41 protein-coding genes and 1 pseudogene (1 of these 42 running past the window's edge) are annotated in these 57,671 nt (G+C 74.1%); 13 read left to right on the top strand and 29 right to left on the bottom strand.

Annotation, left to right across the window (positions count from 1 at the left end):
- On the top strand, positions 1-586 hold the 3' end of the coding sequence (locus ACFVWU_RS07440; RefSeq protein ID WP_387616791.1) for a D-alanyl-D-alanine carboxypeptidase family protein. The gene continues 605 nt to the left of window position 1, outside the view; only the last 586 of its 1,191 coding nucleotides appear in the window; the start codon falls outside the window, past its left edge; its stop codon occupies positions 584-586.
- Positions 587-627: 41 nt separating this feature from the next.
- Here ACFVWU_RS07440 and ACFVWU_RS07435 read toward each other — a convergent pair whose 3' ends face one another.
- Positions 628-1,551 carry a YihY/virulence factor BrkB family protein gene (locus tag ACFVWU_RS07435; protein ID WP_387616789.1) on the bottom strand — a complete coding sequence of 308 codons (924 nt, stop codon included), beginning with the start codon at positions 1,549-1,551 and terminating at the stop codon, positions 628-630.
- A 100-nt stretch (positions 1,552-1,651) separates the two neighbouring features.
- Positions 1,652-2,650, bottom strand: coding sequence for a glycosyltransferase family 2 protein (locus ACFVWU_RS07430; protein ID WP_387616787.1), 999 nt, complete (start codon positions 2,648-2,650; stop codon positions 1,652-1,654).
- A 135-nt stretch (positions 2,651-2,785) separates the two neighbouring features.
- Here ACFVWU_RS07430 and ACFVWU_RS07425 point away from each other — a divergent pair, with 135 nt between their 5' ends.
- The gene (locus ACFVWU_RS07425; RefSeq protein WP_387616785.1) at positions 2,786-6,358 is read left to right on the top strand and encodes a CDP-glycerol glycerophosphotransferase family protein; all 3,573 of its coding nucleotides are present in this window, start codon (positions 2,786-2,788) and stop codon (positions 6,356-6,358) included.
- Between the two features lie 280 nt (positions 6,359-6,638).
- Complete coding sequence (locus ACFVWU_RS07420; protein ID WP_387616782.1) at positions 6,639-9,149, top strand: CDP-glycerol glycerophosphotransferase family protein; 2,511 nt, start codon at positions 6,639-6,641, stop codon at positions 9,147-9,149.
- A 27-nt stretch (positions 9,150-9,176) separates the two neighbouring features.
- Here the strand turns inward: ACFVWU_RS07420 and ACFVWU_RS07415 are convergent, their stop codons facing one another.
- The 6 genes from ACFVWU_RS07415 to ACFVWU_RS07390 all read right to left on the bottom strand — a co-directional run bounded on the left by ACFVWU_RS07415 (position 9,177) and on the right by ACFVWU_RS07390 (position 14,876).
- On the bottom strand, positions 9,177-9,665 hold the full coding sequence (locus tag ACFVWU_RS07415) for a 2'-5' RNA ligase family protein (protein ID WP_387616780.1): 489 nt from the start codon (positions 9,663-9,665) through the stop codon (positions 9,177-9,179).
- Between the two features lie 185 nt (positions 9,666-9,850).
- Positions 9,851-10,891: a tryptophan--tRNA ligase gene (trpS, locus tag ACFVWU_RS07410; RefSeq protein ID WP_387616778.1), complete on the bottom strand. Its 1,041-nt coding sequence runs from the start codon at positions 10,889-10,891 to the stop codon at positions 9,851-9,853.
- A gap of 30 nt (positions 10,892-10,921) precedes the next feature.
- Positions 10,922-12,247: a hemolysin family protein gene (locus ACFVWU_RS07405; protein ID WP_387616776.1), complete on the bottom strand. Its 1,326-nt coding sequence runs from the start codon at positions 12,245-12,247 to the stop codon at positions 10,922-10,924.
- Positions 12,248-12,359: 112 nt separating this feature from the next.
- The gene (locus tag ACFVWU_RS07400) at positions 12,360-13,352 is read right to left on the bottom strand and encodes a malate dehydrogenase (RefSeq protein WP_387616774.1); all 993 of its coding nucleotides are present in this window, start codon (positions 13,350-13,352) and stop codon (positions 12,360-12,362) included.
- 224 nt (positions 13,353-13,576) lie between these two features.
- Positions 13,577-14,002 (bottom strand): DUF3017 domain-containing protein, encoded by a 426-nt coding sequence (locus tag ACFVWU_RS07395; protein ID WP_387616772.1) that lies wholly within the window; start codon positions 14,000-14,002, stop codon positions 13,577-13,579.
- A 19-nt stretch (positions 14,003-14,021) separates the two neighbouring features.
- The gene (locus ACFVWU_RS07390) at positions 14,022-14,876 is read right to left on the bottom strand and encodes a bifunctional methylenetetrahydrofolate dehydrogenase/methenyltetrahydrofolate cyclohydrolase (protein WP_387616770.1); all 855 of its coding nucleotides are present in this window, start codon (positions 14,874-14,876) and stop codon (positions 14,022-14,024) included.
- 479 nt (positions 14,877-15,355) lie between these two features.
- On the opposite strand from ACFVWU_RS07390, the gene ACFVWU_RS07385 reads away from it, so the two are divergent.
- Positions 15,356-15,973: a hypothetical protein gene (locus ACFVWU_RS07385; protein WP_387616768.1), complete on the top strand. Its 618-nt coding sequence runs from the start codon at positions 15,356-15,358 to the stop codon at positions 15,971-15,973.
- A 94-nt stretch (positions 15,974-16,067) separates the two neighbouring features.
- Here the strand turns inward: ACFVWU_RS07385 and purH are convergent, their stop codons facing one another.
- Together purH and purN are read right to left on the bottom strand one after the other, a co-directional pair.
- On the bottom strand, positions 16,068-17,645 hold the full coding sequence (purH, locus tag ACFVWU_RS07380; protein WP_387616766.1) for a bifunctional phosphoribosylaminoimidazolecarboxamide formyltransferase/IMP cyclohydrolase: 1,578 nt from the start codon (positions 17,643-17,645) through the stop codon (positions 16,068-16,070).
- The gene (gene purN, locus ACFVWU_RS07375; protein WP_387616757.1) at positions 17,642-18,301 is read right to left on the bottom strand and encodes a phosphoribosylglycinamide formyltransferase; all 660 of its coding nucleotides are present in this window, start codon (positions 18,299-18,301) and stop codon (positions 17,642-17,644) included. Before purN ends, purH begins: the two co-directional genes overlap by 4 nt.
- Positions 18,302-18,682: 381 nt before the next feature.
- On the opposite strand from purN, the gene ACFVWU_RS07370 reads away from it, so the two are divergent.
- Entirely contained in the window at positions 18,683-19,318 is a 636-nt protein-coding gene (locus tag ACFVWU_RS07370) for a hypothetical protein (protein ID WP_387616755.1), read from the top strand.
- Positions 19,319-19,327: 9 nt separating this feature from the next.
- Here ACFVWU_RS07370 and ACFVWU_RS07365 read toward each other — a convergent pair whose 3' ends face one another.
- Entirely contained in the window at positions 19,328-20,719 is a 1,392-nt protein-coding gene (locus tag ACFVWU_RS07365; RefSeq protein ID WP_387616753.1) for a DUF6350 family protein, read from the bottom strand.
- A gap of 132 nt (positions 20,720-20,851) precedes the next feature.
- On the opposite strand from ACFVWU_RS07365, the gene ACFVWU_RS07360 reads away from it, so the two are divergent.
- The gene (locus tag ACFVWU_RS07360; protein ID WP_387616751.1) at positions 20,852-22,924 is read left to right on the top strand and encodes a sigma factor-like helix-turn-helix DNA-binding protein; all 2,073 of its coding nucleotides are present in this window, start codon (positions 20,852-20,854) and stop codon (positions 22,922-22,924) included.
- Between the two features lie 66 nt (positions 22,925-22,990).
- Here the strand turns inward: ACFVWU_RS07360 and sucD are convergent, their stop codons facing one another.
- The 5 genes from sucD to ACFVWU_RS07335 all read right to left on the bottom strand — a co-directional run bounded on the left by sucD (position 22,991) and on the right by ACFVWU_RS07335 (position 30,007).
- The gene (sucD, locus tag ACFVWU_RS07355) at positions 22,991-23,875 is read right to left on the bottom strand and encodes a succinate--CoA ligase subunit alpha (protein WP_387616749.1); all 885 of its coding nucleotides are present in this window, start codon (positions 23,873-23,875) and stop codon (positions 22,991-22,993) included.
- Positions 23,876-23,893: 18 nt separating this feature from the next.
- Positions 23,894-25,066: an ADP-forming succinate--CoA ligase subunit beta gene (sucC, locus tag ACFVWU_RS07350; RefSeq protein WP_387616747.1), complete on the bottom strand. Its 1,173-nt coding sequence runs from the start codon at positions 25,064-25,066 to the stop codon at positions 23,894-23,896.
- Between the two features lie 291 nt (positions 25,067-25,357).
- The gene (locus ACFVWU_RS07345) at positions 25,358-26,536 is read right to left on the bottom strand and encodes a VWA domain-containing protein (RefSeq protein ID WP_387616745.1); all 1,179 of its coding nucleotides are present in this window, start codon (positions 26,534-26,536) and stop codon (positions 25,358-25,360) included.
- A 34-nt stretch (positions 26,537-26,570) separates the two neighbouring features.
- Positions 26,571-28,928 carry a DUF5682 family protein gene (locus ACFVWU_RS07340; protein WP_387616743.1) on the bottom strand — a complete coding sequence of 786 codons (2,358 nt, stop codon included), beginning with the start codon at positions 28,926-28,928 and terminating at the stop codon, positions 26,571-26,573.
- Positions 28,925-30,007 (bottom strand): AAA family ATPase, encoded by a 1,083-nt coding sequence (locus ACFVWU_RS07335; protein WP_387616741.1) that lies wholly within the window; start codon positions 30,005-30,007, stop codon positions 28,925-28,927. The genes ACFVWU_RS07340 and ACFVWU_RS07335 overlap by 4 nt, the downstream gene beginning before the upstream one ends.
- Before the next feature lie 178 nt (positions 30,008-30,185).
- On the opposite strand from ACFVWU_RS07335, the gene ACFVWU_RS07330 reads away from it, so the two are divergent.
- A complete protein-coding gene (locus tag ACFVWU_RS07330) occupies positions 30,186-31,484 on the top strand; it encodes an SWIM zinc finger family protein (RefSeq protein WP_387616739.1) in 1,299 nt (432 codons plus the stop codon).
- A 265-nt stretch (positions 31,485-31,749) separates the two neighbouring features.
- Positions 31,750-33,366 carry a DUF5691 domain-containing protein gene (locus ACFVWU_RS07325; RefSeq protein WP_387616737.1) on the top strand — a complete coding sequence of 539 codons (1,617 nt, stop codon included), beginning with the start codon at positions 31,750-31,752 and terminating at the stop codon, positions 33,364-33,366.
- A gap of 79 nt (positions 33,367-33,445) precedes the next feature.
- Here the strand turns inward: ACFVWU_RS07325 and ACFVWU_RS07320 are convergent, their stop codons facing one another.
- A complete protein-coding gene (locus tag ACFVWU_RS07320) occupies positions 33,446-33,853 on the bottom strand; it encodes a cobalamin B12-binding domain-containing protein (RefSeq protein WP_355669695.1) in 408 nt (135 codons plus the stop codon).
- A gap of 337 nt (positions 33,854-34,190) precedes the next feature.
- Between ACFVWU_RS07320 and ACFVWU_RS07315 the strand changes: the two genes are divergently transcribed.
- Positions 34,191-34,979, top strand: coding sequence for a M23 family metallopeptidase (locus ACFVWU_RS07315; protein WP_387616735.1), 789 nt, complete (start codon positions 34,191-34,193; stop codon positions 34,977-34,979).
- A gap of 24 nt (positions 34,980-35,003) precedes the next feature.
- On the opposite strand, the gene pcrA is transcribed toward ACFVWU_RS07315, so the two are convergent.
- From pcrA to ACFVWU_RS07300, 3 genes are all read right to left on the bottom strand, one after another.
- Positions 35,004-37,625 carry a DNA helicase PcrA gene (gene pcrA / locus ACFVWU_RS07310; protein ID WP_387616733.1) on the bottom strand — a complete coding sequence of 874 codons (2,622 nt, stop codon included), beginning with the start codon at positions 37,623-37,625 and terminating at the stop codon, positions 35,004-35,006.
- A gap of 101 nt (positions 37,626-37,726) precedes the next feature.
- Positions 37,727-38,404, bottom strand: a complete 678-nt coding sequence (locus ACFVWU_RS07305; RefSeq protein ID WP_270146514.1) for a response regulator transcription factor — start codon at positions 38,402-38,404, stop codon at positions 37,727-37,729.
- Complete coding sequence (locus ACFVWU_RS07300) at positions 38,397-39,752, bottom strand: PspC domain-containing protein (RefSeq protein WP_387616893.1); 1,356 nt, start codon at positions 39,750-39,752, stop codon at positions 38,397-38,399. Before ACFVWU_RS07300 ends, ACFVWU_RS07305 begins: the two co-directional genes overlap by 8 nt.
- Before the next feature lie 263 nt (positions 39,753-40,015).
- Between ACFVWU_RS07300 and ACFVWU_RS07295 the strand changes: the two genes are divergently transcribed.
- Together ACFVWU_RS07295 and ACFVWU_RS07290 are read left to right on the top strand one after the other, a co-directional pair.
- Positions 40,016-41,479: a PspC domain-containing protein gene (locus ACFVWU_RS07295; RefSeq protein WP_387616730.1), complete on the top strand. Its 1,464-nt coding sequence runs from the start codon at positions 40,016-40,018 to the stop codon at positions 41,477-41,479.
- Complete coding sequence (locus ACFVWU_RS07290; RefSeq protein ID WP_387616728.1) at positions 41,476-41,685, top strand: hypothetical protein; 210 nt, start codon at positions 41,476-41,478, stop codon at positions 41,683-41,685. The genes ACFVWU_RS07295 and ACFVWU_RS07290 overlap by 4 nt, the downstream gene beginning before the upstream one ends.
- Before the next feature lie 49 nt (positions 41,686-41,734).
- Here the strand turns inward: ACFVWU_RS07290 and ACFVWU_RS07285 are convergent, their stop codons facing one another.
- From ACFVWU_RS07285 to ACFVWU_RS07250, 8 genes and pseudogenes are all read right to left on the bottom strand, one after another.
- Positions 41,735-42,019 (bottom strand): ubiquinol-cytochrome c reductase iron-sulfur subunit, encoded by a 285-nt coding sequence (locus tag ACFVWU_RS07285; RefSeq protein WP_387616891.1) that lies wholly within the window; start codon positions 42,017-42,019, stop codon positions 41,735-41,737.
- A gap of 237 nt (positions 42,020-42,256) precedes the next feature.
- Positions 42,257-42,784, bottom strand: a pseudogene (locus ACFVWU_RS07280) (DoxX family membrane protein); the annotation flags it as partial.
- Between the two features lie 199 nt (positions 42,785-42,983).
- Complete coding sequence (gene guaA, locus ACFVWU_RS07275) at positions 42,984-44,579, bottom strand: glutamine-hydrolyzing GMP synthase (protein WP_387616726.1); 1,596 nt, start codon at positions 44,577-44,579, stop codon at positions 42,984-42,986.
- A gap of 1,001 nt (positions 44,580-45,580) precedes the next feature.
- A complete protein-coding gene (locus tag ACFVWU_RS07270; protein WP_387616724.1) occupies positions 45,581-47,413 on the bottom strand; it encodes a hypothetical protein in 1,833 nt (610 codons plus the stop codon).
- A 140-nt stretch (positions 47,414-47,553) separates the two neighbouring features.
- On the bottom strand, positions 47,554-49,359 hold the full coding sequence (locus ACFVWU_RS07265) for a GMC oxidoreductase (RefSeq protein ID WP_387616722.1): 1,806 nt from the start codon (positions 49,357-49,359) through the stop codon (positions 47,554-47,556).
- Positions 49,360-49,495: 136 nt separating this feature from the next.
- Positions 49,496-51,139 carry a succinic semialdehyde dehydrogenase gene (locus ACFVWU_RS07260; protein WP_387616720.1) on the bottom strand — a complete coding sequence of 548 codons (1,644 nt, stop codon included), beginning with the start codon at positions 51,137-51,139 and terminating at the stop codon, positions 49,496-49,498.
- 103 nt (positions 51,140-51,242) lie between these two features.
- A complete protein-coding gene (locus ACFVWU_RS07255) occupies positions 51,243-53,015 on the bottom strand; it encodes a protein kinase (protein ID WP_387616718.1) in 1,773 nt (590 codons plus the stop codon).
- Positions 53,016-53,179: 164 nt separating this feature from the next.
- Positions 53,180-54,295 carry a protein kinase gene (locus ACFVWU_RS07250; protein WP_387616716.1) on the bottom strand — a complete coding sequence of 372 codons (1,116 nt, stop codon included), beginning with the start codon at positions 54,293-54,295 and terminating at the stop codon, positions 53,180-53,182.
- 57 nt (positions 54,296-54,352) lie between these two features.
- Between ACFVWU_RS07250 and ACFVWU_RS07245 the strand changes: the two genes are divergently transcribed.
- Positions 54,353-54,724, top strand: coding sequence for a hypothetical protein (locus tag ACFVWU_RS07245; RefSeq protein WP_387616714.1), 372 nt, complete (start codon positions 54,353-54,355; stop codon positions 54,722-54,724).
- Here ACFVWU_RS07245 and ACFVWU_RS07240 read toward each other — a convergent pair.
- Positions 54,699-56,648, bottom strand: a complete 1,950-nt coding sequence (locus tag ACFVWU_RS07240) for a serine/threonine-protein kinase (protein ID WP_387616712.1) — start codon at positions 56,646-56,648, stop codon at positions 54,699-54,701. The two genes, ACFVWU_RS07245 and ACFVWU_RS07240, sit on opposite strands and share 26 nt — an antisense overlap.
- A 253-nt stretch (positions 56,649-56,901) precedes the next feature.
- Here ACFVWU_RS07240 and ACFVWU_RS07235 point away from each other — a divergent pair, with 253 nt between their 5' ends.
- Entirely contained in the window at positions 56,902-57,468 is a 567-nt protein-coding gene (locus ACFVWU_RS07235; RefSeq protein WP_387616710.1) for a hypothetical protein, read from the top strand.
- The last annotated feature ends 203 nt before the right edge of the window (positions 57,469-57,671 follow it).

The raw sequence follows: 57,671 nt of genomic DNA, 5'->3' as shown, positions 1-57,671 counted from the left end.
CTCGGCCTACGACCTGACGCTGTTCGCCCGGGCCGGGCTGCGCAACCCCGACTTCCGGATGTACTGCGCGACCCGGTCCGCGATGTTCCCGGGCGCGGTGGACCGCAACACCGGCCAGCGCGGCAGCTTCGGGATCGCCAACACCGACCGGCTGCTCGGCAAGTACCCCGGCCTGATCGGCGTGAAGAACGGCACCACCACCAACGCCGGCTCGACCTTCGTGGGCGCCGCCGAGCGGAACGGCCGCACGCTGCTGGTGACGGTGATGCACCCCGCGTCGTACCAGAAGGTCTACGACGAGACGGCCGAACTGCTGGACTGGGGCTTCGCGGCGGCCGGCAAGGTCCAGCCGGTGGGCCGGCTGGCGGACGAGCTGTCGGCCGGCGCCGCCGAGCCGACCGGCCAGGCGGGCGGGGCCTCCGCACTGTCCGAGCCGCCGCCGCAGTCGCCGCCCGCCCCGGCGGCATCGGCCGCGTCGGATGACGGGAACGACTGGATCAGCGTCGGCGGCTGGCTCGCGGTCGTCGCGGTCGGTGGCGTGGTGGGCGGGTGGGCCCTGGTGGTTCTGCGGCGCCGGACGGCCTAGGGCCCCCGGACGGCTGAGGAACGCCCCGCCCCGGCCCGGCCTCACGTGGGAGGTCGGGCCGCTTCCATCTCGTCGGCCGCCGCCAGCAGCGCCCGGCCGTGCGCCCTGGTCCGCTCCCGGACGGCCTCCGGGTCGGCCGTCGCCGTCCAGGCGACGCAGTACATCAGCAGCCGGCAGACGAAGTTGATCCACAGCAGCAGCGCCACCGGCGTGGCGAAGGCCCCGTACAGGCTCCGCCCGGCGACCGAGCCGATGTAGGAGGCGAGCAGCAGCTTCAGCAGCTCGAAGCCGACCGAGCCGATCAGCGCGCCGATCAGCAGGTCCCGGCGGCGCTGGCCGGTGATCCCGGGGAAGGGCGCCAGCAGGTAGGCGAAGAGCAGGGTGTCGCACGCTATGGCGATCAGCACGCCGACCCAGGTGAGCAGGTAGCCGCTGCCGAGGCCGATGTCCTCGGCGATCCGCCCGGCGAGCGTCGTCCCGGCGGCGGAGGCGGCCAGCGAGAACAGCGACACCAGGCCGAGGCCGGCCAGCACCGCGATGTCCCAGGCCTTGCGCAGCACCAGGTTGCCGTTCTCCTCGGGCAGCTGCCAGAGGTCCCGGATCGAGGTGCGCATGGTGTTCACCCAGCCGAGGCCGGAGACCAGCAGCAGTGCCCCGCCGACCAGCCCGACGGTGCCCGCGTTGGCCACCAGGGACGGCAGGTTGAGCGCGTCCGAGAGGCCCGGCAGCTGGTCGGAGACGCGCTTCTGCAGGTCGGCCACCTGGCTGCCGTTGAGCGTCGCGACGGCGATCGCCAGGCCCACCGTGAGCAGCGGGAAGAGCGCGAGGAAGCCGAAGAAGGTGACGGCCCCGGCCAGCCGGTTGCCGCGGGCCGCGGTGAAGTACTCGTACACCCGGTACGGGCGGCTGCGCAGCACCCGGGCCACCAGAGGGCCCAGGACCGGAAGGCGGGTCAGGAAGTCCACCCGACCGGTTATACCGGCCCGTCCCCCGAATGGCCGTCAGGCGCCGCCCCAGGGCGCGTCCGCGGACGCGCGCCCGCGGGGCGGCGCCGGGACACCCGACTCAGCGCTTGACGAGTCGGCGGGCCCGGGCGAGGGCGCGTACGGCCTGGTAGGCGCCGTAGCGGCCGTGGCTGAGCAGTTCGGTGCGCACGCCCTCCACGCCGGCCGGCGGGCGGTAGCCGTCCGGGCGCAGCCGGGCGCAGTGCGCGGCGGCGCGGCGGAAGTACTCGCGGCGGTCGCCGGAGGGGACCCGGCCGGGCTTGGCGACCACGGTGTTGAGGTGGTGCAGCATCTTCCCGTAGACGACCGGGCGCCAGCGGTCCAGGTCGGGGCGGCGGTCGAGGAAGGCGAAGACCAGGTCGTACTGGGCGAACACGTCGAAGTGCTTGCGGCTGGCGGTGGCCAGGATGTTGCCGCCCTCCTGGCGCTGGCGGTAGTGCACGCCGACCTGGTCGAGCAGGGTGATGCTGGCGGCGGCGAGCAGCGCCGGGTACGTCCAGGGGGTGTCCTCGTAGTAGCCGGCCGGGAAGACCAGCTGCTGCTCGGTGATGAAGCCGCGGCGGTAGGCCTTGTTCCAGACGACCTGGAGCAGGTCGAGCAGGTCGGGGCGGGCGGCGAGGTCGAAGACGTCCGGGGAGGCGGCGCCGAAGACGTGGCCGGAGGCGGCCCGGGTGATGCGGCCGTCGGCGTAGGTGCGGGCGTAGTCGTAGACCAGGACGTCCGGGTCCCCGGTGGCGGCGAGGCGGTCGTCGACGGCCTTCAGCAGGCCGGGGGTGAGGGTGTCGTCACTGTCCAGGAAGACCACGTAGTCGCCGGTGGCGACCTCCAGGCCGGCGTTGCGGGCCCGGCCGAGGCCGACGTTCTCCGGCAGGTGCAGCACCCGCACGCGGGGGTCGGCGGCGGCCGCCTCGTCCAGCATGGCGCCGCAGCCGTCCGGGGAGCGGTCGTCCACCGCGATCAGCTCGAAGTCGGGACCGCCCTGGCCGAGGACCGAGTCGAGGCACTCGGCGAGGTAGTCCTGGACCTGGTACACGGGGACGATCACGCTGAAGCGGGGCACGGGGCCCAGCGTAGTGGCCCGGGGAGCCTCCGGAGCCCGGAGGTACTATCGGGGCGCACGTACGCACCGATTCAAAGTGCGGTCAGGCCCCCACCGGGCTGCCACGCTCCTAACCGAGAAAGGCCTGCGTAGCCGATGGCTCCCCGCCTCTCCATCGTCGTTCCGATCTACAACGTCGAGCGCTATCTCGTCGAATGCCTCGACTCGATCGCCGCCCAGACCTTCACGGACTTCGAGTGCGTCATGGTCGACGACGGTTCGAAGGACGACAGCGCGGCCCTCGCCGAGGCGTACGCGGCCAAGGACTCCCGGTTCCGGCTGGTCCGGCAGGTGAACAAGGGCCTCGGCGCGGCCCGCAACACCGGCATCCGGCACATCGACCCGGACGCCGAGTTCCTGTGCTTCGTGGACAGCGACGACTCGATGCCGCCCAGCGCGTACGAGCTGATGATCAACACGCTGGACGAGACCGGCTCGGACTTCTGCACCGGCAACGTGCTGCGCTTCCGCGCGGTGGGCTACTACCAGTCCGGCGGCCACGTGAAGCCGTTCAAGACGACCAAGCTCAAGACCCACATCACCGAGATCCCGGCGCTGGTCACCGACCGCACCGCGTGGAACAAGGTGTACCGCCGCTCGTTCTTCGACGCGGCCGGGCTGCTCTACCCCGAGGGCATCCTGTACGAGGACGCGCCGGTCAGCGTGCCGCACCACTACCTGGCCAAGAGCGTGGACGTGCTCTCCGAGCCGATCTACCACTGGCGCGAGCGCGAGGTCGGCGAGATGTCGATCACACAGATGCGCACCAACCCCAAGGGCCTGGTCGACCGGGTCACCTCGGTCGAGCTGGTCCGCGGCTGGCTGAAGAAGCAGACCGAGCCGCGCTTCGCCGAGTACCTGCGCTCCTACGACGAGAACACCCTCGTCGAGGAGATCCCGATGTTCTTCTGGTCCGTCGTGGACGGCGACAAGGAGTACCGGGACGCCTACGTCCAGAACGTCAGCCGGCTGCTCCGGGCGATCGGCCCCGAGCAGGTCCGCAAGCTGCGCGCGCCGCTGCGACTGAAGTACCACCTGACCCTGCAGGGCCGGGTGGACGAGCTGGTCGAGCAGATCAAGTACGAGGGCGAGAGCGGCGGCGGCGTGCAGGCCCGCGGTCTGCTGCGGCCGTACGCGGACTACCCGTTCCTGCGCGGCGGGCGCAAGAGCGTGCCGGCCGGCGTGCTCAAGCTGGACAACTCGCTGGTCATGCGCAGCCGGCTGTACGAGAGCGCCTGGGTGGGCGGGAAGCTGCAGCTGACCGGGCACGCGTACCCGGAGCAGCTGGGCGCGGCGGCCAAGCACGACATGGTCCGCACCCTGGTGCTGCGCGAGGCCAAGGGCCGCCGGGTCGTCGCGGTGCCGATGAAGACCCAGTACAGCCCCGAGGCCACCGCGAGCTGCAACCACGACCTGTACAGCTGCGACTGGTCCGGCTTCACCGTCGCGCTGGACCCGAAGAAGCTCAAGCACCGCGGCCAGTGGAAGGACGGCCACTGGCGCGTCCTGGTGGCCGGCGCGGGCAAGGGCGGGGTCTACAAGGGCCGGGTCTCGGCCGGCTGGAGCGACACCGCGGAGTACCTCCCGGCGCACTGGGTCGAGCCGGACGTGCGGATCGTGCCGTGGGTCCGCGACAACTTCGTCTACCTGCACGTGGAGACCGTCAAGGCCCGGGTGACCGGCCTGGCCGCGCACGGCGGCCGGCTGGAGGTCTCCGGCGCCGCCCGCTCCGGGGTGAGCTTCGCCGGGGCCCGGCTGCAGCTCACCCACATCGAGTCGGACCGCGAGCTGTCCTTCCCGCTGGAGCTGGGCGCGCCGGTCGGCGCGCTGCAGCCCTTCACGGCCTCCTTCCCGGTGGCCGAGCTGACCGCCGTCCGCGAGGCCTGGGCCGAGCTGGACCCGGTGGCCGAGGAGCGCGGCCGCGACCGCTGGGACAGCGCGCTGCTGCTGGCCGACGGCAGCACCGTCCGGCTGGCCTGGGACGACCGCAACGCGCCCGAGCAGCTGCACCTGGCGCTGGACCCGCAGTCCTCGGGCGAGCCGCGCCGGGCCCTCTACTCCAAGCCCTCCCCGGGCGGCCACCTGCAGTTCTGCGACCAGCTGCTGCAGCCGCTGGTGGACGAGGTGTCCTCGCGCGGCGCCGACGGCTTCCTGCTCAGCGGCTCCTTCCCGCTGCCCGGCGCCCACCGCTGGGAGCTGGTGGTCCGACACAACTGGCGCGAGGAGGAGCACGTCTACCCGGTGGAGATCTCGGACGGCCGGTTCCGCACCGCGATGCCCGCCGTGCCGACCGCCTCCTTCGCCGGGCAGGTGCCGCTCGCCGCCGGCACCTGGAACGTCTTCTTCCGCCCGGTCGGCGTACCGGCGACCGCGCTGCCGAACTCCCCGGCGCTGATCACTCCGGAGTGCTTCGGCTCGCTGCCGCTGGAGGTGGAGTCCCGCGGCAAGCGGATCGTGCTGGAGCGCCGCTACCACGACGGCCTGTCGCTGGAGTCGCACTCGGTGCTGCTGCCGGAGGAGCGGGCCGGCTACCGCCAGCGCCTGCTGCGCACCGACCACTACCCGACCGCCCGGCGCCTGCCGGTGCGCGACACGGTGCTGTACAACGCCGGGCACGGCAGCGTGTACGCGGACTCGCCGAAGGCGATCCACGAGGAGCTGGTCCGCCGCGGGCTGCCGCTGGAGCACCTGTGGGGCAGCGACGACAGGCAGGCCGACCTGCCGCAGTCGGCGACCCCGATCCGGCTCTGGAGCCCGGAGTGGTTCGAGGCGCTGGCGACCGCCAAGTACATCGTCACCAGCACCCACCTGCCCGACTTCTTCGTCCGCCGCCCCGGCCAGGTGGTCGTGCAGACCTGGCAGGGCACCCCGCTGAAGCAGATCGGCTTCGACTTCGAGAAGGTCTGGTTCACCGACTCCAACTACCTCAAGAGCCTGGCCCGCGAGGTCCCGAACTGGAACCTGCTGGTGGCCGGGAACAGCTGGTCGGCCCCGCTGCTCAAGCGCGCGTTCGATTTCAAGGGCGAGATCCTGGAAAGCGGCTCGCCCCGGAACGACCTGCTGTTCGCGGCCGACCGGGAAAAGACGGCCGAACAGGTTCGCGAACGACTCGGCCTGCCCGAGGGCAAGAAGGTCGTGCTGTACGCGCCGACCTGGCGCGAGGACCGGCGCCGGCCCAACGGGGGCTACCAGATCGACCTGCGGATCGACCTGGCGGCGGCCAAGGCCGCGCTCGGCGACGACCAGGTGCTGCTGGTGCGCCGGCACAGCGTGATGTGCGGCCAGATCCCGGGCGCCGGCAACGGCTACATCTGGGACGTGGGCAGCTACCCCGACATGGCGGAGCTGCTGCTGATCGCGGACGTGCTGGTCACCGACTACTCGGCGAGCGTGTTCGACTTCGCCACCACCGGCAAGCCGATGCTCTTCTTCACCCACGACCTGGAGCACTACCGGGACAACCTGCGCGGCTTCAGCCTGGACTTCGAGGCCGAGGCGCCCGGTCCGCTGCTGGCCACCTCCGAGGAGCTGGTCGCCGCGCTCGGCCGGGTGGACGAGGTCGCGGCCGAGCACTCCGACAAGGCGGCCGCGTTCCGTGAGGCGTACTGCGACCTGGACGACGGCAAGGCCGCCGCCCGGGTGGTCGACGCGATGCTCCGCACGGAGTAACGGTCCCACGCCCCTGCCGAGGCGCCCGACGCGATCCGCGGCGGGCGCCTCGCTTTTTCCTGGGAATCACCTGGGGGAATTCCCCCTATTCACCCGCGGCATGGTCGAACTCATGTTTCACTAACGAATTCCTGAGGAATTTTCGACGAACAACACGATAGACCTCGGGTGACATTCCGGCACGGATGTCGATTCGGCCCCGGACCTCTCGTTATCGGTTCGGCGTTCGTCCCGGTCCACCGCCACGACCGGAATCCCGTCCCCGGAAGGGCCTCCCGTCATGCCCGTGCTCACCCGGCTCGTCCTGCCGCACGCCGCCCGCGGGGTGCCCGCCGACCGGCCCGCCGTCGACGAGGACGCGACCTTCGGCCTGCTACGCACCCGCTGGCGCGGCCGCGGCCTGGAGCTCACCGGCTTCGCCCGCCCGTCGGACCTGGACACCGGCCGCCCCGGCTCGGCCTGGACCTGGCTGACCCTGCGCCACCAGGACGGGGCCCGGCCGCCCGTCCACCTGCGCTCCCGACCCCGGAGGATGCCCGAGGTCACCGACGACAGCGCCCAGCCCGAGTACAACCACGACTGGTCCGGCTTCACCGCCCTCATCGAGCCGGGCCGACTACGCCCCGACGGCCACTGGCTGCTCGGCGACTGGCGGATCGAGGCCACCCTCTTCACCCGCCCCCGCCCCACCCGGCTGCGGCGCCAGTACGGCACCCTCGGCCCCCACTGGTGCGGCTCCGGCGAATACCCGCCGGCCCGCTGGGTGGACCACGACGTCCGCCTCCAGCCCTTCTTCGAGGACGACCGGCTGCACCTGCGGCTGGAGCGCCCGGGCGTCCGGATCAACCGCGCCACCCCCACCGCCGACGGCGTCGAACTGGGCGGCGCCGCCGACCGCTGCCCCGCCGGCACCGTACTGCGGCTGCGCCACCGGCAGAGCGACGCGGTGCTCGAACAGCCGCTCGCCCGCACCGGCAACACCTTCACCGTCGGCCTTCCGTACCGCCCGTTCACCGCCGACGGGCGCGGCCGCGGCCGGCTGGAGCACTGGGACGCCGAACTGCTGCGCCCCGACGGCAGTACCGAGCAGCTCTGCCCGGACGAGCGCGGCGGCCCGGTGGCCGGCCAGTACCCGCTGCCGGACGCCCCGGACCGGGTGCTCTACCTCAAGCACCTCGCCGACGGCCGGCTCCAGGTCTGTGTCCAGCCGGCGGCCGGCCTGGTCGACCGGATCACCGTCCACTTCGGCGGCTTCGAGCTGACCGGCCACTGCCCGGCCCCGGCCGCCGACCGGCTGGAGCTGGTGCTGCGGCACACCGGCACCGCGGGCGAGGTCCGCACCGCGGTGGAACCCGAGCCGGGCGGCCGCTTCCGGGTGCGGGTGCCCGCCACCCGCACCAGCGCGGACGGCGCCGTGCTGCCGCTGCGCAAGGGCGTCTGGGAGGCCGCGCTGGAGCCGGCCGACCGCTCCGGCCCGGCCCGCCCGCTGCTCGCCGCCCCCGGCGCGCTGCCCACACTGCCCGCCACCGCCGCGGTCGGCGGCAAGCAGGTGCTGCTGCAGCGCCGCTGGCACGACACCCTGCTGGTGGACTCCACCCCGGTGCTCGACGCCACCGAGCGCAGCGCCTGGACGCAGGCCCGGCTGCGCACCGAGCACTACCCCGCCGCCCGCCGCGAGCCGCTGCGCGAGGCGGTGCTGTACGACGTGTTCGGCGGCCGCGGCTACGCCGACTCCCCGCGCGCGGTGCACGCCGAACTCGCCCGCCGTGGCGCGCCGTTGGAGCACCTGTGGGTGGTCGACGACGGCCAGGCCGAGCTGCCGCCCGGGGTCCGCCCGGTGCGCGTCTGGAGCCCGGAGTGGTACCGCGCGCTGGCCACCTGCCGGTACCTGGTCGGCAACACCCACTTCCCGGACTTCCTGGAGCGCCGCGAGGGCCAGGTCGTGGTGCAGACCTGGCACGGCTCGCTGCTGAAGCGGATCGCCCACGACGTCGACAACCCCTGGCTGGCCGACCACGGCTACCTGGAGGCACTCGACCGGGAGACCCCCCAGTGGAGCCTGCTGCTCTCCCCCAGCCCGTTCGCCACCCCGATCCTGCGGCGCGCCTTCCGCTACGACGGCGAGCTGCTGGAGTCCGGCTACCCGCGCGGCGACGTACTGGCCCGGGCCGACCCGCACACCGCCGCGGCCGTGCGCCGCCGGCTCGGCGTGCCGGAGGGCAAGCGGATCGTGCTGTACGCGCCGACCTGGCGCGAGGACCAGCGGCGCGGCGACGGCGAGGGCTTCCGCCTCGACCTGCGACTGGAGCTCGACCGCGCCCGCCGGATGCTCGGCGAGGACCACGTACTGCTGGTCCGCCCGCACTCGCACGTGCGCGACCCGCTGCCGGGCGCCGGCGACGGCTTCCTGTACGACTGCGGGGACTACCCCGACCCGCAGGACCTGCTGCTGGTCGCGGACGTCCTGGTGACCGACTACTCGTCGATCATGTTCGACTTCGCGATCACCGGCCGCCCGATGTACTTCTTCGCCTACGACCTGGAGCACTACCGCGACACCCTGCGCGGCTTCTACTTCGACTTCGAACCGAACGCCCCCGGCCCGCTGGTGCCGACCTCGGTCGAACTGCTCGGCGCGCTGCGCGAACTCGCCGACAGCGGCGCCGACCTGCCGCCCGGGTACGCCGGGCGCTACCGGCGCTTCCGGGCCGAGCACTGCGCGCTGGACGACGGCGGCGCGGCCCGCCGGGTGGTCGACCGGATGCTCGAACTCGGCCGTAGCGCGCGGTAGTTGCCGCAGAAGTCCGGTCCGGCCGGTTCAGGAGAAGGAGTAGCTCCGCCAGGGCCGCCAGACCTCGTCCGCGTCGAAGCGGGAGAGCGAGAAGCCCGGGACCGTGAAGGAGGCCCGGAAGCCGCGCGCCTGCTCGTACGCCTGGTCCAGCACGTCGTCCGGCAGTCCGTGCGCGACCGTCACGTGCGGGTGGTACGGGAAGGCCAGCTCGCGGGCCAGCGGGCCGGAGCGGACGTCCGCCTCCAGGAGCCGGCACTCCTGCGCGCCCTCCTCGACCCGGACGAAGACCACCGGGGAGACCGGGCGGAAGGTGCCGCCGCCGCGCAGCAGCATCCGGAACGGCCGGTGCGCGGCCGCCACCGCGGCGAGGTGCTCCTCGATCTTCGGCAGCGCCCCGGCCGGCACCTCGGTCGGCGGCAGCAGGGTGACGTGCGTCGGTATCGAGCGGGCCTGCGGGTCGCCGTGCCCGGCCCGGGCGTCCTGGATCCGCGTCCCGTACGGGTCCGGGACGCTCACGGACACGCCGATGGTGACGACCTCCCCGCCCTGGGCCGAAGAGCGCGCCGGTGCCGAAAGCGAGGAGCGACCAGCGACCGACGAAGGAGGGAGCGCAGGAGCGACGAACGTCGGCGCCGGGTCCGAGCGCTCGGAAGCGAAGGGCGAATCACTGTCGCCACCACCGGGCAGACGGGTGAGGGGAGTCACCGCTTGGCGGCCGGGAGGAAGCCGATCCGGTCGTACACCGTCGCCAGCGTCTCGGAGGCCACCGCGCGGGCCTTCTCGGCGCCGATCGCCAGCACCCGGTCCAGCTCGGCCGGGTCGTCCAGGAAGGTCCTGGTGCGCTCCTGGAAGGGGGTCACCCACTCGGTGAACAGCTCGGCCAGCTCGGTCTTCAGGGCGCCGTACATCTTGCCCTCGAAGTGCGCGACCAGCTGCTCGACCGACTGGCCGCTGAGCGCGGAGTGGATCCGCAGCAGGTTGGAGACTCCCGGCTTGCCCTCCTCGTCGTAGGAGACCACGGTGCCGGTGTCGGTCACGGCGCTCTTGAACTTCTTGGCGCTGGCCTTGGCGTCGTCCAGCAGGCTGACCAGGCCCTTGGGCGAGGAGGCCGACTTGCTCATCTTGACGGCCGGGTCCTGCAGGTCCTGGATCTTCGCCGTCTCCTTGAGGATGTACGGCTTCGGGATCGTGAAGGTCGCGGAGTAGCGCGAGTTGAAGCGCTCCGCGATGTCGCGGGTGATCTCCACGTGCTGGCGCTGGTCCTCGCCGACCGGGACGGCGTCCGCCTGGTAGAGCAGGATGTCCGCGATCTGCAGGATCGGGTAGGTGAACAGGCCGACAGTGGTGCTCTCGGCGCCGTACCGGGAGGACTTGTCCTTGAACTGGGTCATCCGGGAGGCCTCGCCGAAGCCGGTGAGGCAGTTCATCACCCAGGCGAGCTGCGCGTGCTCGGGCACGTGCGACTGGACGAACAGGGTGCAGTGCTCCGGGTCCAGGCCGGCGCCGAGCAGCTGGGCGGCGGAGATCCGGGTGTTCTGGCGCAGGGTCACCGGGTCCTGCGGGACGGTGATCGCGTGCAGGTCGACGACCATGTAGAAGGCGTCGTTGTCCTTCTGCAGGTCGACCCACTGGCGCACCGCGCCCAGGTAGTTGCCGAGGTGGAACGAGCCGGAGGTGGGCTGGATGCCGGAGAGCACCCGGGGACGGTCCTTGACCGGACCAGTGACCGCTGCGTTGACCATGCGGGCCATTGTTCCAGTTCCACCGGTCGCTCAGGAAACCTCCGCCCCCGGCGGTTCGACCGGTGTGACGGCACTCACCCTCACCCGGGCGATCCGCCGGCCCTCCACCTTGGCCACCGTCAGCAGCACCGCTCCCCCGCCGTCGAGCGGGACGTGGGCCTGGTCGCCCTCCCTGGGCAGCCGGCCGAGCGAGGCGACCAGGCAGCCGGCCACCGTCTCGTACGGGCCCTCGGGCAGGGTGACGCCGGTCTCCTCCGCGAAGTCGCCGAGGTTGAGCAGGCCGTCCAGCTCCATGCCGCCGCCGGCCAGCCGGCGGGTCGTGGCGGTCTCCGGCCGGTCGTACTCGTCCCGGATCTCGCCGATCACCTCCTCGACCAGGTCCTCCAGGGTGACGATCCCGGCGGTGCCGCCGTACTCGTCCACCACGATGGCCAGGTGGTGGCCTTCCCGGCGCATCTCGCCCATCGCCTCCAGCACCCGCTTGGTGCCGGGCAGCAGCTTGACCGGGCGGGCCAGGTCGCGGACCTTGACGGCCTGCTCGCCGCGGGCGCCGTACAGGTCGCGGACGTGGACGAAGCCGACCACGGCGTCGGCGCTGCCCTCGACCACCGGGTAGCGCGAGTGCGGCGAGGTCTCGGCCTGGTGCCGTACGGCGGTCAGCGGGCGCTCGGCGTCCAGGAAGGTCACCTCGGTGCGCGGGACCATCACCTCACGCAGCTGGCGCTCCCCGGCGGCGAACACGTCTGCGATCAACGCCCGTTCGTCGCTGCCCAGTTCGGTGTTGGCGGCGACCAGGCCGCGCAGCTCCTCGGAGCTCATCGAGCCGCGCCCGGCCGTCGGGTCGCCGCCGAGCAGCCGGACCATCAGGTTGGTGGAGTGGCCGAGCAGCCAGATCACCGGGCGCAGCGCCACCGACATCACGTCCACCACGGGGGCGGCGACCACCGCGATGGACTCGGCGCGCTGCAGGCCGATCCGCTTGGGGGTGAGCTCCCCGAGCACCAGCGACACGTAGCTGATCACCAGGGTGAGGCCGACCAGGGCGACCGCGTCGGACATCCCCTCGGACAGGCCCGCCCGGACGAACAGCGGGGCGACCTTGCCGGCCAGGGTGTCCGCGCCGAAGGCGGCGGACAGGAAGCCCATGCAGGTCACGCCGACCTGGACGGCGGCCAGGAAGCGGTTGGGGTCGGCGGCCAGGTGCGCGGCCCGGGCCGAGCGCCGGGTGCCGTGCGCCGCCAGCGTCCGGATCTGGCCCTCGCGCAGTGAGATCAGCGAGATCTCGGCGACGTTGAACAGCCCGCCCAGCAGGATGAAGACGAGGACGAGCGCGGCGTCCCCGAAGGTTTCGTTCACAGCGGGCCAGTGTAGGTGGCCGGTGCGTACCTGGGACCGGACACGGCGGCGGCCCGCCGCCTCCCGAAATCGGAAGGGGGCGGGCCGCCGGAACAGGCCGTACGGGCGGGGCTCAGATGAGGCCCAGCTCCTGGACCGCGTCGCGCTCCTCGACCAGCTCGTTGACCGAGGCGTCGATGCGGGCGCGGGAGAAGTCGGAGATCTCCAGGCCCTGGACGATCTCGAACTTGCCGTCCTTGGTGGTGACCGGGAAGGACGAGATCAGACCGGCCGGGACGCCGTAGGAGCCGTCGGAGACGACACCCATGGAGGTCCAGTCGCCCTCGGCGGTGCCGTTGACCCAGGTGTACACGTGGTCGATGGCGGCGTTGGCGGCCGAGGCGGCCGAGGAGGCGCCACGGGCGTCGATGATGGCGGCGCCGCGCTTGGCGACGGTCGGGATGAAGTCGTTCTCCAGCCAGGCCTGGTCGCTGCCGATGGCCTCGAAGGCCGGCTTGCCGGCGACCTCGGCCTGGAAGATGTCCGGGTACTGGGTCGCGGAGTGGTTGCCCCAGATGGTGACGCGCTTGATGTCGGAGACCAGGGCGCCGGTCTTGGCGGACAGCTGGCCGACCGCGCGGTTGTGGTCCAGGCGGGTCATCGCGGTGAACCGCTCGGCCGGGACGTCCGGGGCGTTGCGCTGGGCGATCAGGGCGTTGGTGTTGGCCGGGTTGCCGACGACCAGGACCTTGATGTCGTCCGCGGCGTGGTCGTTGATGGCCTTGCCCTGCGGGCCGAAGATGCCGCCGTTGGCCTGCAGCAGGTCGCCGCGCTCCATGCCGGCGGTACGCGGACGGGCGCCGACCAGCAGCGCGACGTTGGCGCCGTCGAAGGCCTCGGCCGGCTTGTCGGTGATGGTGATGTCGCGCAGCAGCGGGAAGGCGCAGTCGACGAGCTCCATGGCGGTGCCCTCGGCGGCCTTGAGGCCCTGCGGGATCTCCAGGAGGCGCAGGTTCACCGGCACGTCGGCGCCGAGCAGGTGGCCCGAGGCGATGCGGAAGAGCAGCGCGTAGCCGATCTGGCCGGCCGCTCCGGTGATGGTGACGTTGACGGGGGTGCGGGTCATTTCTACCTTCTCCAGCAAATCGCCAGGTGCCCCAGGCACACCGGCGCACTGGAGCCGAGGATGGTCTCTCGACATCGAGAGACCGGCGTCAGGTTATCGCAAAGGGAAGCGTACGCCGCGTGTGCGGGCATGGCTGTTGCGTCACAACGGGCACCGCTGTTCCGGCACGGACGCGCCGCGGCCCCGCCCGGGAGTTCCGGACGGGGCCACGGTGCGCGGGCGGCTCAGTGCTTGGGTCGACCGATCAGCTGGCCGATGTTGTCGAGCAGCGGGAACTCCAGCCACGGGTTCGGCTGCGCCACCAGGGTCAGCAGCACGATCGAGGCGCCCAGGAAGGTCAGCACGATCACGTCGGTGAAGCGGCTGCGCACCGCCAGCATCCCGACCTCGGGCAGCACCAGCCGCAGCACCGCGCCGAGCAGCACCCCGGCGCCGAGGATGAGCAGCCCGTACTTGAAGCCGTCCTTGAAGTCGGCGAACCAGGTGACCGCGAGGCCGGCGCCGACCACCGACAGGACCAGCGTTATCGGCCACTGCCGCACCGGCAGGGCGTGGTCGCGCCCGAGGGCCGGGGCCGCGCCCTCGGGCGGCATGGTGCCGGTGGTCTTGACCGGCCTGCGCCGGGACCGCGCCGCTCGCGGTTCAGTCATGCTCGCCGTCCCTCGGGGGTCAGACGCCGACGCGGCGCTCGGCCGCCTCGACGATGTTGTTGAGCAGCATCGCGCGGGTCATCGGGCCCACGCCGCCGGGGTTCGGGGAGATCCAACCGGCCACCTCGGCCACGCCCGGGTGCACGTCGCCGACGATCTTGCCCTCGCTGCGGCTGACGCCCACGTCCAGCACCGCCGCGCCCGGCTTGACGTCCTCCGGCTTGACCAGGTGCGGCACGCCCGCGGCGGCCACGATGATGTCGGCCTTGCGCAGGTGCGCGCCGAGGTCGCGGGTGCCGGTGTGGCACAGGGTCACGGTGGCGTTCTCGCTGCGGCGGGTCAGCAGCAGGCCGATCGAGCGGCCGACGGTGATGCCGCGGCCGACCACGACCACCTCGGCGCCGTTGATCTCGACGTCGTGGCGGCGCAGCAGCTCGACGATGCCCAGCGGGGTGCACGGCAGCGGGCCGTCGATGCCCAGGGCGAGGCGGCCCAGCGAGGTCGGGTGCAGGCCGTCGGCGTCCTTGTCCGGGTCCATCAGCTCGAGGACCGGGTTCTGGTCCAGGCCCTTGGGCAGCGGCAGCTGGACGATGTAGCCGGTGCAGGCCGGGTCGGCGTTGAGCTCGCGGACGACGTTCTCGACGTCCTCCTGGGTGGCGGTGGCGGGCAGCTCGCGCTGGATCGAGGCGATGCCGACCTCGGCGCAGTCCTTGTGCTTCCCGTTGACGTACCAGCGGCTGCCCGGGTCGTCGCCGACCAGGACGGTGCCGAGGCCGGGCGTGACGCCCTTCGCCTTGAGGGCCGCCACGCGGGCGGCGAGTTCGGACTTGATCGCGGACGCGGTGGCCTTGCCATCGAGAATCTGGGCAGTCATGACCCCATTCTCCCGGATCGCGACCGGCCGCCGTACCCGGGCCGCTCCCGCGACCGGACGGGCACGGAAGGTCCGCCCCGTATTGCGGTTGCGCCACAGTCTTGGCCCGGCACCCGGAACCGGCTGGACACGGTACTGCCGTCCGGATGACGATATGCGGGCATCCCCTGCCGCGGCGCGGCCCGGTGACGGGTCGACGGATCCCGTGGCGGGGGCGTACCCGGGGGAAAGAGCCAGTGATCCGACCACAGCAGACCGAGCGGCCCGACCGCCGCGGCACCGTCCTCACCGCGCCGCGCCCGTCCAGGCCCGTGCTCGCCCGTTCCTCGTCACGCTGCTGAGCCGGCCGTGCCCGTCACCGCCGCCGGGCTGTCACTGCGCGCCGATACCGTCCCGTTCCGTCGTCGACCCGACTCGCCGACCGCAACCGGGTCCTCCGCCGTCCCGTCCCCGCGTCCCGTAACTGCCCGGAGGCATCCATGAGTTACCCGCCCGACCCGAACAACCCGTACGGCCAGCCGCCGGCCGCGCCGGGCTACGGCTACCCGCAGCAGGCCCCGCCGGCCGCGCCGGGCTACGGCTACCCGCAGCAGGCCCCGATGGCCGCGCCGGGCTACGGCTTCGCGCCGGCCGTGCCGCAGTCCATGCCGGGCCTGGTGACGACCGCCCGGGTGCTGCTGTTCATCGTCGGCGGCGTGCAGACGATTCTCGCGATCGTCTACGTGATCATCGGGGCGGCCGCCAAGGACGCCACCAACACCCTCAAGCACACGACCAGCGACAACCCGTTCACCGCGATGGGCGACGCCGCCGCCGGCGTCCTGATCGTGATCGCGGTCGTGTTCGGGCTGTTCGCCGCGCTCTCCATCACGCTCGGCGCCAAGTTCGGCAAGGGCGGCAACTCCGTCCGGGTCACCACCATCGTGTACGGCTGCTTCGGCGGCCTGATCGGCCTGCTGATCCTGCTGGGCGCCATCAGCGCCGGCACCGCGGTGGGGCTGGTGATGGCCTTCCTGTGGCTGGCGATCAGCATCATCTGGATCACCGCCATGTGCGTCCGCGACGGCGTCAGCTGGTTCAACCGGCCGCGGTACTGACCGAACGGCACGGAACACGGCGAAGCGGCCCGGCTCCTCCTCGGAGGAAGCCGGGCCGCTTCGTGCTACCGCTCTCGTCCTACCGGCCGACGGCTCAGTGGAAGAAGTGGCGCGCGCCGGTGAAGTACATCGTCACGCCCGCCTTCTCGGCCGCCTCGATGACCTGCTCGTCGCGGATCGAACCGCCCGGCTGGACGATCGCCTTGACGCCGGCGGCGATCAGGATCTCCGGGCCGTCCGGGAACGGGAAGAAGGCGTCCGAGGCCGCGTACGAGCCCTTGGCCCGCTCACCGGCCCGCTCGACCGCGAGCTTGCAGGAGTCGACCCGGTTGACCTGGCCCATGCCGACGCCGACCGAGGCGCCGTCCTTGGCCAGCAGGATCGCGTTGGACTTGACGGCCCGGCAGGCGCGCCAGGCGAAGGCCAGCTCGGCCAGCTCGGCCGCGGAGAGCGCCTCGCCGGTGGCCAGCGTCCAGTTCGCCGGGTCGTCGCCCTCGGCCTGGACCCGGTCGGCGTCCTGGAGCAGCACGCCGCCGGAGATCGGGCGGACCTCCTGGCGGTTGGCCGGCGCCTCGGGGGCGAGCAGCACCCGCAGGTTCTTCTTGCGGGCCAGCACCTCGACGGCGCCGTCCTCGTAGCCGGGGGCCACGACGACCTCGGTGAAGATCGGGGCGATCTGCTCGGCCAGCTCGACGGTGACCGGGCGGTTGACCGCGATCACGCCGCCGTACGCGGAGACCGGGTCGCACTCGTGCGCCTTGCGGTGCGCCTCGACGACGTCGGCGCCGGTCGCGATGCCGCACGGGTTGGCGTGCTTGATGATCGCGACGGCCGGCTCGGCGTGGTCGTACGCGGCGCGGCGGGCGGCGTCGGTGTCGACGTAGTTGTTGTACGACATCTCCTTGCCGTGCAGCTGCTGCGCGCCGGCCAGGCCGCCGGTGCCGTCGCTGTACAGCGCGGCGCCCTGGTGCGGGTTCTCGCCGTAGCGCAGCACGTTCTGCCGCTCCCAGGTGCCGCCCAGGAACTCCGGGAATCGCTCGTCGCTCGGGGCGTAACCGGCCTCGAACCAGGAGGCGACGGCCACGTCGTAGGCGGCGGTGTGGGCGAACGCGGCACCGGCCAGGCGCTTGCGGGTGGCCAGGTCGAAGCCGCCCTCCCGGACGGCCGTCAGCACGTCGCCGTAGCGGGCCGGGTCGACCACGACGGCCACCGAGGGGTGGTTCTTGGCGGCGGCGCGCACCATGCTCGGGCCGCCGATGTCGATCTGCTCCACGCATTCGTCGGGGGTGGCGCCGGAGGCGACGGTGGCCTTGAACGGGTAGAGGTTCACCACGACCAGGTCGAAGGGCTCGACGCCGAGTTCGGCCAGCTGCGCGCGGTGCGACTCCAGGCGCAGGTCGGCGAGCACGCCGGCGTGCACACGGGGGTGCAGCGTCTTCACACGCCCGTCCAGGCACTCCGGGAAGCCGGTCAGCTCGGAGACCTCGGTCACCGGGACACCGGCGGCGGCGATCCGGCCGGCGGTGGAGCCGGTGGAGACGATGGCGACCCCGGCGGCGTGCAGGCCCTGGGCCAGCTCCTCCAGACCGGTCTTGTCGTACACGCTGATCAGCGCGCGACGGATCGGACGGATGTTCTCCGAAACGGGGGGCGTGGTGGCGCTGGCACTCATGCCGGGATCCATACCTTTCGGTCCTCGATGCGGTGACCTTCGCGGGCCAGCCGGCCCACGACGTCGACGAGCAGCTTGCGCTCGACAGTCTTGATGCGCTCGTGCAGCGCGTCGCCGCCATCGGCGTGGTCGGCGTCGACGACCTCGACGACGCCCTGCGCGATGATCGGCCCGGTGTCCACCCCGGCGTCGACCAGGTGGACGGTGCAGCCGGTGACCTTCACCCCGTACGCGAGCGCGTCGGTGACGCCGTGGGCGCCGGGGAAGGAGGGCAGCAGTGCGGGGTGGGTGTTGACGATCCGCCCGCCGAAGGCCGCGATGAACTCGGGGCCGAGGATCTTCATGAAGCCGGCCGTGACCACCAGGTCCGGCTGGTGGGCGGCGACGGAGGCGGTCAGCGCGCGGTCCCAGTCGGCGCGGTCCGGGAAGTCCTTCACCCGGTGGACGAAGGCCGGCAGTCCCGCCTTCTCGGCGCGCTCCAGTCCGGCGATCCCGTCCCGGTCCGCGCCCACCGCGATGATCTCGGCGCCGTAGGCCGGGTCGGCGACGGCGTCGATCAGCGCCTGCAGATTGGTACCGGAGCCGGAGACCAGCACCACCAGGCGGGCCGGTCCGGGCGTACGGGGCGGGAAGAGCTGGGCGGGGGCGGCGGCCACTGCGCGATTCTCCGTAGGTCGGGCGCCGTCCGCTGGTACGTCCACCGGCGGTGGGGCCACTACGAACGGCAGGTCGAGCGAAGGGGAACACCAGGAGAACCCGCCGCGACGCGGGCCCCGGGAACCAATGTGAGCTGCTGACCGTCACCACGATAACGGCTGGTCGGACGGCCTCCGTACCCTCCCCGCGGCGCTACGCGCGTAGTTGAGACAGGGATCTCCTCGGGCCCCGCGCACCGGAGTTGCGCACCCCGCCCCCGGCCGGGGGCCCGGGCCCCCGGCCGGGCCCTCGAACGGTTGCGGGATCATGGGGGACGCGGGAGACCGCTCCGACGCGCGACCCTCCGCACGGCCCCCGACCGAGAAGGAATGGCTGAACCGATGAGCAGCGGCGACGACAACGGCGAGCACAACCCCTTCGCGCCGCCGCCGGCGGACGCCCCCGACCAGCCGTGGCAGCCGCGCGGCCCCTGGTCCGCTCAGGGCCCGGAGGGCAACGGCGGCCAGGGCGGCGGCGACCGCCCGCAGCTCCCGCCGCCGTGGGGCCAGGGCCTCGGCGACGGCCGCCCCGGCCAGCGCCCGCCCGTCCCGCAGCCGCCCCGGCTCGACCCCGCCAACCCGGCCCACCGCCGGGCCCGCAACGCCGCGCTGGCCGGGCCGTTCGCGCTGGTCTGCCTGTTCGCGGAGTTCCACTGGCTCGCACTGCTGGTCGGGCTGCTCGGGATCTACTGGGGCGTCAGCGCGCTGCGGGCCAAGCAGCCGGCGACCGGTGCCGGTGGCGCCCCGGTCGGGGCCGTTCCCGGCGTCCCGGCACCGAACCCGCTCACCCCGGCCGCGCTCGCCGGGATCCTGACCGGCGCGATGACCGTCGCGATGGTCGGCCTGATGGTCGGGCTCGGGGTCTACTACCAGGACTACGCGACCTGCGTCCGGGACTCGCTGACCAACGTCGGCGCCGACAACTGCGACCGGTACGCCCCGCAGTGGTACGTGGACTTCACCGGGAACGCGGAGTAGCCACCGGGTTCAGTCGGCGGGGCCCCGGCCGGACAGCCGCAGCACGAGGACGTACGTGCGGGCGCGCAGCCGCAGCGCGCTCCGGTGCGTGTGCACCGCGAGCCCGGCGTACGCGCCCGGGGCGGCCGCCGGGGCCCGGCCGGCCGAGGAGGACCGGTCAACCGACGGGCTGAGCGCGCGGTGCCGGACCACCAGGGCGCCCGGGACGGCGACCAGCGCCAGCCAGCCCGCCGCCGCCAGGCCCGTCCACCACGGCCGCGGCCCCAACCAGGCCATCCGCTCCCCCGCCAGCGCCCCGCCCGACAGCCAGCCCAGCGCCGCCGCCCCGGCACCGAGCAGCAGCGCGGCCGCCAGCGCCGCCGTCACCGTCGCGGCCGCCGGCCAGGGGTGGCCGTCCTCGCGCGGGCCCGGCCGGCCGGCCGCCGCACGGCCCAGCAGGACCGCCGGCACCAGCCCCGCCAACAGCGGCAGCGCCAACGCCGCCAGCCGCCAGCCGCCCGGGCCCTCCTGGGGCAGCAGGGCGAACAGCGGGAACTCCGGCACCGGGCCGAGCTCCGTACCGCCCGGCGACACCAGCGTCCCGGTCCCGACCTCGAAGCCCGGGCCCAGGGCGTACGCCGCACCCCACAGCACCGCGTTCGGCAGCAGCACCACCGCGACCAGCAGCAGCCCGAGCAGGGCGGCGGGCCCGCCCCTGAGCAGACCCGCCCCGCGGCCGCCGCCGGTCACCGCGTCCAGCAGCGCGGCCACCGCCACCAGCACCCCGCCGGCCGCGACCAGCCCCGCCCCGGCCGCGCCGGCCGCCCGCCGCACCGCGGCCGCGCCGCCGGTCGGTCGACAGCCCCGGGGCAACCGGTCGAGCAGCGGGTGCGCCGCGGTGGGCGGGGACTGCGCCGAGCGGACGCCCGCGACGGTCGCCAGCCCGGCGAGCAGGCCGACCACCAGGAGGTCCGGCAGCACCCGGCTGCGGAACAGCCCGGCGCCCGCGCAGTGCAGCGCCACCGCGACCGCCACCGCGCAGTAGCCCGTCCAGAGCGCGAACGGGCCGCCCCACCGCGAGCGCAGCCCGCGCCGGGCCGCCACCCCGGCCCCCGCCCGGTACAGCCGCACCACCGCCAGGGCGCCGAGCAGCAGCGGGGTGACGGTCAGTGGGGCGCCCCCGTCCCCACGCAGCACCGGTGCGCCGTGCCCCAGCAGCCAGAGTGCACCCGCCAACCGGGTGGCGCGCGCCGCGCCCGAATCGGCGTACGGTGTCGCGACCCAGAGGCCGAGCACCGGTACCGTGACCACCGCCAGGCCGACCAACGCGGTCCGCACCCCCGCCAACAGGTCGGCCAGCACGGGGCGTCCGCCCAATTCGCCAGGCGATTCCAGGATCGGACGCCCCATCAGCTGTGTCATGGGCCTCATGCTGCCAAGGCGACTCGCCATGCTCCGTGAAGCGGCAAACCGCCGCCGTGTCCCAGATTATTGGCTTATGCGCCTTTTCAGACCCTGCCCCCAAGCCGTCGGCGCCCCGGCCCGGAGCGTCTGATGACCACGCCACCCACCCACGCCACCGACCCGCCGCGGAAGCTGACACCCGGTGAGTCCCAGGTCCTCGCCCACCTCGCCGCCGGGCACGACCTCCAGCACACCGCCGCCGCCCTCGGGGTCACCCCCACCGCCGCGCGCGACCTGCTCCACCGCGCCCTGCGGAAGCTCGGCTGCCTCACCGAAGCCGCCGCCATCGCCCTCATCAGAACCGCACCCCCCGTCCGCGCGGGCCGGCGCCCCCCGGTCCCGCACACCAGCACGCGAGCGGCCCCCACGGCCTCGGGAGAACACGGCGGCATGACGGCCACCCCGGCCGCGACCCGGAGCCCGGCCTCCGGCGAACCCGACCGGCGCGACCAGCAGCACCGCTCCCCCGTCGTCGGCACCGAGCACGGCCAGGAGGACCGCGGGGCTCCCCGCGCGGCGACCCCGGCCGCGCCGACGGAGCCCGGCGACCAGCCCGGATCCGGCGCGGCCGGGGCGACGGCGGCCTCCCTCGCCGAGGCGGCCGGGCCGGCCACGAAGGGGCAGCGGCAGGGCCCCCGTCGCAACGACACCCGGGCGCCCGCGACGGGCGAGGCGACGCAGCACCGGGCGCCCGCGGCCGGGGATGCGACCAGCCCCGGCGCGGCGCGCGTACCGGCGACTCCCGACCCGGCGGCGACCGGGGAGCAGGGAGCGGCCGCACGGCGCCGACTGCCGACCGCACCGACCGAGCCCGGCACCTCGGCCCGCGGCCAAGCCATGACCGATGCTCCGACCCCGCGGCAGCACCCGTCGACGGCACCCGCCGAACAACCCCCCGCGCCACGACACGACCGGCCGACCGCGCCTCTCCGGCAACGCGACACCGGGCCCCCGCGGCAGCACCCACCCACCGCGCCCGCCGATGCCCGGAAGCGCGGCGGCGCGGCCACCGGCCGGAGCGCGAGCGCCGAGCGGCAGTCCGTCCCGCGGCAGGAGGCCCCCTCGCCCGCCGACCGCAGGGAGCGCATCGACATGGCCCTCATCGAAGCCGGGAGCCGGCGGGACCTCTCGGACGAACCCGTGGCGGGCTTCGACGATCTCTACGAGGAGGCGCACACCCGGCTGGTGCAGCAGGTGTTCCTGCTGACCGCGGCCCGGCACCGGGCGGTGCACTGTGTGCGGCAGGCGTTCGGGGAGGCGCGGCGGGGGTGGGCCGAGGTGGTCGGGTCGGGGGATCCGGAGGCTTGGGTGCGGGTGCGGGCGTGCGAGTTGGCGTTGTCGCCGTGGCACTGGGGCGAGCTGCGGCGGGCGCACGCGTGGACGCTGCCGCATCGGCGGACCAGGGTGCGGCCGGCGGACGAGGCGCAGGCGGTGCTGCCGGACCAGGACCGGCTGACCGATCGGGACAGGGCGCTGCTGAAGGCCCTGCGGCAGTTGTCGCGGCAGCAGCGGCGGGCGCTGGTGCTGCACGACGGGCTGGGGCTGCCTGCGGCGGCGATCGCGGTGGAGGTGGAGTCGACCCGGACGGCGGCCGAGGGTCGGGTGTGGGCGGCGCGAGCGGCGCTGGCGCAGTGGGTGCCCGAGCTGGTGGGGCCGGATCCGGCGGCGCCGGGGTTCGCGGACGGGCTGAGCGGGCTGCTGCACCGGGCGGCGGTGCGGGGGTGCCCGGAGCCGCACCGCTCGCCGGTGCCGCTGCTGCGGGCCCGGCACCGGGTGTGGACGGCGAGCCGGACGGGCGCGGCGGCGCTGCTGACCCTGGCGGTGGGCGGGGCGACGCTGGCGACCCTCGCGGGGCTGCGCCCGGCGGCGCTGTTCGAGTCGTATGACCCGCCGGCCCCCACGCTGTGCGTGCCGGCCCCGGACGCGAAGGTGGCGCCGCCGGGTGTGCCGCTGCTGCCGGGCGGGGCGCCGAACGGCATCGCCAGTCTGTGGTGCAGCCCGGCACCGGGCCTGGCGGCGGCGGTGGTGGATCCGCAGCCTCGGGCGGTGGCGGGCTGGGAGCTGCCGGCCTCGGCGGAGGTCCAGGCGCCGCCCCCGCGGCAGGGTCCGGCGGTGTGCCCGCTGTGGTCCCCGCTGCCCTGCACGACGGGCCCGAAGCGCTGAGGCACCGAAACGGCGAGCGCCCCCGCCCGGGAAGGGCGGGGGCGCTCACCGCGCAAGGGACCGACGTCAGCCGGCGATGATCTCGCGGGCCAGGCGGGCGGTCTCGGACGGCGTCTTGCCGACCTTGACACCGGCGGCCTCGAGGGCCTCCTTCTTCGCCTGGGCGGTGCCCGAGGAGCCCGAGACGATGGCGCCGGCGTGGCCCATGGTCTTGCCCTCGGGGGCGGTGAAGCCCGCGACGTAGCCGACGACCGGCTTGGTGACGTGCTCGGCGATGTAGGCCGCGGCACGCTCCTCGGCGTCGCCACCGATCTCACCGATCATGACGATGATCTCGGTCTCCGGGTCCTCCTGGAACGCCTTGAGGGCGTCGATGTGGGTGGTGCCGATGACCGGGTCACCGCCGATGCCCACGGCCGAGGAGAAGCCGATGTCGCGCAGCTCGTACATGAGCTGGTAGGTCAGGGTGCCCGACTTCGAGACCAGGCCGATCTTGCCGGAGCTGGTGATGTCGGCCGGGATGATGCCGGCGTTCGACTGTCCGGGGCTGATCAGGCCGGGGCAGTTCGGGCCGATGATCCGGGTCTTGTTGCCCTTCGAACCGGCGTACGCCCAGAAGGCGGCGGTGTCGTGCACCGGGACGCCCTCGGTGATGACGACGGCCAGGGGGATCTCGGCGTCGATGGCCTCGACGACGGCGGCCTTGGTGAAGGCCGGCGGCACGAAGAGGACGGAGACGTCGGCGCCGGTCTTCTCCATCGCCTCGGCGACGGAGCCGAAGACCGGGATCTCGGTGCCGTCGACGTCGACCGTGGTGCCGGCCTTGCGCGGGTTGACACCGCCGACGATCTGGGTGCCGGAGGCGAGCATGCGGCGGGTGTGCTTCATGCCCTCGGCGCCGGTCATGCCCTGGACGATGACCTTGCTGTCCTTGGTAAGGAAGATAGCCATGGTGTTAAGTCCCCTTCCTTACTTGTTGGCCAGCTCGGCGGCGCGGTCAGCGGCGCCGTCCATGGTGTCCACGCGCTGGACCAGCGGGTGGTTGGCGTCGTCGAGGATCTTGCGACCCAGCTCCGCGTTGTTGCCGTCCAGGCGGACGACCAGCGGCTTGGTGACGTTCTCGCCCTTGCTCGCGAGGAGCTCCAGGGCCTGCACGATGCCGTTGGCGACCGCGTCGCACGCGGTGATGCCACCGAAGACGTTGACGAAGACCGACTTGACGTCGGGGTCGCCCAGGATGATCTCCAGGCCGTTCGCCATGACCTCGGCGGACGCGCCGCCACCGATGTCGAGGAAGTTGGCGGGCTTGACGCCGCCGTGCTTCTCACCGGCGTAGGCGACCACGTCGAGGGTGCTCATGACGAGGCCCGCGCCGTTGCCGATGATGCCGACCTGGCCGTCGAGCTTGACGTAGTTCAGGCCCTTGGCCTTGGCGGCGGCCTCCAGCGGGTTGGCCGCGGCCTTGTCCTCCAGGGCCTCGTGCTCGGGCTGGCGGAACTCGGCGTTCTCGTCCAGGGAGACCTTGCCGTCGAGCGCGATGATCTTGCCGTCGCCGGACTTGATCAGCGGGTTGACCTCGACGAGGAGGGCGTCCTCGGCGATGAAGACCTTCCACAGCTTCTGCAGGACGTCGGCGACCTGGTCGGCGACCTCGGCCGGGAACTTCGCCGCGGCGACGATCTCGGCGGCCTTCTCCGGGGTGCAGCCCTCGTTGGCGTCGACCGGGATCTTCGCGAGCGCCTCGGGGTTCTCCTCGGCGACGACCTCGATCTCCACGCCGCCCTCGACGCTGGCCATGGCCAGGAAGGTGCGGTTGGTGCGGTCCAGCAGGAACGAGACGTAGTACTCGTCCTTGATGTCCGCGGTCTGGGCCAGCATCACCTTGTGCACGGTGTGGCCCTTGATGTCCATGCCGAGGATCTGCTCGGCCTTGGCGACGGCGTCCGCCGGGTCGGCGGCGAGCTTGACGCCACCGGCCTTGCCTCGGCCACCCACCTTCACCTGAGCCTTGACGACGGCGCGGCCGCCGAAGCGCTCCGCGATGGCGGCAGCGTCTGCGGCGGTCTCGATGACATCGCCGTCAAGCACGGGCACACCGTGCTTGGCGAAGAGGTCCCTCGCCTGGTACTCGAACAGGTCCACGTGTTTGTCCTTGTTCGTGGTCGCGGATTGTGTCTCTACGAGCGTGCCACGGCAGGATCTTCGCTGCGGGTCGTCGGGGCGGTGCGGGTACGCAGAGGTACGGCCTTGCGGCCCACACAGCCACGGGCGCACACGTCAATCAACACGCGCGTCACGTCCGTCTGGCAGGTTATCCCCGTGGGACGGGCGTGTTCCGCCCGGGGCCTGTCCGGCTTGGGTGAGAACCGTCACAGATCAGCCCGGACGCCTACTTCGCCGATCGGGCGGGGTTCACCCACCCGGGTGAGGCCGTCACACCCCCTGGTCCGACCCCTTCAACAGGTGCCGCGGGATCGGACGCTTCTCGATCGCCGCCGCCATGATCTCGGGGAAGGCGTCCGGGGTGCAGGCGAAGGCCGGGGCGCCGAGCGCGGCCAGGGCGGCGGCGTGGGCGTGGTCGTAGGCCGGCGCACCTTCGTCGGAGAGCGCGAGCAGGGCGATGAACTGGACGCCGGCCGCCTTCATCGCGGCGACCCGCCGCAGCATGCCGTCCCGGATGCCGCCCTCGTACAGGTCGCTGATCAGCACCACGACGGTCTCGGACGGCCGGGTGATCCTCGACTGGCAGTAGGCGAGCGCGCGGTTGATGTCGGTGCCGCCGCCGAGCTGGGTGGCGAACAGCACGTCCACCGGGTCGGTGAGCTGCTCGGTGAGGTCGACCACCGAGGTGTCGAAGACGACCAGTCGGGTGTCCAGGGTGCGCATCGAGGCGAGCACCGCGCCGAAGACCGCCGAGTGGACGACCGAGGGCGCCATCGAGCCGGACTGGTCGATGCAGAGGATGACGTCCTTCTTCACCGCGCGCTGGGCCCGGGCGTAGCCGACCAGCCGCTCGGGCACGACGGTGCCGTGCTCGGGCAGGTAGTTCTTCAGGTTGGCCCGGATCGTCCGGTCCCAGTCGATGTCCCGGTGGCGCGGCCGGTTCACCCGGGCGCTGCGGTCGAGGGCGCCGCCCACGGTGGCCCTGGTCCGGTCGGCGAGCCGGCGCTCCAGGTCGGCGACCACCTTGCCGACCACGGCCCTGGCGCTCTCCCGGGTGGTCTCGGGCAGCGCGTGCTTGAGCGAGAGCAGGGTGCCGACCAGGTGCACGTCCGGTTCGACGGCCTCCAGCATCTCCGGCTCCAGCAGCAGCCGGTCCAGGCCGAGTCGGGTGATCGCGTCCTGCTGCATCAGCTGGACGACGGTGGACGGGAAGTACTCGCGGATGTCGCCGAGCCAGCGGGCCACCTGCGGGGCCGAGCCGCCGAGCCCGGCGCTGCGGCGCCCGCCGCGCGGGGGCCGGCCGGCCTCGTCGGGGCTGCCCCGGTAGAGCGCGGCCAGGGCGCCGTCCATCGCGGCGTCGCGGCCGCGCAGGGTGCAGCCGGTGCCGTCGGCCTCGCCGCCGAGCACCAGGCGCCAGCGGCGCAGCCGTTCGTCGGTCGTGGTCGCCATCGGGTCCTCCTCCTTCGGTCGATTGTCGCGGCGGTCAGGTGTTGCGGCCGGTGGCCTGCCGCGGGATCTTCGGGCGGACGCCGAGCAGCAGGGCCAGCACCGGGACGGCGGCGTCGGCGCGGTCCCGGTCGAGTTCGCCGGCCGTCTCGGGTGCCGGCGGGGCCACGCCGAGCGGGCCGGCCGCGACCCGGCCGCCGATGGTGGTGCGCACGCCCGCCTCCAGCCCGGCGAAGGTGCGGCGCAGCAGCGGCAGGACGTCGGTGAAGACCTCGGCGCCGACGCCGGTCAGCCACTCGTCCAGCAGGGCGAGCAGCCGGGGGTCGTGCAGCAGCAGGGCGCCGCCGCCGGTGAGGAAGCCCTCGACCCAGCCGGCCGCGTCCGCCGGGGCGCTGGCGACGGACAGCACCAGCCGCAGCCGTCGGCCGGCCTCCTTGGAGTCCAGCCGGCCGTCGTCCAGCAGCAGCCGGACAGCGCGGCCGCGCAGCAGGCCGGGGGCGCCGGTGGCCGGTCCGCCGGCGGGCTCGCGACGGGCCAGCGACCGCAGGGCGGCGGCCCAGCGGTCGGCCAGGCCGTCGGTCTCCGCGGAGGCTCCCGGGGAGTCTCCCGGGGCGGCTTGTCCGGAGGCATCCGGGTCGAGCAGGGCGATCGCGCCGTGCACCTCGTCGATCCGGGCGCGCATCGCCGCCGCGCTCTCCGCGTCCAACCCGACGCAGGCGGGCGGCAGTCCGACGCAGACCCGCTCGGCCAGGCCCGCGGCGGCCCCGGCCAGCGCGCCGTGGTCGGTGCCGCGCACGTCGCCGTAGCGCAGTGCGCGGACCAGCGCGGGCAGCGCGCCCGCCAGGTGCGCGACGTCGGTGTCCAGGGCCGCGCAGTCGGCGAGCACCCGCATCACGGCGGGCAGCGCACCGGACAGCCCGGCCAGCAGGCAGGTCTCCACCAGGCCGGTCAGCTCGGCGAGTTCGACGGCGGCCCGGGCGGTGCCGACCGCCTTGTTGACGGCGGCCTCCTCGACCGTGGTGCCCCACTGGGCGGCCTCGGCGATCCGGACCGCGAACTCGGGCTGCCAGCACAGCCGCCAGCTCTCCCGGAAGGTCCCGGTGGAGTTGACCGCGGAGCGGGCCGGCACGCCCCACTCGACGCCCAGCAGCCGCAGCCGGTGCAGCAGCCGCGAGCGGGCCGCGTCGGTGTCCTTGCGCAGGTCGAGGTCGAGGTCCCGCGCCGCGGCCGCGGGCTTGAGCCGCAGCGAGCGCTGCAGCCGGGCGAGGTCGCGCTGCAGCGGCACCGCCGGTGCGGCCTCCGGGACTTCGCCGAGCTCGTCGCCGACCACCAGGCGGTCCCGGACGAGTTCCAGGGCGACGTCCGAGCCCTCGCAGAGCACCGCGCGGACGGCGTCCAGGGTCTCGGTCAGCCCGGCGAGCGGGCGACCGCGCAGCACGGCCAGGGTCTCGGCGAGCCGGACCGCCTCGATGACGTGCGCGGAGGAGACCGGGTGGTCCTCGGCGCGCAGCAGCTCGGCGGCCCGGGTGAGCCAGCGCGGGACCGGGTCGCCCTCGGTGGTGAACAGGTGGTGGTACCAGCCGGGCGACTGGATGCCCGCGCCGTAGCCGGTGGCCTGGGAGAGCCGACGGTGCGTCCACGGGATCCAGGTGATGTCCGCCTTCGCCTTCTTCGGCAGTTCGGCGAGCAGTGCCCGGTCGTGGGCGACGGTGGGCATCGTCGCCAGCGCGGGGACGTGGAAGGCCCCGCAGACCACGGCGATCCGGCGGTGTCCGGCGCGCCGGGCGGCGCGGATCTGCTGGCGCATGTACGCCTCGCGCAGCCGGTCCCGGCGGGACTCGCCGAGGCCCTCGGCGCGCAGCGCGGCCATCGCCTCGGCGACGGCGGCGAAGGGCGCCAGCGCGTCCGCGCCGGGGGCGCGGTGCTCGACCACGTCCTCCCACCAACGCTCCGGGTCGTCGTGACCGGCGGCCTCGGCGAGCAGCGCCAGCGGGTCGGCGGGCAGCTCGTCGGGGCGGTCCCCGTCGGCGGGCAGCTCGTCGGGGCGGTCCCCGTCGGCGGAGTCGGCGGGCGCGAAGCCGTACCCGGCGGGCAGGTCGATGAAGCGGACCGGCAGGTCGCGGTCCACGGCGTGGCGGATCGCCACCCACTCCGGGGAGAACTCGGCGTACGGCCAGAACGCGGCCTTCGCCGGGTCGTCCACCGCGTGGGCGAGCAGGGCGACCGGCGGTACCAGGTCCTTCTCGGCGGCGAGGTGGACGACGGCGTCGGCCTCCGCCGGGCCCTCGATCAGCACCGCGTCCGGCTGCCACTGCACCAGCGCGGCGGCCACCGCCCGGGCCGAGCCGGGCCCGTGGTGCCGGATGCCCAGCAGGGCGACCTCGGTGTCCTTCATACGGCCACCTCGCGGGCGGCGCGGTAGAAGTCCTTCCAGCCGTCGCGCTCGCGCACCACCCCTTCGACGTACTCGTGCCAGACCGCCTGGTCCGCCACCGGGTCGCGGACGACCGCGCCGAGGATGCCGGCCGTCACGTCCCCGGCGCGCAGCACGCCGTCGCCGAAGTGGGTGGCCAGGGCCAGGCCGTTGGTCACCACCGAGATCGCCTCGGCGGTGGAGAGGGTGCCGCTCGGGGTCTTGACCTTCGTCCGGCCGTCCACGGTCAGGCCTGCCCGCAGCTCGCGGAAGACCGTCACCACGCGCCTGATCTCCTCGGCGCCGCCGGGCAGTTCGGGCAGGTCGAGGGAGCGGCCGAGCTGGTTGACCCGGCGGGTGACGATGTCGACCTCCTCGTCCAGCGAGCCCGGCAGCGGCAGCACCACGGTGTTGAAGCGGCGGCGCAGCGCGCTGGACAGCTCGTTGACGCCCCGGTCGCGGTCGTTGGCGGTGGCGATCACGTTGAAGCCGCGCACGGCCTGGGTCTCGCTGCCCAACTCCGGTACCGGCAGCGTCTTCTCGGACAGGATGGTGATCAGGCTGTCCTGCACGTCGGCCGGGATGCGGGTGAGCTCCTCGATCCGGGCCAGCTTGCCGTCCGCCATCGCCCGCATCAGCGGCGAGGGCACCAGGGCGTCCCGGCTGGGGCCGTGGGTGAGCAGCTGGGCGTAGTTCCAGCCGTACCGGACGGCCTCCTCGGGGGTGCCGGCGGTGCCCTGCACCAGCAGGGTGGAGTCGCCGCTGATCGCGGCCGCCAGGTGCTCGGACACCCAGGTCTTCGCGGTGCCGGGCACGCCGAGCAGCAGCAGCGCCCGGTCCGTCGCCAGGGTGGTGACGGCGACCTCGACGACGCGGCGCGGGCCGATGTACTTGGGGGTGATCCGGGTGCCGTCGGGCAGCTCGCCGCCGAGCAGGTACGTCGCCACGGCCCACGGCGAGAGCTTCCAGCGCTCGGGGCGCGGACGGTCGTCCTGCGCGGCCAGCGCGGCCAGTTCGCCGGCGAAGGCGTCCTCGGCGTGCTGCCGCAGAACGTCGGTCATGGGGGCTCCTTCGGGTCGGCCGCCGGGCGCACGGATGCCCGGGCGGCAGGGTGATCGGGGGGAGCCAGGTCGGCGTCCCGGCCTGTGGGAACCACCTTGCAACGTGCCACTGACAACGGCCGGACCGGTCCGGACGGGCAGTCAGCCGCTGTCAGTGCCCCCGCCTACCGTCGGTCGCATGGAGGAACGCTGGAGCACCGAACACGTCCTGTCCCTGGCGCCTGACGCCGCGTCGCAGAAGGCCGCGGGCAAGCTGTCCTCGCCCGCGCCCTGGTCCGGGACGGGCACCGACGGCACCGCACTCTGGGGCGAGTGCCGGGGCAGCGGCCGCACGCCGTACCGCACCGTGATCGAACTCGCCACGCCCGCCTACCAGTGCAGCTGCCCCAGCCGGAAGTTCCCGTGCAAGCACGCGCTCGGGCTCCTCCTGCTGTGGAGCGGCGCCCCCGAGGCCGTGCCGGCCGGGGAGCCCGCCGAGTGGGCGGCCGACTGGCTCAAGGCCCGCCGGGAGCGCGCCGAGAAGCGCGCGGCGCCCCCGGCCGACCCGGAGGCCGCCCGCCGCCGGGCCGAACGGCGCGGCGCCCGGGTCGCGGCCGGCGCGGCCGAGCTGCGGCTACGGCTGGCCGACCGGATCCGGCACGGCCTGGCCGACCAGTCCACGGCCGGGCCCTGGGAGGAGGTCGCGGCCCGGATGGTCGACGCCCAGGCCTCCGGACTGGCCACCCGGGTGCGGGAGTTGGACACCCTGCCGGAGGAGCGGCTGCTGGAGGAGTACGCGATGCTCCACCTGCTGGCCACCGCCGCCACCCGGGTCGACGAGCTGCCGCCCGAGCTGGCCGCCACCGTCCGCGCCCGGGTCGGCTACACCCTGGACGCCGCCGAGGTGCTCGCCGGGCCGACCGTCCGGGACCGCTGGCTGGTGCTCGGCAGCCGCGACACTTCCGACGAGCGGCTCACCACCCGCCGCATCTGGCTGCGCGGCGCCAAGACCGGCCGCCCCGCCCTGCTGCTCGCCTTCGGCCGCCCCGGCCAGGCCCCCGAACTCGCCCTGCCCACCGGCCACCTGCTGGAGGCCGAACTCGGCTACCACCCCGGCGCCCGCCCGCTGCGCGCCGCGCTCGGCACCCGCTACGGCGCCCCCGAACCCGGCCCGACCGAAGCGCCCGCCGGACTCACCGTCGCCGAGGCGGTGGCCGGGTACGGCACCGCGGTGGCCGACGACCCGTGGCTGGACAGCTGGCCGACCGTGCTCGCCGGGGTCGTCCCGGTCCGCACTCCGGACGGCTGGCACCTGACGGACGGCCACCACACCGTGCCCGTCCGCGCCTCGGCCGTCCCGGAGGCGGCACTGTGGCGGCTGGCCGCGGTCTCCACCGGCCGCCCGCTGACCGTCTTCGGCGAGTACGGCCACCAGGGCTTCGCCCCGGTCACGGCCTGGACCGCCGAGCACCGCCCGGTCGGCCTCACCTCTGCCTAAAGGCGTGTCTTGCGGATCCTTGCCGGGGCCGCGACGCTCCCCCAGCCTTCGGCCGGGAGGTACCCGCAGGGCACAAGCGCACCTCGCCGCGTTGTCGTCGGTCGCCAATGTCCCCCAGCCTTCGGCCGGGAGGTGCCCCCACCGCGGTGGCTCCGCCCCCAGCCTTCGGCCGGGAGGTGCCCCCACCTCCGCCTTGCGATGCACGCACCCCAACGCCGCGGCCTGATCCGACAAAACCCACAAGACACGCCTAGGAGCACCGACGATGACGATCACCCAGGACCCGTGGGAGCCGCTGCGGACCAGCGCCCTGCTCGGCACCGACCGGCGCCCGCTCCCGGCCACCGCCCTGCCGCTCGCCGACACCGTGGACCGGTCCGATCCGGCCACCGCCCTGCTGGAGCTGGCCGCGCTGGCCACCGTCCGCCGCCGGGCCGGCGCCCTGCCCGTACCGGCCGCCGGGCCGCCCGGGCCGCCCGCGCCCGAGGACCCCCGCCCGGAGATGCCCGAGGCCGCCGCCCGCCGGCTGGCCGTCCTGCTCGCCGGGCGTACCGGCGGCAACGGCGGAGGCACCCTGGCCAACCTGGCCGAGTTGCTGCCGCAGTGGCTCACCACCGCCCGGTTGGAGGGCCTGCGCCCGCCCGCCGCGCTGATACCCGGGCTGCTCGACGCCGCCCGCGCGCGCAGCGAACTGCGCGGCGACGCCGTCGCGTTGGCCGGTCCGCTGGGCCGCTGGCTGGCCTCGCACAACCCGGACTGGCGGTTCGTGCTGCGCACCGCCGCCCCCGAGCCGGACCGGCAGCCGGACGACCCGGCCGACCACCGGCTGTGGCACGAGGGCCTGTTCGCCGAGCGGGTCACCCACCTCACCCTGCTGCGCCGCAGCGACCCGGCCGCCGGGCTGGAGCTGCTGCGCAGCACCTGGTCCACCGAGCGCGCCGAGGACCGGCTGCTCTTCCTGGACGCCCTGCAGGACGGCCTCTCCCCCGCCGACGAACCGTTCCTGGAGGCCGCCCTCGGCGACCGCAGCAAGAACGTCCGCGCCACCGCCGCCGAGCTGCTCTCCACGCTGCCCGGCTCCGCCCTCGCGCTGCGGATGGCCGAGCGGGCACAGGCCGCCGTCCGCCTCGCCGAGAGCGGCACCCACCTGCTGGTCACCCCGCCCGCCGAGTGCGACGAGCGGATGCAGCGCGACGGGATCGCGCCCAAGTCCCCCACCGGGCGCGGCGAACGGGCCTGGTGGTTCGGCGAGGTGGTGGCCGCCGCGCCGCTCGCGACCTGGTCGCGGAGCACCGGCCTGACGCCCGAGCAGCTGCTCGCACTGCGGGTCGGCGACAGCGTGGACGCGACCAGCAGCAGCTGGGCCGACGACCTGCGCGAGGCCTGGGCCCGCGCCGCCGTCCGCCAGAACGACGCCGCATGGGCCCGGGCGCTGCTCGGCCCGGCCCCCGTACCGCCCGCCCGCGGCGCCGGACGGGCCCGCACCCCGCGGGTCACCGGGGCCCCGGCCAAGCTGCTGGCCGTCCTGCCGCCCGAGGAGCGGGCCGCCTGGACGGCCGCCTTCATCGAGGTGCACGGCCTGGGCGAGGCCTTCCAGCTGCTCGGCGCCTGCGCCACCCCGTGGACACCGCCGCTGTCCACCGCCGTGGTGACGGCACTGGCCCGGGCCGCCGCCTCCGGCGCGTACCCGTGGAGCCACAGCGGGGTGCTCGGAATGACGGAGCGCGCGCTCGCCCCGGAGACGGCCGCCGCGGTGGAGGAGCTGGCCGTCGGGGCCGCCCCGGACTCCGCCTGGTCGGAGACCTTCGCCCGGCTGGCCGGGACGCTACGTTTCCGGGCGGCGATGCTGAACGAGCTGAGGCCGGCCGAACCGGCGCCCTGAGCCGCGCGACCGACTCGCGCCCCGAGCACGGCGGAGCGGGCCGGTCCGCACCGGGACCGCCCGCTCGTCGTGCCGAAGTTCAGCTGGCGGTGCGCAGGTTGGCCTCGACCCAGGCCACCACGTCCCGGGTGGGCGTGCCCGGGGTGAAGATGTCCGCGACGCCCATCGCCTTGAGCTCGGCGATGTCCTCGTCCGGGATGATCCCGCCGCAGAAGACCTTGATGTCCTCCGCGTCGCGCTCCTTCAACAGCTCCAGAACCCGCGCGCACAGCGTCATGTGGGCGCCGGAGAGGATCGACAGCCCGATGCCGTCCGCGTCCTCCTGGATCGCGGTGTCGACCACCTGCTCGGGCGTCTGGTGCAGCCCGGTGTAGATGACCTCCATACCGGCGTCGCGCAGGGCGCGCGCAATGACCTTGGCGCCACGGTCGTGACCGTCGAGCCCAGGCTTGGCGACCACCACACGGATCGGCCCCGACACACTCATCACTGCCTCCTGGACCTCGTCGTCCACTATCCGACCGGACCTTGTGGGCCCACGGGTGCGGTTAACGCTCGATAACCAACCAACCTGAGGGGAGATTAGCGCCACCCGGCCCGGTTGGCCGCGCCGCCTCCCAAGAGGAGGGCAAAGTCACAGCCCCAGGCCTTGCTACCAGTGGGTACACCCGTCCTCGGACCCTCCGTACAGACACGGCGCGCCCCCCTACCGACCTCTTGACAACCGGGGGTTTTTCCGGGGCGTCGACCTTGCGACTACAGTCACGGCTGTTTTCCCTCTCGCTCGACGACGCGCCCGAGGCCCACCGAGGAGGCAGCCCCCGATGGCTCCCGAAGCAGCCGCCCGCCCGACCCGTGCGGAGCTGCGCCTCGCCGCCCGCGAGCAGTCCCGCGCCCAGCGCCGCGGCGCCGCCAAGGCGGCCACCCGGGCCGCGCTGTTCCGGGTCGCGGTCCCCTCGGTCGCCGCGCTCGGGGTCGCCGGGGCCGCGGCCGTCACGGTGGTCCAGGAGCAGCCCGACCGGGTGCCGTCGCAGGCGACGGCCGCCGACGCCCCGGACAGCACCGCCGCCCGGCAGAGCGCGCAACAGGCGGTCACCTCCGGCGACCAGACCCAGGCCTCGCGCGGCGACGCCCGTCAGCCGCTGGCCGGCGCCCAGCCCGGCGACGCCCAGCCCACCGGCACCCCGACGGCCCAGCCCACCGCCGATCCGGCCAAGCCCAAGGTGGTCATGCCGGTCGCCCAGCACGGCCTCGGCGAGCTGTTCGGCGCGGCCGGCACCCACTGGGCCAAGCGGCACACCGGCATCGACTTCCCGGTGGACGGCGGCTCCGAGGTCTACGCCGTCACCGACGGCACGATCCGGACGCAGTGGAACCCGTTCTACGGCTACATGTCGATCCTGAAGATGTCCGACGGCACCGAGGCCTGGTTCTGCCACCTGCGCGCCTACAAGGTGCGCAAGGGCCCGGTGAAGCAGGGCGACGTGATCGCCTTCGTCGGCAGCAGCGGCAACAGCACCGGGCCGCACCTGCACTTCGAGATCCGGCCGCCGGGCAGCGGGCCGGTCGACCCGCTGCCCTGGTTCCTCTCGAACGGGCTCGATCCGCGCTAGCGGTTCAGACCTTCGCCACGCGGTTCAGAGCTTCTCGACGGGCGCGTAGCGCAGCAGCAACTGCTTGCGCCCCTCGGTGCCGAAGTCGACCGTGGCCTGCGCCCGGTCGCCGACGCCGGTGACGCCCACCACGGTGCCCAGCCCGAAGGTGTCGTGGGTGACCCGGTCGCCGACCGCGAGCGAGACGGCCTCGCGCTCCACCACCCTTCCGGCGCGCCGCGCCGACTGGCCCCAGCCCGCCTTGGGCGGGGCGGCCGCCGACGAGGAGCGCGAACTCCCGCCCCCGGACGAGGACTTGCCCCAGGACGAGCCCGAGGAGAAGCCGCGCTGGACCGGCGCCTGCGCCGCCCCCGTCCGCTTCCACTCGACCAGCGTCTCCGGGATCTCCTCCAGGAACCGCGAGGCCGGGTTGTAGGCCGGCTGCCCCCAGGCGCTGCGCAGCACCGAGCGGGTCAGGTAGAGCCGCTCCCGGGCGCGGGTGAGCCCCACGTACGCGAGCCGGCGCTCCTCCTCCAGCTCCTTGACCTGGTTGAGCGCCCGCATGTGCGGGAAGATCCCGTCCTCCATGCCGGTCAGGAAGACCACCGGGAACTCCAGGCCCTTGGCGGTGTGCAGGGTCATCATCGTGATGACGCCCTGCCCCTCCTCGTCCTCGTCCGGGATCTGGTCGGAGTCGGCGACCAGCGCGACCCGCTCCAGGAAGTCGGCCAGCGAGCCGACCGGCGGCGTGCCCTCCTCCCCGGCGTCCGGCCGCTCGCCCGGGTCCTGCTCGTACTCCAGGGCGACGGAGGCGAGCTCCTGCAGGTTCTCCACCCGGGTCTCGTCCTGCGGATCGGTGGAGGCCTGGAGCTCGGCCAGGTAGCCGGTCTCCTCCAGGACGGCCTCCAGCACCGCCGCCGGGCCCGCGCCCGACTCGACGACCTGGCGCAGCCCGGCCATCAGGGTGTTGAACTTCTTGACCGCGTTGGCCGAGCGCGCGGCCATCCCGTACGCCTCGTCCACCCGCAGCAGCGCCTGGGCGAAGGAGATCCGCTCCCGCGCGGCCAGCGCGTCGACCATCGCCTCGGCCCGCTCGCCGATGCCGCGCTTGGGCACGTTGAGGATCCGGCGCAGCGGCACGGTGTCCTCCGGGTTGGAGAGCACCCGCAGGTACGCCAGGACGTCCCGGACCTCCTTGCGCTCGTAGAAGCGCACCCCGCCGACCACCTTGTACGGCAGGCCGACCCGGATGAACACCTCCTCGAACACGCGGGACTGGGCGTTGGTGCGGTAGAAGATCGCGACGTCGCCGGGCCTGGCCTCGCCCTTGTCGGTGAGCCGGTCGATCTCGTCGGCGATGAACTGGGCCTCTCCGTGCTCGTCGTCCGCGACGTAGCCGACCACCTTCTCGCCGTGGTCGCCGGCCGTCCAGAGCTTCTTCTCGCGGCGGTTGGCGTTGCGCTCGATGACGGCGTTGGCGGCGCTGAGGATGGTCTGGGTGGAGCGGTAGTTCTGCTCCAGCAGGATCGTGGTCGCGTTCGGGTAGTCCTCCTCGAACTGGAGGATGTTGCGGATGGTCGCGCCGCGGAAGGCGTAGATCGACTGGTCCGCGTCACCGACCACGCACAGCTCGGCCGGCGGAACCTCGGCGAGGTGGGCGGCGGCCGGGTTCACGAAGTCGCCGTCCGCGGTGCGCTTCGGCGCGGCCGCGACGGACCCGCCGCTCAGCTCGCGCACCAGCATGTACTGGGCGTGGTTGGTGTCCTGGTACTCGTCGACCAGGATGTGCCGGAACCGGCGGCGGTAGTGCTCGGCGACGTCGGGGAAGGCCTGCAGCAGGTTCACCGTCGTCATGATGATGTCGTCGAAGTCCAGCGCGTTGGCCTCGCGCAGCCGCCGCTGGTACAGCGCGTACGCCTCGGCGAGCTTCTTCTCCATCGGGTTGGCGGCCTGGTCGGCGAAGGTCTCCTCGTCGATCAGCTCGTTCTTGAGGTTGCTGATCTTCGCGGTGAAGGACTTCGGCGGGAACTGCTTCGGGTCCAGGTCGAGGTCGCGGCAGACCAGCGACATCAGCCGCTGCGAGTCGGCCGAGTCGTAGATCGAGAAGCTGGAGGTGAAGCCCAGCACCTTGGACTCGCGGCGCAGGATCCGCACGCAGGCGCTGTGGAAGGTGGACACCCACATCGCCCGGGCGCGCGGGCCGACCAGCGCCTCGACGCGCTCGCGCATCTCGCCGGCGGCCTTGTTGGTGAAGGTGATCGCCAGGATCTCGCCCGGCTGCACCCCGCGGGCGCCCAGCAGGTGCGCGATCCGGTGGGTCAGCACCCGGGTCTTGCCGGAGCCGGCGCCGGCCACGATCAGCAGCGGCGAGCCCGCGTGCAGCACCGCCTCGCGCTGGGGGTCGTTCATCCCCTCCAGCAGCTGCGCCGGGTCCACCACCGTCCGGGCGGCGCCGTTGCGGTACCAGGCGTCCCGCTCGGCCTGGGCAGCGTGGTCGGTCTGGAACAGCCCCTCCGGGATGGCCTCCTCGTAGGCGTCGTACGGGACGTCGTCCTCGTACGGCGGGGGCTCCTCGTCGACGGCGTCGATGGGTGCTGCGGGCTGCTTCGACCCGGCGGCGGGTGCCTCGAAACCGGGGAGCGGGAGGTCGTCAAAGAGGCTACTCATGGCACATCGAGTCTATGGCCACCCACCGACAAGCCCGTCCGGTCCGAGGAATCGGACCGGACGGGCTTGCCCCGGGGGCCGAGGACGCCCGGCGCCGCGGCTCAGACCAGACGGCGGGCGGTGGCCCAGCGGGTGAGCTCGTGGCGGTTGCTGAGCTGGAGCTTGCGCAGGACGGCGGAGACGTGGCTCTCGACGGTCTTCACCGAGATGAAGAGCTGCTTGGCGATCTCCTTGTAGGCGTAGCCGCGGGCGATCAGCCGCAGCACCTCGCGCTCGCGCTGGGTGAGGCGGTCGAGGTCCTCGTCCACCGGCGGGGTGTCGGTGGCGGCGAAGGCGTCCAGGACGAAGCCGGCCAGCCGGGGCGAGAAGACCGCGTCGCCGTCGGCGATCCGGAAGATCGCGTCGACCAGGTCGGTGCCGGTGATGGTCTTGGTGACGTAGCCGCGCGCGCCGCCGCGGATGACGCCGATGACGTCCTCGGCGGCGTCCGAGACGGACAGCGCCAGGAACTTCACCCCGCCCTGCTCGCCCATCACGCCGACCGAGCGGCGCAGCACCTCGACGCCGCCGCCGCCGGGCAGGTGGACGTCCAGCAGCACCACGTCCGGCCTGGTCTCGGCGACCACGCGGACCGCCGAGTCCACGTCGTCGGCCTCGCCGACCACGTCGATGCCGGTCACCTCGGTACGGCCGATCTCGGCCCTGACCCCCGTCCGGAACATCCGGTGGTCGTCCACCAGGACGACCCTGGCCGTGCGCTCCGGCGCTGCCTCAGTCATTCGTTCTCTCCATCTCCAGCTCGACCTCGGTGCCGCCGCCCGCCGCCGGCCGCACCCGAGCGGTGCCGCCGTGGCGCTTCATCCGGCCGATGATCGACTCCCGTACGCCCATCCGGTCCTCGGGCACCGTGTCGGGGTCGAAGCCGGGGCCGTGGTCGCGGATGAACACCGACACCGTCCTCCCCTCCACCTCGGCGTAGACCTGGACCGGTCCCCCGCCACCGTACTTGGCCGCGTTGACGGTCGCCTCCCTCGCGGCCTGCATCTGTGCCGAGATCTTCTCGTCCATCGGGCAGTCGCCGACGATCACCAGCTCGACCGGGACGCCGTGCCGGTCCTCGACCTCGGCGACGGCGGCGCGCAGGGTCTCCGCCATGGTGTCCGGCGCGGCCTCGGCGGCGGCCTCCGGGCGGTACAGCCACAGCCGCAGCTCGCGCTCCTGGGAGCGGGCCAGCCGGAGCACCTCCTTGGGGTCCTCGGCCCGACGCTGGATCAGGGTCAGGGTGTGCAGCACCGAGTCGTGGATGTGCGCGGCGATCTCGGCGCGCTCCTGGGCGCGGATGCGGGCGGTGCGCTCGGCGCCGAGGTCCTGCCACATCCGCAGGCCGTACGGGCCGAGCAGCACCAGCACGCCGGCCAGCACCGCGAGCGAGGCCTCGATCACCGAGCCGAGCGGGGAGCCGCTGCCCTGCATGGCGAGCAGCGCGATGGTGCCGGCCACCGCGAGCAGCACGCCGGCGCCGACCCGGGTGTAGGCGCCGCGCCGCTTCTCGCCCTCCTCGATGCCGAACCAGCGCTGCCAGCGCGAGTCGTCGGCCTGCCGCCACACCAGCGCGACGCCGACGCCGATCGCCAGCAGCGGCCAGGTGTACGGCTTGGCGGTCTGCCAGCCGAGCACGTTCAGCAGGGCGATCAGGCCGATCACGAGCATGACCAGGGCGGCGAGCTGGCCGATGCCGCCCTGCCCGTTCTTGCCGACGGGCCGGGCGGCGGCCTCGGCGGCCCCCGCGGCCTCGCCCTCGACGGCGGGCGGGGTGACCGGCTCGCCCTGGAGGGCGTGCTGGAGCAGTTCGCGCAGCCGGCCGACCCAGCCGCCGCCGGACTTGGTCAGCGGGGTGCCCGGCCGCAGCCAGGGCGAGGTCGGGATGTAGACGCCGTTGACGTTCACCCAGTACGTGCCGCCGCGCTGCGCGGGCTCGCCGATGCCGATCGGCACCACGAACCAGAACGCGGCGTACAGCAGCGCGCCGATCCCCTGCGCGAAGAACAGCAGGACGAAGGCGAGCCGCACCCAGCGGACCGGCAGCCCGAGGTGCACCGCCAGACCGTGCGCGACGCCGCCCAGCATCCGCCCCTGCGGGCTGCGGTAGAGCCGGCGGTACGGCGGCCGCCCGCCGTCGGGCGCGTTCGGGTCACCGCCGGCCGACGACGTGGTGTCGGGGGCGAGGGGTCGGGGATCGGTACCGGGTGCTGCCACGGCACCGATGGTTCCACGCGGGGGCCCGCGGGCGCATCAGGGTGTGTCCCCCACGCTTATCAGGGACAAGTCAGGGTACGGGCAGGGCCGCACCCGGTTGGGCCGGACCACCGCCTGCGGGAAGGATGGTGCCCATGACCGAGGACCACCGCATCCAGGAGGCCGGGCCCGCCGCCCCGCCGGAACCGGACCGCCCGCCGCTGACCCGGGCCGAGCACCACCGCGTGGTGGCCGGCGTCTGCGGCGGTCTCGGGCGTCATCTGGACATCGACCCGGTGGTCTTCCGGGTGGTCACCGTGGTGCTCTGCCTCTCCGGCGGCCTCGGACTGTTCCTGTACGGCCTGGCCTGGCTGATCGTCCCGACCGAGGGCGCCGCCGACGGTACGGGCCGGGGCGCGCGCACCGAGCTCCAGCGGGTGCTCACCGGCCGGGTCGACGGCCAGTCGGTCGGCGCGGTGCTGCTGACCGTGATCGGCACCGGGGTGTTCTTCTCCTCGATGGGCGACGGCGACCAGCTGTTCCCGCTGCTGCTGCTCGGCGGCCTGGTCTTCCTGGCGGTGCGCTACGACCCGGACCGCCGCCGCGGCCGGATCCGCGGCCGCCGCGGCGGCCCGTACGACCGCCACTTCCCCGAGGGCGAGGGCCACGGCTGGCCGCGCCCGCCGCAGGACGAGGCGGCCCGCGCCCAGCACGCCGCCGACCAGGCCGCCGGGAGGGTCCCCGCCGACTCCCCCGCCCCCGGCCCGAGCGGTTACCTGTGGGACCCGCGCCACCCCGAGCGCAACCCGTACGGCGAGGCCGCCCCCACCTCCTCGGCCACGACTCCCCCATGGGGGTCCCCCCGGCCGGAGGCTGGGGGAGGCACGAAGGTGCCGCCGCCCGGCAGCCCGGCCCAGCCCTGGTGGCAGCGCGCCGACCTGCCGGAGGGCGACCCGCTGCGCAAGGAGCGCCCGGAGCGCCGCCGCGATCCGGCCGTGGTCCGGCACCCCAAGGAGCGCTCGGCGCTCGGCTTCTTCGGCTTCCTGCTGGCGATCGGCGCGGCCACCGCGGTCTGGTCCGCCTCGGTCGGCCACACCGACGTCACCAGGCTGAGCACGGTCGTGCTGGCCACCGGTCTGCTGGTGATCGGCCTGACCCTGCTGCTGGCCGCGAAGTTCGGCAAGGCCCGCAAGCTCGCGGTGCTGGGCCTGCTGGCCACCCTGGCTCTGGCCTTCGTCGGCCACGCGCCGCACACCGTGCAGGACGCCATCGGCGACCGCTCGTGGACGGTCACCTCGGCCGCCGACCTGAAGGACCGCTACAACCTCGGCGCCGGCGACATCCGGCTGGACCTGGCCGGGCTCGACCCCGCCGGGAGCACCCTCACCACCAAGGTCGACCTCGGCGCCGGTCAGCTGACCGTCACCCTGCCGCCGGACGTCACGGTGAACCTGGTGGCCCGGGTCGGCCTCGGCAGCATCAACGTCCCCGGCGACCGCAACGACAGCACCGGGCGGCACACCTACGTGCTCGACCCGCCGGCCGGTCATCGGTCCAAGGGCACGCTCGACCTCGAACTCGGCATCGGCATCGGCGACATCAAGGTGGTCCAGCAGTGAGGAAGCACCGGCTCGACCTGTTCTCGCTGATCGCGGGCGCACTGTTCACGGTGATCGCCGTGGTCTACCTGGTGGCGGCGCTCGACGACCGGTCGGTGAACGGACGGATCGTCGTCCCGGTCACCTTCATCGTGCTGGGCGTGGGCGGCCTGGCCGGCGCGGTGGTGGCGGTGGCCCGGCGCAACCGGCCCGACCGCGAGGACTGAGGCGCGGAGGACCGAGGCCTGTCCGACGCCCGGCTCCGGGGCCCGGCCCTCAGCTCTGCAGCGGGCCCAGGGTCAGCTTGTCCCCGTCCTTGCTGACGGTGTACCTGGGCAGCGGCTTGACCGCCGGCCCGTTGACCACCGCGCCGGTCGCGGCGTCGAACCGGGAACCGTGACACGGGCAGTACAGCTGGCCGTTCTTCGGCGCGTCCACCGCGCAGCCGGAGTGGGTGCACACCGAGGAGAGGGCGCAGTACTGGCCCGCCTTGGGCTGCACGATGTAGACGGCGTCCCCGGTGGCCGGGTCCTTGACCTGCGCCGAGCCGCCGACCGGCACCTTCGCCGCGGGCACCGAGGGGCCCTGCGCCGAGGGGCCCTGCGCCGAGGGGGCGGGCGCCGTCACGGCGGAGGCGGGGGCCGCGGACTGCTTGGGGGCGGCCTGCTTCCTCCGGCCGAGGGTCCGGGTCAGCGAGCCGGTCAGCAGCCCGGCGCCGCCGATCGCGACAGCCGCGATCCCGCCGTCCACCAGCGCCCGGCGCTTGACGTGGCCCTCGGCCAGCCCGCGCTCCCGGTCCCGCCCGGCCCGGCGGGCCAGGTAGCCGTCCACCGACAGGTACGGCGTGCCGGCCAGCAGCAGCGGGGTCCAGGCCATCAGGTAGCCGAGGTCGTTGCCGAGGTAGTAGGGCGAGACGCTCCAGCTGACGGTGAGCCAGAGGCTCAGGTTGATCAGCGCGCCGCCGAGCGCCGCGACCCGGCCCCAGAGGCCGAGCAGGGTGCCGAGGCCGACGGCCAGCTCACCGAAGGCGACCGCGAGGGCGAACAGGGTGGGCGAATCGAGGGCCGGGCCGAGAAGGAAGGAGATCGGGCTGCCGCCGGCCTTGGCCGCCTGGGTCTGCGAGACGAAGGAGGCCGGATCGCCCGTGCCGGCCAGGAAGTGGGAGTCGGAGAGCTTGTCCAGGGCGGCGTAGACGAAGGTGACGCCGAGGAACAGCCGCAAGGGCAGCAACGCGTACGTGGATGCGACCGCCCGCAGCTGGGCCGCCCGGTCGGCCTGGCCGGGCGCGTCACCGTCGACCGCCACGGAGTCACTGGCCTCCGACATCCCTCACACCTTCCTTCGCGGCCTGCCACTCCCTGACAGGTCCGGTCCGCATTCTGCCCGCTCCTGCACGCTTTCGGTGGGACGTCCCACCCGGGCAGGGCAAGAGGTCCCACCCGGAGGAGCGAACGGCCGCGCCGCCGCTCCCCCATACGGGAACGACGGCGCGGCCGTTCAGCACCGGCTCAGCGGCGCGGGAGTGCTACTCCCACTCGATGGTGCCCGGCGGCTTGCTGGTGACGTCGACGACGACGCGGTTCACGTCACGGACCTCGTTGGTGATCCGGGTGGAGATCCGGGCCAGCACGTCGTACGGCAGGCGCGACCAGTCGGCGGTCATGGCGTCCTCGGAGGAGACCGGGCGCAGCACGATCGGGTGACCGTAGGTGCGGCCGTCGCCCTGGACGCCCACGCTTCGGACGTCGGCGAGCAGCACGACCGGGCACTGCCAGATCTCGCGGTCCAGACCGGCCGCGGTCAGCTCCTCGCGGGCGATCGCGTCGGCGTCACGGAGCAGGTCCAGCCGCTCCTTGGTGACCTCGCCGACGATCCGGATGCCCAGACCCGGGCCCGGGAACGGCTGGCGCTGGACGATCTCCTCCGGCAGGCCGAGCTCCTGGCCGACCATCCGGACCTCGTCCTTGAACAGCTTGCGCAGCGGCTCGACCAGCTGGAACTGCAGGTCCTCGGGCAGGCCGCCGACGTTGTGGTGGGACTTGATGTTGGCGGTGCCGGTGCCGCCGCCGGACTCCACCACGTCCGGGTACAGGGTGCCCTGGACCAGGAAGTCGACCGACTCGCCGTGCGCGCCGGCCTCGGCGACGATCTCGGCCTGGGCCTGCTCGAAGACCCGGATGAACTCGCGGCCGATGATCTTGCGCTTCTCCTCGGGGTCGGTGACCCCCTTCAGCGCGTTCAGGAAGCGCTCGGAGGCGTCGACGACCTTCAGCTGGACGCCGGTGGCGGCCACGAAGTCCTTCTCGACCTGCTCGGTCTCGCCCTTGCGCATCAGGCCGTGGTCGACGTAGACGCAGGTCAGCCGGTCGCCGATGGCCTTGTTGACCAGGGCGGCGGCGACCGCGGAGTCGACCCCGCCGGACAGACCGCAGATCGCGCGCTTGTTGCCGACCTGCTCGCGGATCAGGGCGATCTGCTCCTCGACCACGCTGCCGGTGGTCCAGGTCGGCGCGATGCCGGCGCCGCGGTAGAGGAAGTGCTCCAGGATCTGCTGGCCGTGGTCGGAGTGCAGCACCTCGGGGTGGTACTGGACGCCGTACAGGCGGGCCTCGTCGTTCTCGAAGGCCGCGACCGGGACCAGGTCGGTGGAGGCGGTGACGGTGAAGCCCTCCGGGGCGGCGGAGCAGGCGTCGCCGTGCGACATCCACACCGAGTGCTGCGCCGGGACGCCCTCGAACAGGGTGGAGCCGGTGCGGGAGACGACCAGCGGGGTGCGGCCGTACTCGCGGGCGCCGTTGTTGTCGACGGTGCCGCCCAGCGTCTTGGCCATCAGCTGGAAGCCGTAGCACATGCCGAAGACCGGGACACCGGCCTCGAAGATCGCGCGGTCGAGCTGCGGCGCGCCCTCTTCGTAGACCGACGACGGGCCACCGGAGAGGATGATCGCCTTGGGGTTCTTGGCGAGCATCTCGGCGACCGGCATGCTGCTCGGCACGATCTCGCTGTAGACCCGCGCCTCACGCACCCGACGGGCGATGAGCTGGGCGTACTGGGCACCGAAGTCGACCACCAGGACGGTGTCGTTGTCCGGTGCGGACTGGACGGGAATTGCAGAGGACACAGACGGCCTTCCGGCAGCGGTATCGAGGTGTCGCGCTGAACCGCCTCCCCGGCGGGGGCGGCGGCGGCGGACGGGTGTGGGGTGTCTGGACTCCGATTCTACCGGGCTGTCCGGTTTCACTCGTCTGCCCGTCCAAAGAACCGTGACCGGGCGGGCCCGCGCTTCGTTGCTTCTGACGACCGCACGGCCACGCCGCGTCCGCCAGACGCGCCGCCAGCGCCCCCGACCGGGGGCACGCCGTACGGGCTGCAGGACCACGCGTGGAGCTTCACCCCAGTCCACCGGCGCACGTGGCGCCGCCGCCCCGGCCCGCCGGGGAGCGCGGCTCCGTGGGACCGTGCGCGGGTGCCGCGGCCGGCCAGCAGGGGACAGCGACCCCGGCCGCGACTGGGCCCAGAGGTGGGGCGGTCGGCCCCGGGGACGCCCGGGACCGGCCGTCGCACCGAAGGTTCACCCCGGGGCACGCCCCGGGCGCACACCCCTCACCGTCCCGCACTGCTACGCGCGTCCCCGTGCGCCGCAACCACTTCGACCACTACTCACCGTGATCATTCGGCGCGGTGCCCGCCGTAAATGGACTGTGCCGAACTGCGCCGAATCGGTTGCAGAGCAAGCCCTCCGTCCAGCACGATGCTCGGTGTGAACGGTTCTCCCGGCGGCCGGCAGGCTCATCGCGGAGGTCCGGACCGATGTCTCCGCCGCCGCCGTGCCGGAAGGCGACACCGGTTTTCACTTCACGCTCCGTGAGCGGGGGCCCGGCGCAAACCTGCGCGCCGACCGCCGTCGCACAGGCGTGCGCGACCCGCTCCGCCGGCCACCCACGCCGGAGCCGCGAGGACGCGACCCGAAGCCAACCGACACGACGGCGCTCCTCCCCCGGCGCCGTCACCTCCAGCACCGGCGCAGCCCTGACGCCGAGTGCTGAACGACAAAGGGCCCCGTTCCCCCGCGGGGCCCTTTGCCCGTTCCCCGGCCGCGGCCAGGCTGTCAGGGGTCTCGCGTCAGGGGTGGTCGCGCCAGACGCCAGGGTCCACCGGCTCCTCGGGCGGCCGCGGCGGGTGGCCGGGCAGCGGTGTGCCGGCCGGGGACGGCGGCGTCTCGTGCGAGCCGATCACCTCGCTGACCCCGGCCCCGGGTGCCTCCGGCGGCGCGTCCTGCGGTGCGGGGCCCTGCGGCGGCACGCCCTGTGGCGGAACGCCGTACGCCGGACCGCCCGGGTACGGCACCTGCGGCGGCACCGCCCCGTAAGGCCCGTGCGGCGCACCGTACGGCGCGGCACCGGACGCGTACTGGACGACCCGGCCCCGGCCGCCGAGGGCGGAGAGCACCGCGGGCACCACCAGCGCTCCGACCACCGCCCAGACCGCACTGGCCACCAGCACGCTCGGGAACGCCAGGCCCACCGTGGTGTCCTGCGAGGTGGTGCGGCTGCCGGACCCGCCCCAGCTCCCGACCGACGGCATCACGTACGACATCGAGGTGGTCATCAGCCCGCCGGACGCCGCCGAGAGCAGGGTGAGCAGCCCGGCGTACACGGCTGCCAGCCGCAACCGGTCGGCGGCGTCCAGCTGCCGCCGGTACGCCGTCCAGCCGAGGAAGCCCGCCGCGGCGAGCGCCAGCAGCCCCGTCCAGCGCCAGTCGGCGGTCTGGTCGTGCAGGTCGAAGAAGGAGAACTCCGCACCGTCGCCGCCCTGTCCGCGCCAGTCCGGCACGTCCCCGCCCAGGTCGCTGTGGCCCCGGAAGGTGGCGCCCGAGCCGATGCCCAGCAGCACCAGGCCGAGGTTCGGCAGGAAGGCCAGCGAGCTCGCCGTCAGCCGACCGTTGTCGTTGTTGACCGCGACCAGCACGAAGGCCGTCACCGAGGCCAGGCCCAGGGTCAGCGTCAGCGCCCGGCCCGCGGTCAGCGCGGCCACCGCCCAGCCGCGCACCGCCCGGCTGCGCCAGGCGGCCCAGCGCAGCGCGTCGGTGCCGTACACGGCGAAGGTCAGCAGCCCGCCCAGCACCACGGCCCAGCCGACGGCCCACAGCCAGGTGGAGTCGGCGGTGAAGCTCGCCTTCGCGAGGTCGGCGGTGCTGGAGCCGTAGTAGTCGGGGTCGAGTTCACGGCGGTCCGGGTGCCAGGTGGTGCTCCCGACCGCCCCGAGCAGCAGGGTCACCAGGCCGAGGACCAGGGCGGTGCGCAGCGCCTCGCCGGCCGCCTGCGCCCTCGTCAGCTGGGAGCCGTCGGCCTTGCGCCGGCGCAGCCCGGCCCGCAGACCGAGCCAGAGCGCCAGGCACCACAGGACGGTGACGGTCATCGGCACCACCCAGAAGGTGATGTCCATGCGCCCCGCGCTGCCCCGGGACAGCGGGCTCTGGTAGCCGAGCCGGAACGGCGCGCCGAGCGCGTTCAACGCCATCGACAGCATCGCGCCGAAGCGGTGGCCGAAGTCGGGCGCGGGGAAGGCGCCGTCGTAGGTGTAGTCGCCGGGGATGGCCACGGCCAGCGCCACCAGCAGCAGGACCAGCGTCGGGCCGATGGCCGCCAGGAAGGCGGGGCGCCAGTCCAGCCCGGTGAGCGGGCGCCGCGGCTTCTCGTACGGAACGCCGGCGCCCCAACTGCCCGTCCCGGGCGGGCCGCCGACCGGCGGGTACCCGGCACCCGGGCCGGGCGGCGGGTAGGAGCCGGGCGGCGCGGCGGGCGGCTGCGGCCCGTACCCGGGAGCGGGCGGCGCGGCGGGCGGGGCGGCGGTCGGGGGGGCGGTCGGGGGCGGGGGTGCCGGCGGCCGGCCGCACGACCCGCAGGCGGGCGCTCCCTCCACCGACGTCGCGCCGCACGATGCGCAGTTGGCCATGGACCGCATTCCCCCCGCTCGACGAGTTCCTGGTCCCCCAGGGAGCCCGTTTATCCCATCGGATCCGAACGGCTGTCAACCGCGAAAGACACCAAGGGGTTTGGCCCCGACCGGGCGGGTCCGGGGTCGGTCCACGGGCCCTAGTCGCGCTTCCTCGGGACCTCCGGGACGGGCAGCAGCGGCAGCCGCAGCGCACCGAACGCACCCTCCGGCACGGCCGGTCGGACCGGCGCGACGGCGGCGACCGGGCGGTAGGCCTCGCCCGGGGCCGGGCGCGGGTCCTCCTCGCCCTTGTTGGGCCACATCGACAGGGCGCGCTCGGCCTGGGCGGTGATGGTGAGCGAGGGGTTCACGCCGAGGTTGGCGGAGACGGCCGCGCCGTCCACCACGCTGATCCCGGGGTGCCCGTACAGCCGGTGGTACGGGTCGACCACGCCGGTCTCGGGGGCGTCGCCGATCGGGCAGCCGCCGAGGAAGTGCGCGGTCATCGGAATGTCGAAGATCTCGCCGACGGTGCTGCCCGCGAAGCCGTTGATCTCCTCGGCCAGCGCCTGGGCGCCCTGCTCGGCGGCCGGGATCCAGGTCGGGTTGGGGGTGCCGTGGCCCTGGCTGGAGGTGAGCCGGGGCTTGCCGAGCGGGCCCTTCTTGAGCGAGACGGTGATCGAGTTGTCCAGCGACTGCATCACCAGACCGATGATCGTCTTCTCGGACCAGCCGCGCTGGTCCATCGAGCGGGCGAAGGTCACCGGGTGGAGCGCCGAGTTGCCCAGGTAGCGCAGCCAGCGCGGGACCCTCCCGCCGCCCTTGACCTGGGCGATGGACAGCGCGCCCATCGCGTTGGAGCCCTTGCCGTAGCGGACCGGCTCGATGTGGGTGTTGGCGTCCGGGTGGATCGAGGAGGTGATCGCGACACCCTTGGTGAAGTCCGCCTTGCGGCCGTAGCGCCGGTCGGTGGTCTGCGCGCCGACCAGCGCCTCGGAGTTGGTGCGGGTCAGCTCGCCGAGCCGGGCGGAGATCCGGGGCAGGTGGCCGGCGTCGCGCATCCGGTGCAGCAGCGACTGGGTGCCGTAGGTGCCGGCCGCGACGACCACCCGGGCGGCGGTGATGGTCCGCGCGCCCGCCTTCACCCGGTCGGTCCTGGAGCGGGAGTCGGTGCGGCGCACGTCCACCGCATAGCCACGATTCCCGTTGGCTTCGCCGCACTCCCGGATCCGGGCCACCGTGGTCAGCGGGAGGATCTCGGCGCCGCCCCGCTCCGCCAGGTACAGGTAGTTCTCGGTGAGCATGTTCTTGGCGCCGTGCCGGCAGCCGGTCATGCACTCGCCGCACTCCACGCAGGCCTTGCGGGCCGGGCCGGCCCCGCCGAAGTACGGGTCGGCGACCTCGTCCCCGGGCGCCGCCTTGGTGGTGCCGTCGGTGTCCTTGCCGTCGCCGAAGAAGACCCCGACCGGCGCCATGTGGAAGGTGTCGCCGACGCCCATCCGCTCGGCGGCCGCCTTGAGGTGGACGTCCGAGGGGGTGACGGTCGGGTTGAGCCGGACCCCGAGCATCCGCTGCGCCTGGTCGTAGAACGGCGCCAACTCCTGCTGCCAGTCCGTGATGTGGCGCCACTGACGGTCTTCGAAGAAGGCCTTCGGCGGCACGTACAGGGTGTTGGCGTAGTTCAGCGAACCGCCGCCGACCCCGGCGCCCGCCAGGATCAGCACATTGGCCAGCAGATGGATCCGCTGGATGCCGTACAGCCCGAGCTGCGGCGCCCACAGGTAGTTCGGCAGGTCCCAGGAGTTCCGGGGCAGTTCGTCCCGCTCGAAGCGCCGACCGGCCTCCAGGACGGCGACCCGGTAGCCCTTCTCGGTCAGCCGCAGCGCCGCGACCGAACCGCCGAAGCCGGAACCGACCACGACCACGTCGTAGTCGAACTCCGCCGCACCGCCGGACTCCACCATCTGCCACTGCTCCTTCGAGGGTTGAACCTGCCTGTGGGAAAGCCGGTCGGACGCTACGCGGCCCCGGGAGCCGGCTGGGCCCCGAAGTCACCTGAGTCCGGGAGCCGCGCGCGCCCGGACGCCCCCGGCCCGGGGGTCACTTGAACCGCAGCGCCTTGAGCACCCGCAGCCCGCCGGTCATCACGGCCGCGAACTGCTTGTCGTCCAGGCCGAACGACGGCGCCAGCGGCATCACCCGCTGGGTCGCGATGGTCTGCGCCTCGGTGAAGCGCAGGATGCCCTCGGCGCCGTGACGCCGGCCGAGCCCGGAGTCGCCCATGCCGCCCATCGGCGAGGCGACCGAGCCGTACGCGGCCGCGTACGCCTCGTTGACGTTGACCGTCCCGGTGCGCAGCCGGGCCGCGACCGCCCGGCCGCGCCGCAGGTCCCTGGTCCAGACGCTGGAGTTCAGGCCGTACGGCGTGGAGTTGGCGGCCGCGACCGCCTCCTCCTCGGTGTCGAAGCGGTAGACCGCGACGACCGGACCGAAGGTCTCCTCGCCGCAGACCGACATCTCCGGGGTCACCCCGTCGAGGACGGTCGGCTCGTAGAAGTACGGGCCGAGGTCCGGCCGGGCCCGCCCGCCGGCCAGCACGGTGGCGCCCGCCTTGACCGCCTCCTCCACGTGCCGGGCAGTGGTGTCCAGCTGGCGCACGGAGACCAGCGAGCCCATGTCGGCGCCGTACGCGAGGCCGCCGCCCAGGCGCAGCGCCCGGGTGCGGGCGACGAAGCGCTCCAGGAACTCGTCGGCCACCGAGCGGTGCACCAGCAGCCGCTCGATCGAGATGCACAGCTGCCCGGCCGAGGAGAAGCAGGCCCGGACGGCGCCCGCGGCGGCCGCGTCGAGGTCGGCGTCGGAGAGCACCAGCATGGCGTTCTTGCCGCCGAGTTCGAGCGAGGCGCCGACCAGCCGGGCGGCGGCGCGCTGGGCGACCTCGCGGCCGGTGCGGGTCGAGCCGGTGAAGGAGACGTAGTCGGCGTGCTCCACCACGGCGGGTCCGATCACCGGGCCGTCGCCGATCACCACCTGCCACAGGTCGGCCGGCAGCCCGGCCTCGATCAGCAGCTCGCGGGCCCACAGCCCGGTCAGCGCGGTCTGGGTGTCGGGCTTGTTGACCACCGCGTTGCCGGCCGCGAAGGCGGGCAGCAGGTCGCCGATGCACAGCTCCAGCGGGTAGTTCCACGGCGAGATGTGGCCGACCACGCCCTTGGGGCGGCGGGCCTCGACGGTGTGGGTGAGCACCGGCAGCGCCCCGCCGCGACGGCGGTCCCGGAGGTAGCCCTGCGCGCCGCGCCCGTAGTGCCGGGCGGCCATGGCGACGGCGAGCACCTCCTCGAAGGCGTGCAGCCGGGCCTTGCCGGTCTCGGCCTGGATCAGGTCCAGCACCTCGTCCTGCCGCTTGAGCAGCAGGTCGTGGAAGCGCAGCAGGACGGCGGCGCGGCGGCGCACCGGCAGCGCGGCCCAGGCGGACTGGGCGCGGCGGGCCAGCTGGAAGGCGACCTCGACGTCGGCCGGGGTGGACCGCGGCAGGCCGGCCAGCCGCTCGCCGGTCAGCGGGGCGACGGTCTCCACCACACTGGGCTCACCGGTCGCGGTGACCCCGGCGGCCAGCCGGGCCACCAGGGACGGCGGGACGGCGGCCGCGACGGTCCGGCCGCCCCCGGGAGCTGCCGGGTTGCCGCTCGCGGGACCGGCGCCGGGGTGTTCGGTGGCCGCTGCATCTGCTGTGAGGTCCGACATACGGCGCAGCCTAGGCCTTCGGGGGCCGGTTCGGTACCCGCCGGTAACAAGAATCTGCCGCAGTCGGGCGAAAGCGGGGCGCTCCGCCCGTCGACGCCGCCCCTCAGCGCGTGGGGGTGAAGGCGTTGAGCACCGTGGTGAAGCGCTGCAAGGCCTCGTTCCAGTCGTTGCCCTTGTCCGGGCTGGACGAGTAGATCGCGTAGGCGGTGCCGTCGTCGTCGATGAACTCGGTCTCGATCGCGCGCCGGCGGCCGCCCTCCTTGGCCGCGTAGCTGAACTCCCAGACCGCCGCCTCGTGGCCGTTCACGGCGGAGCTCGCCATCCGGTGCTGCTTGTAGTCCTTCTGCGCCTTGGAGACGCTGGCCTCCATCTGCTTCATGTGGTCCAGCGGCTTGATCGACTGGCCGACGGTGACCGCGAACTGCAGGTAGTGCACCTTGCCGTCCGGGCTGTAGAAGATCTGGGTGTTGTCCGTCCCGGTGATCCGCTGCCAGGTCGGGCCGGCGGTCGGCAGCAGGAAGCGGAAGCCGGCCGGATCGTCGACCCAGTGGTAGCCGTTGGGCGCGGACGTCTCGGGGCCGGCGCTGCCGCTCGGCTCCGGCTCGGTGGTCTCGGCCGGGCCGGTCGGGGCGGGGTCGCTGCCCGGGCTGCCGACCACGTGCCGGGTGGCGAGGAAGGTCGCCCCGGCCGCCAGCACCCCGACGGCCACCGCGATGGCGACCAGCTTCAGTCGGCTGCGGCGCTTGGCCGGTCCGCGCGCAGGCGCGACGGTGTGCGCGACCGGCGCGCTGACGGCGGTGTGCGCCTGCGGCGCGATGGGCGCGCCCCCGGCGGTGTCCTCGGCGACGGCCGGGACGGCGGACGAACCGACGGAGGTGGCGGCCGTCCCGGCGCCGGCCGGACGCGGCTCGGTGGGCTCCTCCGAGCCCTCCTGCGGCGGCGTCGCGGTCCCCTCCGGCGCCTCGCTGCGGTCCACCACCGGCACCGACTGGGTCGGCGTGCGGACGGACGCGACGGACTTCAGGCCGATGGTGTGCCCGGCCTGCACCTCGGCCAGCATCCGGGCCGCCTCGTCCGCGCTCGGCCGGTCGGCCGGGTCCTTGGCCATCAGCGCGGCCAGCACCGGCCCCAGCGGCCCGGCCCGGCGCGACTCCGGCAGCGGCTCGTCGACCACCGCGGCCAGCGTGGTGATCGGCGAGTCCCGGCGGAACGGCGACTGCCCCTCGACCGCCGCGTACAGCGTGGCCCCCAGGCCCCACAGGTCGGAGGCCGGACCGGGCCGCTCGCCCTGGGCGCGCTCGGGCGCCAGGTAGTCCGGCGAGCCGACCAGGTCACCCGGCCGGGTCAGCTCGGTCGAACCCTCGTAGGTCGCGATGCCGAAGTCCAGCAGCACCACCCGCCCGGTGCCGCGCTCCAACAGGACGTTGGCCGGCTTGACGTCCCGGTGCAGCACGCCGAGCTGGTGGCCGCGGTGCAGCGCGGCCAGCACCTGGCTGCCGACCTCGGCGGCCGCGCGCGGCTGGAGGGTGCCGTCCTGGCTGATCACGTCGGCCAGCGAGCGGCCGTCGACCAGCTCCATCACGATCCAGGGCCGACCGTCCTGCTCCAGCACGTCGTGCACGGTGATCACACCGGGGTGCTTGATCCGGGCGGCCGCGCTGGCCTCGCGCTTCATCCGCGCGTGCAGGATCTGCAGGTCCTCCTCGGGGAGGTGGTTGACGGTCAGCTCCTTGACCGCGACCTCGCGGTCCAGCATCCGGTCCCAGGCCCGCCAGACCGTGCCCATCCCGCCCCGGCCGAGCCGCTCACCGAGCTCGTACCGCCCGGCCAACAACCGCTCCGCCTCGGCCGCCTCCGGCCGGTCCTGCACGCCCATCGGCGACCGCTCCCCCTCTCGGGTTTCCACCTACCGTCACCTCGGCGGATCGCCTGGTACGGACCGCTGTTCGAACTGATCCCACGCACACATTAGGCGCACCCCGCCCACCCCGGTAATCACGCCCGCCCACCGGACCGGGGCCCCGGTGCGCACCCGGGCCGTCAGCCTGCGAACAGCACCACGGCGACCATTCCCAGCACCAGCAGCAGGAACACGCCCCCGACCAGCAGCGGCCCCAATAGGGAGGGGGGTATCCGGGGGGCTCTGCCGCCGCCCGCACCCGCCTCGTCGAATTCCTCCCCGTTGAATTCCGCACCGACCTCCGGCCGGCCGCCCCCGCCCCGCCGCCGCGGCCGCTGCCGCACCAGCGGCGCGTCCGGCTTCAGCTCCACCGCCCGCGCCGCCCGCTCCCCGTCGGCCGGCTCCGGCGCGCCCACCAGCAGCGCGGCCAGCTCCCGCCGCGCCTCCTCCGCGGTCGGCCGCAGGGTCGGATCCGGCTGCAGCAGCCGCTCGGCCAGCGGCGCCAGCGGCCCGCAGACCACCGAGGGCTCGCGCCGCCCGTCCCGGACCGCCGTCACCAGCTCCGCCACACCGCCCTCCGGGTACGGCGCACGGCCGGTGAGCATCCGTTGCATCAGCACCCCGAGCGCCCAGCAGTCACCCGCCGGACCGCCGTCCAGCGGCCAGCGCTCAGCCACCGAGCCGACCAGGGTGGCCCGCACCTCGTAACGGCGGCGGCCCCCCGGCCCGCCGAGGTCCTCGGCCAGCGCCTCCTGCGCCACCCCGGAGAGCAGCCCGCCGAGCATCGCCGCACCGTCCTCGCAGACCAGCACCGAATCGGCGGTCAGATTGCCGTGGGCGAGCCCGGCCTCGTGCAGCGCCCGCAGCGCTCCGGCCAGGTCCGCCGTCAACTCGGCCGCCCGGTACGGCGGCACCGGCCCGCCGGCGAGCAGCTCGGCCAGCGTCTGCCCGGCCGGCCGCTCCTCCACCGTCCACAGCAGCTCGCCCTCGACGAAGGCCCCGACCCCGCGCAGCAGCCGCGGGTGCCAGGACGGCGCGGCCGAGCCGACCGCCGCCACCCGCCGCACCAGCCGCTCCCCGTGCGCGGGGTTCGGCTCGTCCGGGTCCTGACCTGCGGTCAGCAGCGCGGGCAGCTCCACGGCGCGCAGCAGCACCGCATCGCCGCTCCCCTCGTCCACCGCGAAGGCGCGCAGCAGTTCCGGACGGTCCGTCAGCCGGTACCGCCCCGCCAGCAACTGCCCAGGGCCGCCTCGCATGCCAGTTCCTCTCGCTCACCGAGCAGCCTACTGAGCGGCTCCTTCACGCTCGATCCCATGGACCGGACCGATCTGATCGACACCGCCTTCGAGGTGGCGGGCGACACCAGCCAAGCCAACCAGGTCGAGGCCGTCCGCACGGTCCGAGCCGCCGTCATCGACGGCGAGAAGCCGGTCGCCCCGACCGCCGGGCGCCACCGCATGCCCTTCCTGAAGGACGGAAAGCCGCCGGTCCCGGTTCCGCTCACGGCCGTCACCGACGCCGTCGTGACCCTCACCGAGCTCGACGGCGACGCGCTGACGGCCGTGGCGCTGACCGGCTCGCACCGCTTCGAGGACACGGTCAGGGCCGACGTCCTCGCCGAGCAGCGCCTGCCCGGCCGAACCCGCCCGAGGACGGGGCCTACGGCGCCGGCTGGAAGCTGTTGAACACCACGTCCCGGACCGGTGCCTGCGCGGCCCACTTGTCGTCCGGGACGATCCAGTAGATCGAGTACCCGTACTTGGCCGGAGTGCCGGTCACGAAGCCGCGGTTGAGCGAGTGCGTCTTGGGCGTGCCGTTGGTCCACTCCCAGTCCGCCGCGTTGGTCCACTGCCGGTAGTTGATCGCCGACAGGTTCAGCCGCTGGTAGTTGCTCACCTGCGCGCGCAGGTCGGGCTCGGCGTCCTGCCAGTCGGCGACGGCGCTCGCGTGCGGCGAGGTGCTCCACTCGATGCGCAGCTGGCTGCCGTCCGCGTTCTTGAAGATCCGCCGGTTGGGGTCCGACCCGGCCGGCTGCAGCCCGTCCGGCAGGAAGACCGAGAAGCCGCTCGGGTCCTTGTACTCGTGGTACCCGGCCGGCGCCGCCCCGCCCGGCGCGGGCTGGGTCGGCGTCGGGGTCGGGGTCGGGGTGGGCGTGGCCGCCGGGGTCGGGGCCGGAGTACCGGCGGCCGGCGGCGGCGCGGCGGCCGAGGAGGCGGCCGTGGTGGCCGGCTCGGCGGGCGTCCCGGGGGGCGCGGGCTCGCCGGACGGAACCGCCGGAGCCTGGCTCGGCACGGCCTCGGAGGTCGCCGCCGCCGGCGAGGTGGCGCCCGCGCTGTGGGTGCTCGCGCCCTTCGAACCGCTGTCCCCGCCGCCCACGGCCTGGACCACCGCGACCACCCCGGCGATCAGCACCAGCACGACCACCACGGTCGCGATGGCCAGCCGACGCCGGCCCGTGCGCGGGTTCGCCCCGGCCGCCTGGGTCGCGCCCCTGGTCCACTCGCTGGTCACCGGCCGGATCGGCTCACCGTCCGGAGCGGGCTCCGGCACGCCGGCGGCGGCGGCCTTTCCGGCGGGCTCCGCCGACGGCTCCTCGTCCCGGGCCCGGCTGCCCACCCGGACCGTCCCCAGCAGCCCGCCCACGGTCCGCTTGGGGGCGGGCTCGGCGGCCGGCTCCTCCGCCGGCTTCTCCGCCTGCTCCTCGGCCGACTTCCCGGCCTTCCCGGCCGGCTTCTCGACCGGCATCGCGTGCTCGGTGGTCGACTCGGCCTTCACGGTCGCCTCGGCGACCACCCGCTTGAGCATCGACCGGGTCTGCGAGGCGTCCAGGCGCTTGGCCGGGTCCTTCTCCAGCAGTCCCTCGATCACCGGCAGCAGCGGCCCGGCGTTCGCCGGCGGGGTCAGCTCCTCGGTCATCACCGCGGTCAGGGTGGCCAGCGCCGAACCCCGGTCGTACGGCGGCCGCCCCTCGACCATCGCGTACAGCGTCCCACCCAGCGACCACAGGTCGGCCGGCGGCCCGGGCTTCTGCCCGCGCGCCCGCTCCGGGGATATGTACGAGGGCGCGCCGACCAGCATGCCGGTGGAGGTGACCGAGGCGTCGCCCTCCACACTGGCGATGCCGAAGTCGGTGAGCACGACCCGGCCGTCCTCGCCGATCAGCACGTTGGACGGCTTGACGTCCCGGTGCAGGATGCCCAGCGCGTGCGCCGCGCTCAGCACGCCCAGCACGTCCAGCGCGATCTCCGCCGCCCGGGCGGGCGACAGCGGCCCGTCCTCCCGGACCACGTCGGCCAGCGAGCGGGACTCGACCAGCTCCATGACGATCCACGGCCGGTCGTCCTCGTCGACCACGTCGAAGACGGTCACCGCCGAGTTGTGCCGGATCCGCGCGGTCGCCTTCGCCTCGCGCAGCGTCCGGACGATCAGCCGGTGCTTCTCCTCCTCCTCGACGCTGGCGTTCATCCGCAGTTCCTTGACCGCGACGGTCCGGCCCAGCATCTCGTCCTCGGCGCGCCAGACAGTGCCCATGCCACCGCGCCCGAGCACGCCGTTCAGCCGGTAGCGGCCGGCCAGGAGGCGGCCGGTGGAACCCTGCGCCTGGGTCATTCGGAACGTTCCCCCATGTGCTGCCGGCGGTCGTGGTGACGGCGCGTCGGCCCGGCCCCAGGCCCAACGCCCAAGCCTCCATCATCCCCTGTCCCCGGGGGCCACGACCACCCACCCCCCGTCCCAAGCCGGGACGAACAGGAACGGGTGCGGCGCTCCGTGCCCGATCTGTGATCGAAAACTCGCCAAGATCTGTCCGAAGCGCTGCTACCGTTCGGCAGCTCATCGTCTTTCCGGGGGGAACTCGACGCCCATGACCGCACCCGCACCGGGCGCTGACGGCCCATCGCCCCGGCCGCACACCGCCCAGCACTACTCGGTCGCACCCACCCTCGACACCCCCGACGGGTACGTCGCCCCCGGCATGCCCGGCGTCCCGGTCACCGGCTACGACCCCCTCACCCCCGCCGCCCACCGAAGGGCCCCACGCCGCCGCACGGCCCTCGCCCTCACCCTCGCCCTGCTCGCCACCCTGCTCGGCGGCCTGGCCTACGGCTGTGCCCCGCTGCGGGCCGCCGACAGCCTCGGCTGGCTGGCCATCGCCCAGGCCGGCCTGGTCGCGCTCCCCCTCGGCCTCCTCGGCGGCCGGAACCGGTTACTCCCACCCCTCGGCGCCCTCCTCGCGGCCGCCGCCCTGCTACTCGGCCAGCTCACCCAGCAGCTCCGCCTGGTCCACGCCACCGGCCCCGGCCCCCGCGGCCTCCTCCCCGACACCCTCACCTCCTGGCGCGGCGACCTGCGCCCCCTCGACCTCGCCTTCTACACGATCGCCCTGACCGGCGGCTTCCTCCTCACCCGCCGCACCGCCAACCGCACCTGACCCCGCACCACCCCACACCCGCACCAACCCACCCCCAGCAACCCCCCACCCACCCCGCACCTCCCTCCAGCAACCCCCCACCCACCCCGCACCTCCCTCCAGCAACCCCCCACCCCTCCCTCCCCTCTGGCGAGAGGGACGCGCTGCGGGAGGGGGCGGCGCAGGGGGTGGCCCGGAGAGGGGCGTGACGGGTGATTTTCAGA

The sequence above is a fragment of the Kitasatospora sp. NPDC058190 genome, from assembly GCF_042883685.1.
Lineage (GTDB): Bacteria > Actinomycetota > Actinomycetes > Streptomycetales > Streptomycetaceae > Kitasatospora.
The sequence above is the reverse complement of the archived record's forward strand: the minus strand, read 5'-3'. Positions and strand labels throughout refer to the sequence as shown.

Excerpts from the sequence above, each read along its gene's own strand:
- ACFVWU_RS07315 (WP_387616735.1), top strand. The coding sequence starts at position 34,191 with ATGGCTCCCGAAGCAGCCGCCCGCCCGACCCGTGCGGAGCTGCGCCTC.
- ACFVWU_RS07235 (WP_387616710.1), top strand. The coding sequence starts at position 56,902 with ATGACCGCACCCGCACCGGGCGCTGACGGCCCATCGCCCCGGCCGCAC.
- ACFVWU_RS07335 (WP_387616741.1), bottom strand. The coding sequence starts at position 30,007 with ATGACCGACGTTCTGCGGCAGCACGCCGAGGACGCCTTCGCCGGCGAA.
- purH (WP_387616766.1), bottom strand. The coding sequence starts at position 17,645 with ATGAGTGCCAGCGCCACCACGCCCCCCGTTTCGGAGAACATCCGTCCG.
- ACFVWU_RS07270 (WP_387616724.1), bottom strand. The coding sequence starts at position 47,413 with ATGGCCAACTGCGCATCGTGCGGCGCGACGTCGGTGGAGGGAGCGCCC.
- ACFVWU_RS07365 (WP_387616753.1), bottom strand. The coding sequence starts at position 20,719 with ATGACACAGCTGATGGGGCGTCCGATCCTGGAATCGCCTGGCGAATTG.
- trpS (WP_387616778.1), bottom strand. The coding sequence starts at position 10,891 with ATGGTCAACGCAGCGGTCACTGGTCCGGTCAAGGACCGTCCCCGGGTG.
- ACFVWU_RS07240 (WP_387616712.1), bottom strand. The coding sequence starts at position 56,648 with ATGACCCAGGCGCAGGGTTCCACCGGCCGCCTCCTGGCCGGCCGCTAC.
- ACFVWU_RS07420 (WP_387616782.1), top strand. The coding sequence starts at position 6,639 with ATGCCCGTGCTCACCCGGCTCGTCCTGCCGCACGCCGCCCGCGGGGTG.
- ACFVWU_RS07340 (WP_387616743.1), bottom strand. The coding sequence starts at position 28,928 with ATGAAGGACACCGAGGTCGCCCTGCTGGGCATCCGGCACCACGGGCCC.
- ACFVWU_RS07370 (WP_387616755.1), top strand. The coding sequence starts at position 18,683 with ATGAGCAGCGGCGACGACAACGGCGAGCACAACCCCTTCGCGCCGCCG.
- ACFVWU_RS07305 (WP_270146514.1), bottom strand. The coding sequence starts at position 38,404 with ATGACTGAGGCAGCGCCGGAGCGCACGGCCAGGGTCGTCCTGGTGGAC.
- ACFVWU_RS07295 (WP_387616730.1), top strand. The coding sequence starts at position 40,016 with ATGACCGAGGACCACCGCATCCAGGAGGCCGGGCCCGCCGCCCCGCCG.
- ACFVWU_RS07245 (WP_387616714.1), top strand. The coding sequence starts at position 54,353 with ATGGACCGGACCGATCTGATCGACACCGCCTTCGAGGTGGCGGGCGAC.
- ACFVWU_RS07330 (WP_387616739.1), top strand. The coding sequence starts at position 30,186 with ATGGAGGAACGCTGGAGCACCGAACACGTCCTGTCCCTGGCGCCTGAC.
- ACFVWU_RS07390 (WP_387616770.1), bottom strand. The coding sequence starts at position 14,876 with ATGACTGCCCAGATTCTCGATGGCAAGGCCACCGCGTCCGCGATCAAG.
- pcrA (WP_387616733.1), bottom strand. The coding sequence starts at position 37,625 with ATGAGTAGCCTCTTTGACGACCTCCCGCTCCCCGGTTTCGAGGCACCC.
- ACFVWU_RS07400 (WP_387616774.1), bottom strand. The coding sequence starts at position 13,352 with ATGACCCGCACCCCCGTCAACGTCACCATCACCGGAGCGGCCGGCCAG.
- ACFVWU_RS07360 (WP_387616751.1), top strand. The coding sequence starts at position 20,852 with ATGACCACGCCACCCACCCACGCCACCGACCCGCCGCGGAAGCTGACA.
- ACFVWU_RS07255 (WP_387616718.1), bottom strand. The coding sequence starts at position 53,015 with ATGGGCGTGCAGGACCGGCCGGAGGCGGCCGAGGCGGAGCGGTTGTTG.
- sucD (WP_387616749.1), bottom strand. The coding sequence starts at position 23,875 with ATGGCTATCTTCCTTACCAAGGACAGCAAGGTCATCGTCCAGGGCATG.
- ACFVWU_RS07325 (WP_387616737.1), top strand. The coding sequence starts at position 31,750 with ATGACGATCACCCAGGACCCGTGGGAGCCGCTGCGGACCAGCGCCCTG.
- ACFVWU_RS07385 (WP_387616768.1), top strand. The coding sequence starts at position 15,356 with ATGAGTTACCCGCCCGACCCGAACAACCCGTACGGCCAGCCGCCGGCC.
- ACFVWU_RS07250 (WP_387616716.1), bottom strand. The coding sequence starts at position 54,295 with ATGCGAGGCGGCCCTGGGCAGTTGCTGGCGGGGCGGTACCGGCTGACG.
- ACFVWU_RS07265 (WP_387616722.1), bottom strand. The coding sequence starts at position 49,359 with ATGGTGGAGTCCGGCGGTGCGGCGGAGTTCGACTACGACGTGGTCGTG.
- ACFVWU_RS07395 (WP_387616772.1), bottom strand. The coding sequence starts at position 14,002 with ATGACTGAACCGCGAGCGGCGCGGTCCCGGCGCAGGCCGGTCAAGACC.
- ACFVWU_RS07260 (WP_387616720.1), bottom strand. The coding sequence starts at position 51,139 with ATGTCGGACCTCACAGCAGATGCAGCGGCCACCGAACACCCCGGCGCC.
- ACFVWU_RS07425 (WP_387616785.1), top strand. The coding sequence starts at position 2,786 with ATGGCTCCCCGCCTCTCCATCGTCGTTCCGATCTACAACGTCGAGCGC.
- ACFVWU_RS07345 (WP_387616745.1), bottom strand. The coding sequence starts at position 26,536 with ATGGCGACCACGACCGACGAACGGCTGCGCCGCTGGCGCCTGGTGCTC.
- ACFVWU_RS07300 (WP_387616893.1), bottom strand. The coding sequence starts at position 39,752 with ATGCTGGGCGGCGTCGCGCACGGTCTGGCGGTGCACCTCGGGCTGCCG.
- ACFVWU_RS07320 (WP_355669695.1), bottom strand. The coding sequence starts at position 33,853 with ATGAGTGTGTCGGGGCCGATCCGTGTGGTGGTCGCCAAGCCTGGGCTC.